22 protein-coding genes and 2 pseudogenes (2 of these 24 cut by a window edge) are annotated in these 57671 nt (G+C 70.1%); 7 read left to right on the top strand and 17 right to left on the bottom strand.

Going from position 1 to position 57671, the window contains the following annotated elements; genetic code table 11:
• A protein-coding gene (locus VMT40_RS24685; protein WP_326361106.1) for an NlpC/P60 family protein crosses the window boundary here: on the bottom strand, positions 1–363 show its 5' end (the start). The gene continues 1053 nt to the left of window position 1, outside the view; the window shows 363 of its 1416 coding nt (coding positions 1–363); its start codon is at positions 361–363; its stop codon lies off the left edge, out of view.
• A 260-nt stretch (positions 364–623) separates the two neighbouring features.
• Complete coding sequence (locus tag VMT40_RS24690; RefSeq protein WP_326361107.1) at positions 624–1172, bottom strand: Rv1476 family membrane protein; 549 nt, start codon at positions 1170–1172, stop codon at positions 624–626.
• A 193-nt stretch (positions 1173–1365) separates the two neighbouring features.
• Here VMT40_RS24690 and acnA point away from each other — a divergent pair, with 193 nt between their 5' ends.
• Positions 1366–4164 carry an aconitate hydratase AcnA gene (gene acnA / locus VMT40_RS24695; protein ID WP_326361109.1) on the top strand — a complete coding sequence of 933 codons (2799 nt, stop codon included), beginning with the start codon at positions 1366–1368 and terminating at the stop codon, positions 4162–4164.
• A gap of 188 nt (positions 4165–4352) precedes the next feature.
• Complete coding sequence (locus VMT40_RS24700) at positions 4353–4919, top strand: TetR/AcrR family transcriptional regulator (protein WP_326307542.1); 567 nt, start codon at positions 4353–4355, stop codon at positions 4917–4919.
• 16 nt (positions 4920–4935) lie between these two features.
• Here VMT40_RS24700 and VMT40_RS24705 read toward each other — a convergent pair whose 3' ends face one another.
• The 7 genes from VMT40_RS24705 to VMT40_RS24735 form a co-directional block, all read right to left on the bottom strand.
• Positions 4936–6411 (bottom strand): serine/threonine-protein kinase, encoded by a 1476-nt coding sequence (locus tag VMT40_RS24705; protein WP_326361111.1) that lies wholly within the window; start codon positions 6409–6411, stop codon positions 4936–4938.
• Positions 6404–7636, bottom strand: a complete 1233-nt coding sequence (locus VMT40_RS24710) for a DUF7373 family lipoprotein (protein ID WP_326361113.1) — start codon at positions 7634–7636, stop codon at positions 6404–6406. The genes VMT40_RS24705 and VMT40_RS24710 overlap by 8 nt, the downstream gene beginning before the upstream one ends.
• A 12-nt stretch (positions 7637–7648) precedes the next feature.
• Positions 7649–9142 (bottom strand): serine/threonine-protein kinase, encoded by a 1494-nt coding sequence (locus tag VMT40_RS24715; RefSeq protein WP_326361114.1) that lies wholly within the window; start codon positions 9140–9142, stop codon positions 7649–7651.
• Positions 9129–10685 carry a serine/threonine-protein kinase gene (locus VMT40_RS24720; protein WP_326361115.1) on the bottom strand — a complete coding sequence of 519 codons (1557 nt, stop codon included), beginning with the start codon at positions 10683–10685 and terminating at the stop codon, positions 9129–9131. The genes VMT40_RS24715 and VMT40_RS24720 overlap by 14 nt, the downstream gene beginning before the upstream one ends.
• A 4-nt stretch (positions 10686–10689) precedes the next feature.
• Complete coding sequence (locus VMT40_RS24725; RefSeq protein WP_326361116.1) at positions 10690–11907, bottom strand: DUF7373 family lipoprotein; 1218 nt, start codon at positions 11905–11907, stop codon at positions 10690–10692.
• Positions 11904–13376, bottom strand: coding sequence for a serine/threonine-protein kinase (locus VMT40_RS24730; RefSeq protein ID WP_326361117.1), 1473 nt, complete (start codon positions 13374–13376; stop codon positions 11904–11906). The genes VMT40_RS24725 and VMT40_RS24730 overlap by 4 nt, the downstream gene beginning before the upstream one ends.
• A 132-nt stretch (positions 13377–13508) precedes the next feature.
• Positions 13509–14009 (bottom strand): MarR family winged helix-turn-helix transcriptional regulator, encoded by a 501-nt coding sequence (locus VMT40_RS24735; protein WP_326361119.1) that lies wholly within the window; start codon positions 14007–14009, stop codon positions 13509–13511.
• A gap of 71 nt (positions 14010–14080) precedes the next feature.
• Between VMT40_RS24735 and VMT40_RS24740 the strand changes: the two genes are divergently transcribed.
• The 4 genes from VMT40_RS24740 (at position 14081) to VMT40_RS24755 (ending at position 16854) form a co-directional block, all read left to right on the top strand.
• Positions 14081–14581 carry a cupin domain-containing protein gene (locus VMT40_RS24740; RefSeq protein ID WP_326361120.1) on the top strand — a complete coding sequence of 167 codons (501 nt, stop codon included), beginning with the start codon at positions 14081–14083 and terminating at the stop codon, positions 14579–14581.
• 198 nt (positions 14582–14779) lie between these two features.
• Positions 14780–15229 (top strand): acyl-CoA thioesterase, encoded by a 450-nt coding sequence (locus tag VMT40_RS24745; protein WP_326361122.1) that lies wholly within the window; start codon positions 14780–14782, stop codon positions 15227–15229.
• A 192-nt stretch (positions 15230–15421) separates the two neighbouring features.
• Positions 15422–15883, top strand: coding sequence for a hypothetical protein (locus VMT40_RS24750; protein ID WP_326361124.1), 462 nt, complete (start codon positions 15422–15424; stop codon positions 15881–15883).
• A gap of 11 nt (positions 15884–15894) precedes the next feature.
• On the top strand, positions 15895–16854 hold the full coding sequence (locus tag VMT40_RS24755) for an MvdC/MvdD family ATP grasp protein (protein ID WP_326361125.1): 960 nt from the start codon (positions 15895–15897) through the stop codon (positions 16852–16854).
• Between the two features lie 104 nt (positions 16855–16958).
• Here VMT40_RS24755 and VMT40_RS24760 read toward each other — a convergent pair whose 3' ends face one another.
• The 4 genes from VMT40_RS24760 to VMT40_RS24775 form a co-directional block, all read right to left on the bottom strand.
• The gene (locus VMT40_RS24760) at positions 16959–17204 is read right to left on the bottom strand and encodes a helix-turn-helix domain-containing protein (RefSeq protein ID WP_033087059.1); all 246 of its coding nucleotides are present in this window, start codon (positions 17202–17204) and stop codon (positions 16959–16961) included.
• 83 nt (positions 17205–17287) lie between these two features.
• Positions 17288–18919: an ABC-F family ATP-binding cassette domain-containing protein gene (locus VMT40_RS24765; protein WP_326307549.1), complete on the bottom strand. Its 1632-nt coding sequence runs from the start codon at positions 18917–18919 to the stop codon at positions 17288–17290.
• A gap of 162 nt (positions 18920–19081) precedes the next feature.
• Complete coding sequence (locus VMT40_RS24770) at positions 19082–19765, bottom strand: alpha/beta fold hydrolase (RefSeq protein WP_326361127.1); 684 nt, start codon at positions 19763–19765, stop codon at positions 19082–19084.
• A 130-nt stretch (positions 19766–19895) separates the two neighbouring features.
• A complete protein-coding gene (locus tag VMT40_RS24775; protein WP_326361129.1) occupies positions 19896–20861 on the bottom strand; it encodes a helix-turn-helix domain-containing protein in 966 nt (321 codons plus the stop codon).
• Between the two features lie 123 nt (positions 20862–20984).
• Between VMT40_RS24775 and VMT40_RS24780 the strand changes: the two genes are divergently transcribed.
• On the top strand, positions 20985–21749 hold the full coding sequence (locus VMT40_RS24780) for a thioesterase II family protein (RefSeq protein ID WP_326361131.1): 765 nt from the start codon (positions 20985–20987) through the stop codon (positions 21747–21749).
• Between the two features lie 40 nt (positions 21750–21789).
• On the opposite strand, the pseudogene VMT40_RS24785 reads toward VMT40_RS24780, so the two are convergent.
• From VMT40_RS24785 to VMT40_RS24805, 4 genes and pseudogenes are all read right to left on the bottom strand, one after another.
• Positions 21790–25608 (bottom strand): annotated as a pseudogene (locus tag VMT40_RS24785) (type I polyketide synthase); the annotation flags it as partial.
• Positions 25609–25841: 233 nt separating this feature from the next.
• A pseudogene (locus tag VMT40_RS24790) lies at positions 25842–43526 on the bottom strand (type I polyketide synthase); the annotation flags it as partial.
• Entirely contained in the window at positions 43526–54742 is an 11217-nt protein-coding gene (locus VMT40_RS24800) for an SDR family NAD(P)-dependent oxidoreductase (protein ID WP_326361133.1), read from the bottom strand. The pseudogene VMT40_RS24790 and the gene VMT40_RS24800, both read right to left, overlap by 1 nt.
• A gap of 12 nt (positions 54743–54754) precedes the next feature.
• On the bottom strand, positions 54755–57671 hold the 3' end of the coding sequence (locus tag VMT40_RS24805; RefSeq protein WP_326361135.1) for a type I polyketide synthase. The gene runs 15944 nt beyond the window's last position; only the last 2917 of its 18861 coding nucleotides appear in the window; its start codon lies off the right edge, out of view — the gene reads right to left on this strand; its stop codon occupies positions 54755–54757.

Consider the following 57671-nt stretch of genomic DNA (forward strand, 5'->3'; position numbering starts at 1 on the left):
GCCCGCGTCGGTCAGGTTCTGCTGGCACTGGGCAACCGTCCGGGCGGCGGCGTCGGCGGCATCGCGGGCAATCTGCAGATCGACCAGCGCCTTGTTGACCGCCTCGCGGCGCGTCGCCACCGCGTCGTCGAGCTGCTTGAGCTGCTGTTCGGCCGAGGCCACCTGGTTGATCAAGGCGCCGACCTCGCCCACGCCCGCGTCCACCTGCGCGCCCGCGGCATTGAGGTCGCTGTCGCTCGGATTCGGGGGCGGCGGGGGCACAGCGTGCCCGCTGGCAATCCCCATGGCCAGCACAATCAGCGCTACGAGCAACTCCGTAGCGACCCGCACCGAGCGTCCCCACCACGTCGCCGGTCGTCGCATCGCACCTCCCTGGAGTCTCATCCGGCACATCAACCCCAACCGTGCCATCGCGAAACCGTACGGCACGTCAAGGACCACGCCGATCAGGCTCGCCACAATGACACCGATGTAATTCAGAAGTAGCCGCATATTTGCAGGTAACGGACGAAACGCCCTGCGACACAAAGCGCGACACGCGCGCCGCCCACCGGCGTGTCGGCAATAAGAAAGGGGCTCGGGTCAGAACCCGAACCCCTCAGGAGGAGACATCGCGGAAAGCGCTACGCGACCGGCGTCCGCTCCGACACGCCCGCTTCACCCTGCGCCCGCCGCCGCTTCACCAGATACAGCCCGCCGATCGACGCGATCAACACCCCCAACGCCACCAGCGTGATCACCGTCCACGAAATCGTCTCCGGCTGCTCGAGCCGATCCACGAAAATCCGCGCCGCCTCGGTGGTGTGCTCGGGCCCGCGGTACTTGGCCTTGTCCTCGGCCCACTCCAGATGCCCGCGGGTGAACTGATCGCTGTAGGTGCCGACCCAGTCGTCACTGAAGACCACCACGGTCCCGTGCTCGATCTTGCCCACCTCGTTGGCCAGATCGCGCAGGTTCGCCTCGATGCCCGGATTACCCTGCACCACAACGATGTCCAGCTGAATCCCGTGCTCACGCGCGTCGGCGGCAATGGCCGCCAGGGCCTCCTGATCGCGTCCGGAGGGGGCGGCGACATGGTCATCGGCGAGATCGGCGATGATGGCATCCAGGTTGGTGTTCGGCGGTAGCTCCGCCTTCATGGGCGTGAAAACCGAGGTCTGCGAGACGGTCACGAACGCAGAGTACGGGACGACGTGTCACATCACCTCACCGCGGCTGGCATGTCCGCCCGTAGAACCTCCCCCGATGTGCTCACAGGACAAGCGTACTGTTAGAGTCGGCAAACGGACGAGGCTTGCGCCTCGACGAGGCCAACGGCACAGCCCCGCCGCTGGCCCTCCCATTCACAGACGAGTGGAGCTGAACGTGACGAGTATCGATACCTTCGGCGCCAAGGGCACCCTCGAGGTCGGAAGCAACTCGTATGAGATCTTCCGTCTCTCGGCCGTGCCCGGCACCGAGAAGCTGCCCTACGCCCTGAAGGTCCTCGCGGAGAACCTGCTTCGCACCGAGGACGGCGCCAACATCACCGCCGACCACATCCGTGCCATCGCCAGCTGGGATCCCTCCGCCGAGCCGGACACCGAGATCCAGTTCACCCCGGCCCGCGTGATCATGCAGGACTTCACCGGCGTGCCCTGCATCGTCGACCTGGCCACCATGCGCGAGGCCGTCGCCACCCTCGGCGGCGACCCCAACAAGGTCAACCCGCTGTCCCCCGCCGACATGGTCATCGACCACTCGGTCATCCTCGACGTGTTCGGCACCGCCGACGCCCTCGAGCGCAACGTCGACCTCGAGTACCAGCGCAACGGCGAGCGCTACCAGTTCCTGCGCTGGGGCCAGGGCGCCTTCGACGACTTCAAGGTCGTCCCGCCGGGCGTCGGCATCGTGCACCAGGTCAACATCGAGTACCTGGCCTCGACCGTCATGGTCCGCAACGGCCAGGCCTACCCCGACACCTGCGTCGGCACCGACTCGCACACCACCATGGTCAACGGCCTGGGCGTGCTGGGCTGGGGCGTCGGCGGCATCGAGGCCGAGGCCGCCATGCTCGGCCAGCCGGTCTCCATGCTGATCCCGCGCGTCGTCGGCTTCAAGCTGACCGGTGAGATCCAGCCCGGCGTGACCGCCACCGACGTCGTGCTCACCGTCACCGACATGCTGCGCAAGCACGGTGTGGTCGGCAAGTTCGTCGAGTTCTACGGCAAGGGCGTCGCCGAGGTGCCCCTCGCGAACCGCGCCACCCTGGGCAACATGTCGCCCGAATTCGGTTCCACCGCCGCGATCTTCCCGATCGACGAGGAGACCATCAACTACCTGCGCCTCACCGGCCGCAGCGACGAGCAGCTCGCGCTCGTCGAGGCGTACGCCAAGGAGCAGGGCCTGTGGCACGACGCCGACAACGAGCCCGCCTACTCGGAGTACCTGGAGCTGGACCTGAGCACCGTGGTGCCGTCCATCGCCGGTCCGAAGCGCCCGCAGGACCGAATCCTGCTGTCGGAGTCCAAGATCGCCTTCCGCAAGGACATCCACAACTACACCAACGACCCCGAGGCGGCCCCGCACTCCAAGCTGGACGAGGCCATCGAGGAGTCGTTCCCGGCCAGCGATCCGGCCGAGCTGTCCTTCGCCGACGACGACGCCATCATCCCGAGTGCGGCCAACGGCCACACCGGCCGTCCGTCCAAGCCGGTCAAGGTGTCGGACCCCGAGCGCGGTGACTTCGTGCTCGATCACGGCGCGGTCGTGGTCGCGGGCATCACCTCCTGCACCAACACCTCCAACCCGTCGGTCATGATCGGCGCGGCCCTGCTGGCCCGCAATGCCGTCGAGAAGGGCCTGTCGTCCAAGCCGTGGGTCAAGACCAACATGGCCCCGGGCTCGCAGGTCGTCGCCGACTACTACGAGAAGGCCGGCCTGTGGCCGTACCTGGAGAAGCTGGGCTTCTACGTGGGTGGCTTCGGCTGCACCACCTGCATCGGCAACACCGGTCCGCTGCCGGAGCAGATCTCCAAGGCCATCAACGACAATGACCTGTCGGTCACCGCGGTGCTCTCGGGCAACCGCAACTTCGAGGGTCGCATCTCCCCCGACGTGAAGATGAACTACCTGGCCTCCCCGCCGCTGGTCATCGCCTACGCGCTCGCGGGCACCATGGACTTCGACTTCGAGACCGACGCCCTGGGCAAGGACAAGGACGGCAACGACGTCTTCCTCAAGGACATCTGGCCGTCCGCGCAGGAGATCGACGACACCATCAAGTCCGCGATCAGCCGGGACATGTTCACCAAGTCCTACGCGACCGTGTTCGACGGTGACCAGCGCTGGCAGGGTCTGGACACCCCGCAGGGCGACACCTTCGCCTGGGACGAGTCCTCGACCTACGTCCGCAAGGCCCCGTACTTCGAGGGCATGACGATGGAACCGGCCCCGGTCGAGGACATCAAGGGTGCGCGCGTGCTCGCGCTGCTGGGCGATTCGGTCACCACCGACCACATCTCCCCGGCCGGTCCGATCAAGCCGGGCACCCCGGCCGCGCAGTACCTGGACTCGCACGGCGTCGCGCGCAAGGACTACAACTCGCTGGGCTCGCGTCGCGGTAACCACGAGGTCATGATCCGCGGCACCTTCGCCAACATCCGGCTGCGCAACCAGCTGCTGGACGACGTCTCGGGCGGCTACACCCGCGACTTCACCCAGCCCGGTGGCCCGCAGGCGTTCATCTACGACGCCTCGCAGAACTACCAGGCCGCGGGCATCCCGCTGGTCGTGCTGGGCGGCAAGGAGTACGGCTCGGGTTCCTCGCGTGACTGGGCCGCCAAGGGCACCCGCCTGCTGGGTGTCAAGGCCGTCATCACCGAGTCCTTCGAGCGCATCCACCGCTCCAACCTGATCGGCATGGGCGTTGTGCCGCTGCAGTTCCCGGCTGGCGAGTCCGCCAAGTCGCTGGGCCTGGACGGCACCGAGGTCTTCGACATCGAGGGCATCACCAAGCTGAACGAGGGTGTGACTCCGAAGACCATGAAGGTGACCGCCACCAAGGAGAACGGCGAGAAGGTCGTCTTCGACGCGGTCGTCCGCATCGACACCCCCGGTGAGGCGGACTACTACCGCAACGGCGGCATCCTGCAGTTCGTGCTGCGCAACATGATTCGCGGCTAGTACATCCGCGAACGCCTCGGTCTTCGAAGGGCTGTTTCGAAGCCGAGTCGTGGTGGTGGGCGGCGGTTCACGCCGCCGCCTGCCACGCGGCCCGTCCCGGGCCGCTTCGCTCGTCGCTCGTGCGGGTTCTCCCATTTGGTCGCAAGATCGATACGGAGAACCCGCACAACACGTTTCGGAGGAGCCCAGTGCCCAAGGTCAGTGACGACCACCTCGCCGCCCGGCGTAGTCAGATCCTCGACGGAGCCCGCCGCTGCTTCGCCGAGTTCGGCTACGAGGGCGCTACCGTGCGTCGCCTCGAAGAAGCCACCGGCCTGTCGCGCGGCGCCATCTTCCACCACTTCCGCGACAAAGACGCGTTATTCCTGGCGCTGGCCCAGGAGGACGCGGGCCGCATGGCCGAGGTCGCCGCCACCCAGGGCCTCATCCAGGTCATGCGCGATATGCTCGCGCGCCCAGAGGATTTCGACTGGCTCGGCACCCGCCTCGAGATCGCCCGCCGCCTGCGCAACGACCCGGAATTCCGCGCCAACTGGGAAGAACGCTCCACCGAACTCACCGCGGCCACCGTCGCCCGCCTCGAACGCCGCAAGGCCGCGGGCGCCCTGCGCGAGGACGTCCCCACCGAGGTCATCCTCGGCTACCTCGACCTCGTCCTCGACGGCCTCATCGCCCGCATCGCCTCCGGCCACGCCAACGACAACCTCGAGGCCGTCCTCGACCTCGTCGAAGCCTCGGTCCGCCGCAAGCAGTGATCGATTGCCGGTCGGATTACAGCGGCACCACCGACCACCAGCGGTCGTAGAGATCCCGGCCGGAGTTGCCGCCGATCACATTGAGAATGCAGTTCTTCCGGGCGCCGTCGTCGAACCGCACCAGCAGTTGGCCCGTGAAACCGCCCACGTCGGTGAACTCGCGGAGGATCAACCGCCCTTGGCCGGAGGGGCGCTGCCAATGCTCATCGAGGACGCTGGGTGGGCCGTCGGACCCGCCGAAATCCGCGGCCGTGTCCTCCCCGCCGCACGCCACGACGATTCGCGACACCGGATTGCGATCTCCGTTGCAGTTGAGCCTGTTCACCGAATCCCGCGATTCGTTCACACCGATCGGCTGCATGTCGCCGTCCACCGCCGTGCACCGCAGGCCCTCGAAACCGCTCGCGGTCTGGGTCGCGGGTAAGAGCGAGGGGAAAGCTTTGACCACGTATTCGTGGGCACCCCAGGAATCGGCCGCGGGTGCGGGCGACGAGGACACCGCGGCGGGCTGCTCGTGAGCCCCGCCACGCAGCTCGACGATGGAGATTCCCGCGGCCGCCACGGCCGCGATCAGCGTGGTGACCACGAGCGCGACCACACCCTTGCGGCTCGGCCGCCGACCACGGCCTTGCGGCGTCTCGATACCGAGTGCGGCGGCCGCGGCCTCTGCCAGCGCACCGCAGGAGGGATAGCGTCGGTCCGGGTCCTTGGACAGTGCTTTCGCTATGACGGCATCGATCGCGCCAGGAAGGGCCGGGACCATTGCGGTCGGCCGCGGTGGGCGCTCCTCGAGGTGGGCGCGGATCACCGCCTCGGCCGTAGCGCGCGGGAACGGCTTCGCACCGGTCAGCAATTCGTAGAGCGTGCAACCCAGCCCGTAGACATCGGCGCGCTGATCGACGGTGTCCGCGGTGAGTTGTTCGGGCGCCGCGTACGCGATGGTCGCCAGCACCGTACCGGTCCGGGTCAGCGCGGTCGAGGCCGCCGTGCCGCGCGCGATGCCGAAATCGGTGATGGTGACCCGATCGGGCTGTCCCGGAATCGGTTCGAGCAGGATGTTGGCGGGCTTGACGTCACGGTGCACCATACCGGCGCGATGGGCGTGGTCCAGACCCCGCGCCGCCGCGCCGACGATGTGCACCGCGCGGTCGGCCGGTACCCGAGCACCGTCGCGGATCAGCGCGGCGGCATCGACACCGTCGACGAACTGCATCGCGATCCATAGTCGCCCGCCCTCGATGCCCCGATCGTGAACGCCGATGATATTCGGATGCTCCAACCGCGCGGCGAATTCGGCCTCGCGGATGAACCGGCTGCGAAACTCGTGGTCCGAACTGTGCTGGACCGAGAGCACTTTCAGTGCGTCCAAACGCGGCAGGCGTGGATGCTTGGCCACATACACCGTGCCGGTTCCACCGCTGCCGAGCGTCCGTTCGATCCGGTAGCCCGCGAAAATCGTTCCCGGGGTGAGGATCTCGTACGCGCTAGGCACTGTTCACCAGCAGCAGGTACTGCGCCGAGGCGCGCTGATGGGCTTCGGTGATATTGCGGCCCACCACGGTCGCCGAGTACCTCCCGAATAGGACGTGGCAGTGAATCTGGACCGGCCAGTAGGCGGGAATCGACGTCCACCTGCCGCAGTACGCGTCCGGTACCCCCTTCGGCGCGGCCGTGTCACTCCCGGAATCCGCCTGGCTCTTGCGCATTTCCGCACCGAAGACCCGACGTGCGGTGACCGCGTCGGGAAAACGTTCGAGGAAATTGTGATCGTTCATGGCGACGCGCTCGACGGCTGCGTCGAATTCGAGCGTCTTCAGCAATCGAGTGCCGTGCGGACCGAAAACCACCCCGCTGGGCGTGATCGACGATGCCCAACCGGCCACGTCATCGCTGCGGTCGGCGATCACCGTGGGCACCTGCCAGACCCCGGCGCCGTAGGGCAGCAGGCGCGCGAGCATGCCGTCCTGGTCGAGGGGCAGTTCGGCGAACCGGTCCGGTGGTGTGGCCGTGAACGTCCGCAATCTCGGGATCTGGATATCGAACGTCTTGTGGACGAGCCCGCTCAGCACCGCCTGATCCGGCGTCGTGTGCTGGGCCAGCACGCTGATCACGAACGAGCCGTTGGCGATCGTCGCCGCCATCGACGGAGCCGTCGGACGCCAATGCCCGTACGCCCCGGGATAATCGGCGAACAATACCGCCACATTGTCCGGATTCAACGCGGCGTCGGTGGCGTCCATCTGTCTGGCCGCCAGCCGGGCCTGCTCGGCATCGGGAAATCGCAGCAGCAGCACCCTCAGTAGCCGCGCGGAACCGACGTCCACGTTTTCGATTTCGACGTCACTGCCGGTCACCGTGTATCCGGCCAACATGCCATGGGATTCGAGGACCTTCCGAACCGGCGCCGCCAGCATTCCCACGGCCTCGAGCGGGCTCGGTACGGGCCCGGTGCGTTTGGCCGCGCCCTTGGACAGTGCCGCATCCACCTCGGCGGGGTCGAGTATCGTCTCGGCCATCCGCACCGACTCCAGTACCCGCCCGTACTGTTCGTTTCCCGCGGGCGGTGTCAGCGGCCTGATCTGATTGTGGCCGATGTCGAACGCGGACACGGCCGGTGTCGCGGGGACCGGCTGTCCCGGTCGGGTGCAGCCGCAGGCCGCGATCAGGGCCGCGGCCAGCACCACGGCGGCGCGCGTCATCGCAGGGCGCGAAATCATCGGTCCCCCTTGTCATATCGGCGCACTGGGCCACCACCGCTCACGAAGCTCGGAACCCGATGCCTGGCTACTGGCCCGCAGGCGGCAGAAGTTGCGGCCGGTTCCGTCGAAACTCACCTCGAGCTTGCCGATCGCTTTGCCATCGGAGTTGGTGTTGGTGCCCCATCGCACCCGGCCGGTACCGGATGGCCGACTCCACTGCTCCTCGCCCTCCAACTGGGTGATCACCAGCGATTCCGTCAACGGGGTGCGATCGTTGTTGCAGGTGACCGTCAGCAGGTCGATGGGATCCCCGTCACCGGCACAAGTCACCGCGGCCTTCGGCACCACCTCGTCGAGGCTGATGAACTTCTGGTCCGACTCGCGCTTCTCCGCCGCATCCAGCTGCAGACACAGGTGCAGGCCCTGATATCCCGGCGCGGTCGGCGCAACCGGCAGCAGTCCCGGAAAGGTTTGCGCGATCAACGCGGCCGTACCCCACGCATCGGCGTCGATCACCGCCCGCGACGTAGCGGCCGATCCCCGCGACTCATCGGATCGACCCGCGACGGCGAGCGAAACAGGCACGGCCACAGCGATACTCGCCACGAGCGCGAGACCCGCGAGGAAAACTCGACGGCGACCGATCCGCCGACCGGGGAGCGCGTCGGCGCGCTCTGCCCACGCCTCGCGCGCCGCGGCCGCGAGCGCGCCGCAACTCGGATAGCGCTCCGCCGGATCCTTGGCCAGCGCCCTGGCTATGACGGCATCGAGTTCCACCGGTACGCGGGAATTCTCCGCGGAGGGCTGCGGCGGGGTCTCCAGCAGATGGGCATACATGACCGCGGCCGGACTGTCGCGCGGGTACGGCACCGAGCCGGTGAGCATGTGATAGAGCGTGCAGCCCAGCGCGTACACATCGGCGCGATGATCGACCGTCTCCCCACCGATCTGCTCGGGCGCCGCGTAGGCCAGCGTCGCGGTGAAACCGCCTGCCTCGGTGGGGTTCTCGTCTTCACCCGCAACGCGGGAGATGCCGAAGTCGGTCACCAGCACGCGGTCTTGCCCGTCCGGGTCCTCGGCCAGGAGAATGTTGGCCGGCTTCACGTCGAGGTGCAGCAATCCGACCCGGTGGATCTCGTCCAACCCTTGCGCGGCTTCGGACAGGATCCGGATCGTCCGTTCGATCGCGAGCTCGGACCCTTCGCGGCCGATCAACTCGGCCACATCCATCCCGTCGACGTACTGCATCGCGATCCACAGTCGGCCCTCCTGTTCGCCGCGATCACGGACCGCGACGACATTCGGATGCTGTAGCCGGACCGCGATCTCGGCCTCACGGAGAAAGCGGGCCCGGAATTCGGCATTGTCGGCGTGCTTGTCCGACAGGATCTTCAACGCGTCATGTCGCGGCAAGCGCGGATGTCGCGCGAGATATACCTCGCCCATGCCACCGGCGCCGAGCCGACGTTCGACCCGATAGCCCGCGAAATCCGGGTGGTCCCCATGATTTTCAGAAGGGGGCATTGGGCCACCACCGATCGTGGAGGTCCTGGCCCGATGTCCCGCCGATTATCGCGACCTGACAGAAGTTCCGGGTGGGTTCCTCGAATTCGAGACCGACGACTCCCCTCCGTTGGCCGCCTTCGTCGACATCGAGCCAATCCACCCGGCCGCGCCCGGAACTGCGTACCCACTGCTCGTTGCCTATCGGATGCTCGTCGGCCAGGAAGAACGGGGTACGGTTCGTGGAGCACCGGACGTCGACATCGCTCACCGGGTTCCGATTTCCGGTGCAGTCGATGCGAGCGATCGTCCGGGGCAACTTCTTCAGGTCGGCTTCTCGTCCGCTGTCGTCCTCGACCGCTGCGCACCGGATGCCCTGATATCCGGTCGCGACCGGTGTCGCGGGCAAGAGCGTCGGCAGCGCGTCGACCACGAATTTGTACTTCCCCCACGTCACTCCGGCGGCGGTGGTGGTGGTCGGCACCGGCGGCGACGCGGTTCTCTTCGAACCGTGTTGCAGCACCACGACACTCGTCACCGCCGTGACCACGGCGAGGATTCCCGCGGCGACCGCCGCGATCCGCGCTCGGCGGGCGCTCGGACGGCGGGTGCTCGGTCGTCGTGGCGACGGCGCGGTCTCCGGCAGGTCCGGCCCGGTCCGGTCTCGAGCCGACGACGGAATGCTCGGCGGGCGTGCCACCAGCAGCGTCGGTTCCACCGCGTGACCGAAGGCGTCGGCCACCGCCGCCGCCAGTGCCCCGCACGAGGATTGGCGGTCGTCCGGGTTCTTGGCCATCGCCCGGGCGATCACCGCGTCGATCTTCGGCGGCAGCTCCGGTCGCAGCTCGCGCACCCGCGGGGGCGGCTCCTCCAGATGTGCTGTGATCACCGCGACCACGGAATCGCGCGGGAACGGCTTGCGGCCGGTCAGCAGTTCGAAAACCGTGCAACCCAACGCGTATACGTCGGCTCGGTGATCGACCTGCCCTTCGGCGAGCACTTCCGGAGCGGTGTAGGCCAGTGTCCCCATCACCGTGCCTACCTCGGTGAGGGCGGTGCCTTCACCCGCTGCCCGAGCGATTCCGAAGTCGGCTATCAACACCCGCTCGGCGTCCTCGGCACCGGATTCGATCAAGATATTCGCCGGTTTCACGTCACGATGCAGCATCCCCGAGCGGTGGGCTTCGTCGAGCCCCCGCGCCACATCGCGTACCAGGGTCACCACCCGCTCCCCCGGCAATGCGCCCGTCCGGCGCAACAGTTCGGCGGCATCGACGCCGTCGACGAACTCCATCGCGATCCACAGCCGCCCGTCCTCGGTCCCGCGATCGTGCACGGCCACGATATTGCGATGATCGAGCTGAGCGGCCAGCTCGGCCTCCCGGAGGAAGCGGGCCCGGAATTCCGCGGCCGCACTGAAATTCGGTGGCAGCACCTTGATCGCGTCCAGGCGCGGCAGCCGCGGGTGGCGGGCCAGATACACGACGCCCATGCCCCCGGCACCGAGTTGCCGTTCGATCCGGTATCCCGCGAACAGTGTTCCCGGCGTGAAGGTTTCGACCATTCGATTACTCGCTATTCACCAGCAGTGCGTACTGTGCGGCCGCGCGTTGCCGCACATCCTCGTAGTCCCGGCTGAGCACCAGCGCCAGATATCGGCCGAACACGAGAACGCAACTGAACCGGGTCATCGATGCGCCGGAGTCGGTCGTATTCTCCTTGCAATTCACGTCCACCAGACCCGTCGGCCCGGGCACCAGCCGATGCCCGCCGTCGGTGGCGCTGTCCCGCAAGAGAGCGAACTGTTTGCGCGCCGCCGCCGCATCGGCGTAACGGACCAGTCGATCGAATCGGTTGAGCGCCAACAACTCGTAGGGCTGCACGGCTCGGCCCTGGAACAGTTCGGCGCCGCGCGGACCGTAGACGATCCCGCGCGCCTGAAGCAGATTGCTCCATCCGGCGTTCGGGTCGAGTTCACCGAGGATCACCTGCGGGTACGGCCATCGGCCCGGCGCTTCCGGAACCATCCGGCCCAACATTCCGTCACGATCGAGGGGCAGTTCGGTGAATCGGCCCGCGGGTGTCGGGGCGAATTCCCGCAGCAGCGGGATCTGCGCGTCGAATGCCTTGCCCGCCAGGGACGACAACGCGGCCTGGTCGGGACTTCGCTCACCGACGAGCACGCTGATGACGAACGAGTCCTGCGCCGTGGTGGCCGCCATGGTCGGCACGGTCGGGCGCCAATGTCCGCGCGCGGCCGCATGCCCGGGAATGGCGACTGCCACATTGTCCGGGCTGACCGCGAAATCGACCGCGTCGATCTCCTGTGCGGCCTGTTGCGCCGCTGCGGAATCCGGGAAGCGCAGCACCAGAATCTGTAGGAGCCGACCGGTTCCGACGCTTGCGTGCACGGCGGCGGGGGTGTCGGTGGCGCCCACCGTGAAACCGGCCAGCATGCCGTGCTGTCGCAGCACGGCGGAGACCGGATCTGCCAGCAGGCCCGCAGCTTTCGCCGGTGTCGGCAGCGGAACCGCGCGCTTGCCTCCGAGCGGGACGGTCAGGGCGGGGTCCACCGCCTTCGGATCCGCCATGGCTTCGGCCATACGGATCGATTCGAGTATCTGGCCCTGGGCTTCGCTGACCGTTGTCGGGGCGATGAGCGGATAGCGGCTGAACGGTCCGACATCGAGCGTGTCCGGAGCGGGTCCGGGCATCGGACTGCCCGCCACCGTGCAGCCGCACAGCGCCAGCGTCACCACGGTCACCAGTATGCGCAGCACCTTCACAGCGGCGCCTCCGTCCACCAGCGAGTCCGCAGTTCGGCCCCGGTCGAGGCTCCGGTGACGACGATGTAGCAGAAGCTGCGATTCGGATTGTCGAAATACACTCGGAGATAGCCGGTGATCTTGTACTCGAAGCCCAGATCCGTTCCCCAGTGCAGATACCCGGAGCCCGACGGGCGAGTCCAGTGTTCGTCGCCTTCCGCGGTGTCGAACGTCCTCGGCGGAGCGATCGGTGAACGGTCCGCATTGCACACCAGATCCACCGTGACCGCCGGGTCCCGGTTGCCCTCGCAACCGATCCGACCGACCGGAACGTAGACATCGACGGAACGGATCTTCCGGTCCTCGTCGATTGCCTCGCAGGCGTACAGTTCCTGGTACCCGACGCCGAACTGCGAGGCGGGCAGCAACCCCGGAAAGGCCTGCGCGATATAGGTATAGGCGCCCCAGGACACCGGATCCACGCTGGTCTGCGGCCCGAGGGCCATGGCCTTCGAACTGGGCCGACTCGAGGAGTCATGGCCGAACACGGCCGCCGTCGTCACTGCGGCCGCGAGGACGGCGACCAGCGCGGCCCCGACCACCGCGCGGCGTCGCGTGATTCGGCGGCGCCCGGCCGTGGCCGCACCGATCCGCACCGTCGTGTCGGCTGCGGCTCGTGCCGCGGCCGCCAGTGCACCGCAACTCGAGAATCGCTCCTCGGGATTCTTCGCCAATGCCGTGGCGATCACCTCATCGAAGCCCGGTGCCACACCGAAGATCGAGGGCCGTGGCGGTGGATCGCTGAGGTGCGCGAATATCACCCCGGAGGGGGTGTCGCGTGGGAAGGGCACCGCTCCGGTGAGCATCTGGTAGAGCACACAACCGAGCGCGTAGACATCGGCGCGTCGATCGCCCACGCCACCACTGAGCCGCTCCGGCGCCACGTAGTCCAGGGTCGCGGTGAATCCGGCGGTCAGCGTCGCTGTTTCATCGGCGGGCCGGGCAATGCCGAAGTCGGTGACCAGCACCCGATCGCCGAGGCCGGGTCGCTCCTCGACGAGTATGTTGGCAGGCTTCACATCCCGGTGCAGCAGCCCCGCTCCGTGAATCGCGTCCAGCCCCTTCGCTGCCTCGGTGACGATCCTCAGCACCCGTTCGATCGACAGCCGCTCGGTTGGTCCACGCCGGAGTATCTCGGCAAGGTCGACGCCGTCGACATACTGCATCGCGATCCACATGCGGCCGTCGTGCTCGCCGCGGTCGCGCACCGCCACCACATTGGGATGATGCAGGCCTGCCGCAACTTCCGCCTCGCGCAGGAATCGAGCCCGGAAGGCCGAATCTCCCGTATGCGCCTCGGCCAGGATCTTCAGCGCATCCCGGCGCGGCAACCGCGGATGCTGAGCCAGGAACACGGTCCCCATGCCCCCGGACCCGAGCTCCCGTTCCAGTCGATATCCAGCGAAATCCGCTCCCACGATGACAGCCACCAGCACTGTCCTCTCGTCCCCACAGCGCACCGGGACCCTTCCGGCGCGACGCGCCTGACCCTACGCGACACCGCATTCGGGGCACAACGGAATCGGACAACGCGGGCGGCGATGTCACCTTCGTCGTCGTGATCAGCGTTCGAGATCGGCGAGGAGCACGCGGATGATGCGGTCGAGGTGCTCGCGGTCCTGGTCGGAAAGTACCGACAGCATGCGCGTTTCGTTTTCGAAGTGCTCGCCGACGACGGTGTCGATGAGCTTCAGGCCGCGGTCGGTGAGGGCTACCTTGATCGCGCGGCGGTCGCCTGTGTCGGCGATGCGGCGGACCAATCCTGCCTTTTCGAGGCGGTCCAGGCGGCCGGTCATGCCTGCGCGGGACATCATCAGGGTGTCGGCGAGGTTGGAGGGGTTGAGTTCGTAGGGGTCGCCCGAACGGCGTAGGGCCGCAAGGACATCGAACTCGCCGCGCTGCAATCCGTGTGCGGTGAAGACGGATTCGACCCGTTGGGTGCCCACCATCATGAGCCTGCCGAGGCGGCCGAGGATGGCCATGGCGGTGCCGTCGAGGTCCGGTCGCTCGCGCTCCCACTGCGCCCGGATCTTGTCGACCGCATCGATGTTCTTCTCGCCCATGGACAACACTTTATTCGATGGCATATAGTTCTGTAGCGAATTATCAAGTACCGAACGATTTGGAGCTAGTCATGAACACCGCTTCCCACCCCGCCGCCATCCGCCGTCCCGAGGACTCGGAGATTCTCGGGGCCGGTGGGTCCACGTCGGTGCGGCTGCTCATCGATGCGAACGAGGCCGGTGGGTCCAGCAGCACCGTCGAGGTGACCCTGGGGCGTGGGGCCGATGGCGCGACGCCGCACTATCACACGCTCTCGGACGAGATCTTCTATGTCGCCGACGGAGAACTGCAGGTCATGGCCGGGGATCGGATCACCACGGTGGGCGCGGGCGGGGCGATCGTGGTGCCCAAGTTCATGCCGCACGCCTTTGGGGCCGCGCCCGAGAGCACGGCCCGCATCTTCATCGCGCTCACCCCGGGTGTCGAGCGGCACGGTTACTTCCGTTTTCTGGAGCGACTGGCCCGGGGCGAGGTCACGCCCGTCGAATTCGAAGCGGCACAGCAGGATTACGACAACTACTTCATCGACGCCCCGCAGTGGTGGGACGAGCGCAACGCCAACCGTGCCTGAATCCGCGCGATAGCTGCGTCGGAACCGGAAAGCCCGGTTGACCGACCCCACCGGCCGCCAACGGAACGAATCCGGCGCGCGCGCAATGATCATCGAGGGTGCCACGGCAACTTTCCGCGGCCACGCGACCAGGTCCGCGATCGCGACGGTAGCCCCGCGATCGCGGACCAGTGTGCCGCAGGCCACTGAATATGCGGAATGATCGGCGGCGCGGTCCGGGTTGGTAGTTTCATGGCTTTCTCTGTTCCCATCACCGTTCGCGGGTACGAGCTCGATATCAACGGGCATCTGAATCAGGCGGTGTATCTGCAGTACGCCGAGCACGCGCGGTGGGAGTTGTTGCGGGCGAGCGGTCTGCCGGGCGAGAAAATGGTGGCGGCGGGTATCGGACCGGTGGTGTTGGAACAGACCATTAAGTACCAGCGGGAATTGCATTTGGGCGATGAGGTCACCGTGACCTGCGAGTTCGAGTTCACCGGCGGCAAGATCTTCCGAATGCACCAGCAGATCGTGAAACTGGACGGCACCGTATCGGCGCAGATAGAGGTCGTGTCCGGCATTCTCGATCTCCAGGCACGCAAACTGGTTGCGGATCCCGGTGCGGCGCTGCGGGCGATCGCCGAGTCGCCGGACGTGCTGGGTCTCTGAACGCGCACCGCGCCCGCCGCATCGCTCAGGTATATCAGCGAAATTCTTTCGGCGGGAGCGGTTTCCGGAACCTCGCCAAAGTTTGCCGGGGTAGCTGAAATCTTTCGTTGCGGACCGAATACGGCCGGTCGCGGGATATGATTCAGATCACGCTCGGCCCCGCAGCAAATCCCGAGCAGATCGGAGTTCAGCATGACCGGCGCCCTGCACCGGACCGGAACGACGGGTCTCACCAGCACCTCGCCACCGCTACCCGGCTACCTTGTCGCAGCCACGGAGCGAAGTATCAGCGTGCGCGTCGGTGACGGCACCTGGACCTTCCACCGGACCGATGTCCTCGACATCACCCGGTGGGACACTGCGGCGGCGCAGGGCAGCTGTGAGGGCCGCCCGGTGCTGGTGCACGTCCGGCCGGGTACCACCGCCGATTTCACGCAGCGGCGCCGAGTGGAGATCACCGACCGCCCCCTCACCCTCACCGCGGACCCGAGTCCCGCGCGCGGTGACGAGGAATTGCGCCGCGAAACCGAAATCTGGGCTCGCGGACTGGAACTCACCACGGCGCCCGGCGTCGGCGGAGCCACCATGACCTGCTGCCAGACCCGCTCCTACCGCGGCAGCGACGACGGCATCGCCTGCGACAGCCTGGACTGACGGGGGCGCAGATGCCCGCCCGCACCATGGGTTCGGTCCTCATCGTCACCGAGGCCGAGGACCTGCACGGCGACGCCCTGGCCGCCACCCTGCGGAAACACCACGGGCACACCCCGATTCGGCTGGACATGCGCGACTTCCCGCGCGAGAACGGCACTTTCCGGCTGGGCACCGACGGTTCCTACCGGACCCTGTCGCACATCTTCGGCCTCGACGACGTCACCTCGGTGTGGTGGCGCAGGCCCCATCCCGTCAGCGTGCCCGCGGGCCTGAGCGACGAGGACGACACCTACCGCCGCGCCGAATGCGACGGTTTCCTGCAAGGACTGCTCTGGTCGGTACCGGCCCTGTGGGTCAACGACCCCGGGGCCGACCGCACCGCCGGGCGCAAGATCGTGCAGCTCGAGACCGCCTACCGCGCCGGATTCGCGGTGCCCGAAACCCTCGTCACGAATGACCCGGACGAGGCGTGCGCGTTCATCGAATCACGGCCCGGCCCAGTGGTTTACAAACGAACCGGTACGGTCCGCGGCGCGTTCACCGAGACGCGCATCTTCACCCCGGCCGATTTCGACCGCCTGCCCACGATCCGCAACTCCCCCACCATCTTTCAGGATTACATCCACGCCGAGAGCGATCTGCGCATCGTCTGGGTGGACGGCATCGAGTGGGTGGTGCGCATCGATTCGCAATCCGGTGTGGGACGGGTGGATTCGCGCCTGGACACCTCGGTGGCCTTCACGGTCGATCGCCTGCCCGCCTCGGTGAGCAAGTCGCTCACCACGCTCATGGGCGCGTTGGGGCTGGCGTTCGGCGTGCTCGATCTGCGCGTGGGCCTCGATGGCGAGTTCTACTTCCTGGAGGTGAATCCCCAGGGGCAGTTCGCCTATCTCGAAATCAAGACCGGTCTGCCGATTTTCCAGAGCCTCGCAAACCTGCTGGTTCTCGGCGACGGGACCGTGCTGTCCTGAGCTCGCGTGGGCCGCGCGTCATCGCGAATCGTCCGAAATCGCAAGTCGTCGACCGGCTTTCGCCGGTCGAGACCCTGCAATCCACTCCCGGAACGGGAACGACGCTACTTGCCGGCCTTGGCAGCCTTGCGGCGGTTGGCACCGCCGCGACTGCGGAGTTGCACATGCGACTCCACCAGCACGTTGTGGATGAAGCCGTACGACCGCCCGGTTTCTCGGGCTAGTGACCGGATACTCGCCCCGGCCTCGTACTGCTTCTTGAGCTGGGATTGCAGGCGATCTCGGGACTTCCCGGTGACGCGCGTGCCTTTACCCAATACGGCTTTACCCTGTGCGGGCCTGTCACTCATGGCTATCCTCCGAGTCGCCGTGGGCGCCTCATTCCAGGTTAGAGACTCGGATGCCTGTGATCAACGAAACCGTGTGATCAGTGTCACGCCAACTGAATCAGTTCCAGATAATCCTGGGACCAGTGGTCCTCGGTGCCGTCCGGGAGCATGATCACGCGCTCGGGATTGAGCGCCTCGGCCGCGCCCGGATCGTGGGTCACCAGCACCACCGCGCCCGCGTAACTGCGCAGCGCATCGAGCACCTGCTCACGCGAGACCGGGTCGAGGTTGTTCGTAGGCTCGTCCAGCAGAAGGACATTCGCGGCCGAGGAGACCAGACCGGCCAGTGCCAAACGGGTTTTCTCACCACCGGAGAGCGTGCCCGCGGGCTGGTCGAGCTGCGGACCGGAGAACATGAACGCGCCGAGCAGACCGCGCAGATCCTGTTCGCCCGCGTCGGGGGCGGCGTGGCGAATGTTCTCCCACACCGTGGCCTGATCGTCGAGGGTGTCGTGCTCCTGGGCGAAATATCCGATTTTCAGGCCGCGGCCCGGGTCGATCTGCCCGGCGGTGAGGGTCTCCACGCCCGCCAGCAGCCGCAGCATGGTGGTCTTGCCCGCGCCGTTGAGGCCGAGGATGACCACGCGACTGCCCTTGTCGATGGCCAGGTTCACGCCGGTGAAGATCTCGAGCGAGCCGTACAGCTTGGTCAGATTGGTGGCCATGAGCGGCGTCTTGCCGCAGGGCGCGGGCTCGGGGAACTTGATGCGCGCCACCTTGTCGGCCACGCGCACGTCGTCGGCCTCGGCCAGCATGCGCTCGGCGCGCTTGACCATCTGGTGTGCCGCAGCGGCTTTCGTGGCCTTCGCGCCGAGCTTGGCGGCCTGCTGCTTGAGGGCGGAGGCCTTCTTCTCGGCATTGGCGCGCTCGCGCACGCGGCGCTGCTCGTCGGTGGCGCGGGCGTCGAGGTACTTCTTCCAGCCCATGTTGTAGATGTCGGCCTCGCCGCGCACGGCGTCGAGGAACCACACCTTGTTCACCACGTCGTTGAGCAGTTCGACATCGTGGGAGATGACGATGAGACCGCCGTCGTGGTTCTGCAGGAACCCGCGCAGCCAGTTGATGGAGTCGGCGTCGAGGTGGTTGGTGGGCTCGTCGAGCAGCAGCGTGGTGTCGGACTTGCCGCCGGAGCCGTCGGAGGCGCTGAACAGGATGCGCGCCAACTCGATTCGACGACGCTGACCACCGGAGAGCGTCTTCAGCGGTTGATTGAGCACCCGGTCCGGCAGCGCGAGGCTATTGCAGATCCGCGCGGCCTCGCTCTCGGCCACATACCCGCCCAGCGACGAGAATCGCTCCTCGAGCCGCCCGTACTTGCGGATCGCCTTGTCGCGCTCCTTCTCATCGGCCACCTCGGCCATGAGCGCCTGCTGCTTTTCCATCTCCCGCAGCAGCGAGTCCAGCCCGCGCGCCGAGAGCACCCGATCCTTGGCCAGGATCTCGAGGTTGCCTTCCTTCGGATCCTGCGGCAAATAACCGATTTCGCCCGAACGGATGACCTTGCCCGCGTATGGTTCACCCTCACCGGCAAGAATCCGCAGCGTCGTGGTCTTCCCCGCGCCATTGCGGCCCACCAGCCCGATCCGATCACCGGCCTGCACCCGCAGCGCCGACCCCGGCGCCGTCAGTAGGGTGCGGACTCCGGCCCGGACCTCCAGGTCGGTCGCGGTGATCACAAGCGTCTCCTCGGGTGCAGCGCGGATGCGGGTCGGTAACTCATCGATTGTGTGCCGTGCCGACACACAAGAACCACCGATTTTACCCGGGTCAGCGCAACCACTCCCCACGGGCCGTTGGCCTACCAACGGTTGTCGGCAGGCCAACGGTGTTGCGATCGGCTACGTCGCTTCGGCGGCGGTGCGGATGAGGTTGGCTACGGCTGTTGGCTGGGAGATGTAGATGGCTTGGCTGCCTGGGGTTTGGGCGAGGGTGGCGCCTATGCGTTCGGCCATGGAGAGTTGGGCGGGGGGTGGGATCATTTTGTCGTCGGTGACGTGGAGGTACCAGCTGGGCTTGGTGCGCCAGGCGGGGTTGGTGATGGGGCCGCCGAGGGCGTCGAGGCCCCAGGGGACTTGGGAGTCGGCTAGGAAGGTGGCGTCGGGGGTGAGGAGGTCGGCGGCGAAGGAGTCGTGGAATTTGGCGCGGTCGAGGAAGAGGTAGCCGTTGATCGGGGGGAGGATCGGTGGTTGGGGGGCGTCCTGGGGGAATCCGGCGATGAGGGTGTTGACCGATTCGTCCTTGTCGGGGGCGAAGGCGGTGATGTAGACGAGGGCAGTTACCTTCTCGTGGGTACCGGCCTCGGTGATGACGGCGCCGCCGTAGGAGTGGCCGACCAGGACCGCGTCGCCTTCGACGCCGTCGAGGATCTGGCGGGTGGTCGCGGCGTCGTCGGCGAGGGATTTGGTGGCGTTCTGGACCACGCGTACGGGGTAGCCGTCGCGGGTGAGCTCGTCGTAGACCTTGCGCCAGCCGCCGCCGTCGACGAATCCGCCGTGCACCAGAACGATTGTCGGTTTGCTCATGGCAACCTCTTCTCTAGGCGGGGTGGCTGGTCGCACACCCCGGGGGAACTTCCGTCACATCGTCGGCCGCCGCCCGCCGTTCCGACTTGGACTGTCGCGCACACGATCCGGGCGAGAGCGCACCGCGTGCTCAGGTGGCAGTCGGGTAGCCGCGGCGCATCTCGCCGGGACTGACGCCGTAGGCCGCGCGGAAGGCCCGGTTGAAGCCGCTGATGTCGCCGAATCCATTGCGATGCACCAGGGTTGCGATGCTGAGGTGGGCGAGCCGATGATCGACGAGTTGCGCTCGGACGCACTCCAGGCGGCGACGGCGGATATAGAGCGCGACCGACTCGTGCTCGGCTTGGAACAGCTTGTGCAGGTACCGCGTCGAAATGTTCACCGCCGCAGCGATTTCGCCGGGCGACAACGTCGGATCCGCCAGATGCTGCTCGATATGCGCCTTGATTCGCATCATCAGACTCCGCTGCGCGGCGTCGGCGTGCCCGGCCGAGTCGGGTGTGGCGAGCAGGCACAACGCCAGATCGGTGGTGCGCGCGAGTATTTCCTCGGACCGCTCCTCCGCCACCTCCCCACCGTGCCGAATCAGATCGAGCACGAATCTACCGACCACCCCGGACAGACCGTCCCGCCCCGACAGCGCACGCCCACTGGCCGCCCGGCGCTCGATCTCGCTGAGCGCCACCGCATCCGACGGCACAGACAGCACCGACACCGACCACGGCCGGGTGAACGTCCACGTGAACGGCCGCGAATTCTCGTACACCACAAAATCACCCGGTGCGAGCGCGGCCACCCGCCCATCCTGCTCCAGCGCCGCCTCCCCCTCGGTCAGTACCGCGATCTGGAAGAACGCCGCATCCGACTGCCGGATGCACTGCGCGGTCCGCCGGTGGACGTGCGGGCTCGCGGTCAATTCGGCGAACAACAGCCGCCCGCGCAAGGTGCCCTCCAGCCGCGCCGTCGGCTCGGGGGAGAAATCCCAGCCCTCCAGATTCACCGGAGCGAACGTATCGCCCAGCACATGATGCCAATAGTCTTCCCGCTCAGCGGGTTCGACATCTTCGGTCGATGCGGCAATGTCCGGCACAACCATCAATCTTCCGCGCGGGACGCGTCGGCGAGGTGGGATTCGAGATGACCAATCGATGACGATGGTCGTGCCGACGGTGCGTCGGCGATTACGGTGGCGGTGGAGTCGTTCGGGAGGTATGTCGGGATGGTTGTGGTGGGTGAGATGAATCAGCGGTGGATTCGGCGGTTCAGTCCGGCGCCGGAAGCCGGGGTTCGGCTGGCTTGTCTGGCGCACGCGGGTGGGTCGGCCAGTTATTTTCTGCCGGTTGCGCGGGCGTTGGCACCCGGGTGCGAGGTCTTGGCGGTGCAGTATCCGGGGCGGCAGGATCGGCGGTTGGAGAAGGCGTTCGAGAGTGTCGGGGAGCTCGCGGACGCGGTGGCCGAGCAACTGCTGGCGTGGACGGATCGGCCGCTGGTGATTTTCGGGCACAGTCTCGGGGCGTTGGTGGGGTTCGAGGTGGCGGGGCGGCTGGCCGACAAGGGATGCGAGCCTGCGGCGCTCGTCGTTTCCGGGCGGCGGGCACCGTCTCGGGTGCGGGTGGAGAACGTGCACACGCGGACCGATGACGGGATTCTCGCCGAGCTGAATGCGCTGGGCGGCACCGATCCGCTCGCGCTGGCCGATCCGGAGATGCGGCAGCTGATTCTCGATGCGCTGCGCGCCGATTACACGGCGGTGGAGACCTACCGGTACACCGAGCGCGCGCCCTTGCGGGTGCCGATCTCGGCGCACATCGGCACGGACGATCCGCGGGTGACCCTGGACGAGGCACAGGATTGGGCCCGTCACACCACGGGCGGATTCGAACTGCACACCTATCCGGGTGGGCATTTCTATCTGAACGACCAGGCCGCGACGGTGATCGCCAACCTGCGCCGCGTCTTGGCCGCGGCGCAGACCGGGTCATAGCCGATACTCACGGCACGTCGACACCGAGCCAGTCGTCGACCGCGCGGGCGACCACTTCGGCATGTTCTTCCATCATGGTGAAGTGGTTGCCCAGGGCGTCCACGACCGTATGCGGGAAATCCCAAGTCGTATGCCAATCTTCGCCCTCGGGCCACGGGCCGGTCGGTTCTCCCGCGCGCACGAGCAGGACCGGCGCGTTCATGTCGGCCAGCTTCCAGGTCGCCAGCAGCGGCGTGAACCACGCGCCCGCGGTCACTCGGTGATCGTCCATCGGCGTGTACGCGCCTTCGCGCTCGAGGGTGCCGAGCATGAGGGCGTCACTCCACGCCGCCATGACCGGGCTGTCGGGCGAGTAGGTGTCGATCAGCACCACGCGCTGCGGGCCCGCGCCCAGATCCTCGAGCCGACGGCAGATCTGATTGGCCATGAGACCGCCTGCAGAATGCCCGACCAGCACGAAAGGCTCACCGTCGGTGTGGCGCAGGATCGTTTCGGCCTGCAGGCGCACGCTGGCGGCCAAGTTGGCGGGCAGCAGTTCACCGGCCGCGTAGCCGGGGTTGACCAGTGCGTGCACGTCGCGTCGGCCGCGGAAGATCGAGGCGAAACGCGCGTATTCGTGCGCCCCGGACAGCGGCGAGAAGGTGCAGCAGCAGATCAGACCCGGCCGGGCATCGCCCTGGGCGAGTCGCGTCATGCGCAGCGTGCCACCGAATTCCGAGGGCTCCTCGAACTTGGGCCGGAACTTGGAGATCTCCACCAGGCTCAGAGCGAATTCGGTGGCCTGGCCGACGCGGTTGGCGTCCTGCCAGAGTCGGCCCAGCATCCCACCCGATTGCGTTGTCGCGGTGCCGGTTCCGGTGAACGCGCCCAGCAGGTGCTTGGCGAGCTCGCCGGGCGTGGGGTGGTCGAAGGACATGCTGCTGGACAGTTCCAGGCCGGTGACCCGCGCCAGGCGGTCGCGGAGCTCGACCGCCGAGATCGAACTCAGCCCCAGTTCCAGGAACTCCCGGTCGCGCGCGACCGATTCCGAATCGTCGTGGCCTAGGACGAAAGCCGCGTGGTCGAGCACCAGATCCAACATCACCTGCTCGGGGTCGGTGGTCTCGGCCAGCCGCTGCCGCAGCATGTCGGGCGAGTCGAGGGCGGTGGTCGGCGCGCTGGCTTGCACCGAAACCTGGACGGACCCATCCGGCCAGTAGCGGCGGTGTTGGAAGGCGTAGGTGGGCAGGTCGATGCGCCGACCGCCGGAAAGCACCCGCTGCCAGTCGATTCCGACGCCTCGGACGTGCAGTCGAGCCAGTCCGGTCATCAGGGCGGTGCCCTCGTCCCGGTCGCGTCGCAGCAGGGGTACGAAGGCCGCGTCGGCGGTGGCGGGGACGCAGTCGCGGCCCATGGCCGCCAGGACGGCGTCGGGTCCGAGTTCGGCGAAGGTGGCGACGCCCAGCCCGTGCAGTCGCCGGATGCCGTCGTGGAACCGCACGGGTTCGCGCACGTGCCGCACCCAGTAGTCGGCGTCGTAGGAGTCGACGAGTTCGCCGGTCAGGTTGGATACCAGCGGAATTCGGGGCTTCTCGTAGGTCAGTCCCTGGGCTACCTGCCGGAACCGGTCGAGCATGGGCTCCATACGCGCGGAGTGGAAGGCGTGGGAGACGTTCAGCCGCTTGGCTTTCCGGTCGCCGACCACCTTCGTCACGGCTTCTTCGTCACCGGAGAGCACGACGGACTCGGGTCCGTTCACGGCGGCGATGCTGACCCCGTCGACGAGCAGCGGCACCAGTTCCGCTTCCGAGGCCCGGACCGCCATCATGACCCCGCCCGCGGGCAGGGCACCCATCAGTCGGCCGCGGGCGCTCACCAGGGTGCAGGCGTCGGCCAGCGACAGCACGCCCGCCACGTGTGCGGCGGCGATCTCGCCGATGGAGTGGCCGATCAGGAAATCCGGTGTCACGCCCCAGTGTTCGGCGAGCCGGAACAGCGCCACCTCGATCGCGAACAGCCCGGCCTGGGTGTGCTCGGTCTCGTCGATCGGACCGTCGTCGGCGAACAGCACCTCCCGCAGCGAGCCCGCGCCGCGGACGTCGTCGAAGGCTCGGCACACCTCGTCGAGTGCCGCCGCGAACACCGGGGACGAGCCGTACAGTCCGCGTCCCATGCCCGCGCGCTGCGCGCCCTGACCGGAGAACAGGAACGCGAGCCGACCGGGCCGCACCACGCCGTCGACGAGTTCGACGGCGGTGCCGCCGGAAGCCAGCGCGTCCAAGGCTGCCACCAGACCCTCGGCGTCGTCGGCCACGATGACGGCCCGATGTTCCAGTGCCGCACGGGAAGTGGCCAGCGAGTAGGCGATGTCGAGGGCGTCGGCCCGGTGGGCCAGTGGCCGCAGCCGCACCGCCTGTGCGCGCAGCGCCTCCCGGCTGCGACCCGAAATCAGGTAGGGCAGCGGGTATCCCGGACGGTCCGGGACGGCCTCGCCCGTCGCGACCTCGGAGACCCCTACGGGCGGGGCCTGTTCGAGGATGAGGTGCGCGTTGGTGCCGCTGATTCCCATGGAGGACACCGCGGCCCGGCGCGGCTTGCCCGTGTCGGGCCAGGCCCGCGGCTCGGCGAGCGGTTCGACCGCGCCCGCCGACCAGTCGACGTGGGGCGAGCGGGCGTCCAGGTGCAGGATCCGCGGAATCCGCCCGTGCCGCATGGCCAGCACCGTGGCGATCACCCCCGCCACCCCGGCCGCGGTCTGGGTGTGGCCGATATAGGACTTCAGCGCGGCGAGCAGCACCGGCCGATCCCGATGCTGGCCGTAGGTCGCGAGCAGCGCCTGCGCCTCGATGGGATCGCCGAGACTGGTTCCGGTGCCGTGCGATTCGACCACGTCGATCTCGGCGGCGCTGAGCCGGGCCGCGGCCAGGGCCTGCCGGATCACCCGCTGCTGCGACAGCCCGTTGGGCGCGGACAGGCCGTTGGACGCGCCGTCCTGATTGGCCGCGCTGCCGCGCACCACCGCCAGCACCGGATGCCCGTGTCGGCGGGCATCGGACAACCGCTCCAAGACGAGCATGCCCACCCCCTCCGACCAGCCGGTGCCGTCGGCCGCCGCGGAGAACGGTTTGCAGCGCCCGTCCGCGGCGAGCCCGCCCTGCTGGGCGAATTCCACGAACAGGCCCGGCCCCGGCATGACCGAGACACCCCCGGCCAGGGCCAGCGCGCATTCGGAGCGCCGAAGCGCGTTGCAGGCCAGGTGGATCGCTATCAACGACGAGGAGCAGGCGGTGTCGACGGTCAGCGCGGGCCCCTCGAGCCCGAGCGCGTACGCGATGCGCCCGGACATGACGCTGGTGGTGTTGCCGGTGAGCAGGAACCCGCCGACGCCCGGGGTCTCCGCGGCGGCGAGGGTGTCCAGATACCCGCAGTAGGCTCCGCCGACGTACACCCCGACCTGCTCGCCGCGCAGACTGTCGGGTGCGAGTCCCGCGCGTTCGAGTGCCTCCCAGGCCCCTTCGAGCAGCAGCCGCTGCTGGGGGTCCATGGCCAGCGCCTCGCGGGGCGAGATCCCGAACAGGTCGGCGTCGAAATCGGCAACGTCGCCGAGGAATCCGCCCTCCACCGTGCCGGAGTACTCACCCTCGATCACCCAGCCGCGGTCGGGCGGAAATGGTGCGATGGCGTCGCGGCCGTCGTCGAGCAGCTGCCACAGCTCCTCCGGGGAGGTGACCGCCCCGGGCAGGCGGCAGCTCATGCCGATGATGGCGATGGGTTCGTCCGCGGCGTCGGTGAGGCGCTTGTTCTCCTGCCGCAGGGTCTCGTTGTCCAGCAGCGTGCTGCGCAGTGCGTCGACGAGGTCGTCGAATTCCGTTGTCACCGTTGTCAATCCTTGTCGCGAGCCATGCGGATCAGCTCCGCCACGTCCATGGTCTTGATCGCTTCGCGCCGGTCGGGGGCGGTCGGCGCGGGAGTCGCCGGGGCGGCCGGTTCGGCGAGCCGCAGCAGCGCCTCCAGCAGTCCGGCCTGCCGGAACCGTTCCACCGGAACCGAATTCAGCACCCGACGCAGCCGCGCCTCCTCGGAGTCGTCGGACGCCTCGGGCAGCAGTTCGCCGCGCAGGTAGCCCGACAGCGCGGCGGGCGTCGGGTATTCGAACACCAGGGTTGCGGGCAGTCGCAGTCCGGTCGCCCGGGTCAGGCGGTTGCGGAGTTCGACCGCGGTGAGCGAATCGAAGCCCAGGTCCCGGAAGGCGCGCCCGGCTTCGATCTCCTCGGTGCCGTGGTGCCCGAGCACGGCCGCGACCTGGCTGCGCACCAGTTCGGTGAGCTCGTGGTCGCGCGCGGCGTCCGGCAGGCCCGCCAACCGTTCCCGCAGTCCGCCCGCCGCGTCCGCGTCGGGTTCGGTGTCCGGGTCGGGTGCGTCGAGAATGCGCCGGACCTCGGGCAGTTCGTCCAGCAGTGGTCGCCGCCGGGCCAGGGTGAACGCGGGAACGAAACGCTCCCAGTCGATCTCGGCGACCGCGACGAAGGTCTCGTCGTGGTCGAGCGCCTGTCCCAGCGCGGTGAGCGCGAGCTCGGGTGCCATGGGCAGCACCCCGCGCCGCACCAGCCGCTCCCCCACCTCGCCCTCGGCCATGCCGTCGCCGTGCCAGGAGCCCCAGGCGATCGAGGTCGCCACCTCACCGCGGGCGCGCCGCTCGGCCGCGATCGCGTCGAGGTAGGCGTTCGACGCGGCGTAGGCGGCCTGCCCCCAGGCACCCCACACGCCCGCGTTCGAGGAGTAGAACACCAGCGCGTCGAGTGTGCCGGGCGCGATCAGGGCGTCGAGATTGGCCGCCCCCAACGATTTCGCCGCCGTGATCGCGGCGAATTCAGCCAGGTCCGTCTCCGCGATGGGCGCGGTCTCACCGAATCCGGCCGCATGCACGACGGCCGTGACGGGGTATTTCTCGAGCACCGCGGCCAGGGCGTCGCGGTCGGCGACATCGCAGGCGGCGAGGGTGACTTCGACTCCGAGCGCCCGCAATTCGTCGGCCAGTGCCGCCGCGCCGGGTGCGTCCGGCCCGCGTCGGCCCGCCAGCACCAGATGCTCGGCTCCGCGGCGAGCCAGCCAGCGCGCGGCCTGTGCGCCGAGCGCACCGGTGCCGCCGGTGATGAGCACGGTGCCGCGCGGCTTCCACTCGCGGGCCGCGGGTGCGTCGCCGAGCGGAGTGCGGACCAGCCGCCGCCCGAAGGTTCCGGCCGCGCGCACCGCCGCCTGGTCCTCGTCGTCCCACCCGGACAGCAGCGCAACCACATTCGAGGCCGCGGCGGCGTCGAGTTCGGCGGGCAGATCGATCAGACCACCCCACAGGTCGGGGTGTTCCAGGGCGAGAATGCGACCGAAGCCCCAGGTCTGGGCCTGTATCGGGGCGGCCAGCGGATCGGAGCCGGTGACCGCGACCGCGTCACTGGTGAGCAGCCACACCGGGGCGCTCACGCCCGCGTCCAGCAGGGCTCGAACGAGGCTGAAGGTGGTGGCCAATCCTCGTGGCACCGCCGGGTATTCGACGCTGGCACGCTCGTCGAATGCGGAGGTCGATACCACCCCGTCCAGCGCGGGCAGCCGACGCAGGCGGTCGGCGAGCGGGCCGCGCTCGCTCTCGGAGGTCAGCAGTTCGATGACCTCCGCGCCGTGTTCCTCGAGCATGGCGATCACGGCCTTCGTGCGCACACCGGCGATGCCGCCGGGCGGGCCGACCACCAGCCAGGTGCCCGTCAAGGCCGGAGTCGGCCGCTGCGACAGTGGTTTCCAGGTGATCCGGTAGCGCCAGGAGTCGATGGTGGAGCGGTCGCGGCGGCCGCGCCGCCAGGCCGACAGCGCGGGCAGCACCTCCGACAGGGGGCGATCGGCGTCGACGCGCAGTGTCGCCGCGAGGGCGTCGGGATCGCCCTGTTCGATGGCGGCCCAGAATTCCGCGTCCTCGGCGACGGCTGCCACGGGGGTCGGGGTCAGCCAGAACCGTTGCCGCTGGAATGGATACGTCGGCAGGTCGACCCGCCGCCCGCCGGGGAACACGGTCTCCCAGCGCACCGCGACCCCGTTGGCGAACAGCTCGCCCAGCGAGGTGAGGAACCGGCGCGGGCCGCCGTCGTCGCGCCGCAGTGATCCGACGACCAGCGCCTGCTCGGCCGTCTCCTGCACCGGCACCGTCAGCACCGGATGCGGGGTCGACTCGACGAACACGTCGAATCCGTCGGCGAGCAGCGCCCGGGTGGCCTGTTCGAAGTGGACGGTTTCCCGCAGGTTCCGGTACCAGTAGTCGCCGTCGAGTTCCGCGGTGTCCAGGCGCTGTCCGGTGACCGCCGAGTAGTACGGGATCTCACACGAACGCGGACGTACCGGTTCGAGCAGTTCGGCCAGCTCGGCGCGAATGGCCTCCACGTGCGCGGAATGCGACGCGTAGTCGACCGGAATCCGCCGGGCCCGAATGCCTTCGGCCTCGCAGCGCGTGAACAGGCCGTCGAGCGCGTCGGGATCACCGGACACCACCACGGAATTCGGGCCGTTGACCGCCGCCAGCGACAACCTGTCCCCCAGCCGGTCGCGAATGTCCGCGGCCGACAGCGACACCGACATCATGCCGCCGCGTCCGGCCAATGCGAGCAGGGCCTTGCTGCGCAGGGCGACCACGCGCGCGCCGTCGGTCAGCGTCAGCCCACCGGCGACGACGGCGGCGGCGATCTCACCTTGCGAATGCCCCACGACCGCGGCCGGTTCGACGCCGTGGCACCGCCACAGCTCCGCCAGCGACACCATGACCGCCCACAGCGCGGGCTGCACGACATCGACCCGCTCCAGCATCGCGGCATCGGCCAGCGCGTCGAGCAGCGACCAGTCGGTGAATTCGGCCAGGGCCGTGGCGCATTCGTCGAGCCGTGCGGCGAACACCGCCGAGCTTCGCGCCAATTCCAAGGCCATGCCGGGCCATTGGGAACCCTGGCCCGGGAACACAAAGGCCACCTTGCCGCGCTCGACGGCCACACCGTCCACCATGCCCGCCGCGGCGTCGCCCGCGGCGAGCGCGGTCAGCCCGGCCACCAGCTCCGCACGGTCGCCGCCGACCACGACGGCACGGTGAGAATGGTGGGTTCTGGTGGTGGCCAACGAATATCCGAGATCGACGGGGTCGGTGTCGGACGCCAGGGCGAGCAGTCGACCGGCCTGGGCACGCAGGGCCTGCCGGGTCCGGGCGGTGACGACCCACGGCACCGCTTCGATGGGCTGGGTCGGCTCCGGTGAATCCACCTGCTGCGCAGCCTGTTCCAGGATCACATGCGCATTGGTGCCGCTCACGCCGAACGCCGACACCCCGGCTCGACGCGGCCGCGCGACCTGCGGCCACTCGCGGTTCTCGGTCAGCACCTCGACCTTGCCCGCCGACCAATCCACGTGCGGTGTGGGCGCGTCCACGTGCAGTGTCTTGGGCAGCACCCCGTGTTGGAGTGCGAGCACCGTCTTGATGACACCGGCGACCCCGGCCGCCGTCTGGGCGTGTCCGATATTGGATTTCAGCGACCCGACCAGCAAGGGCTGTTCGCGATCCTGTCCATAGGTCGCCAGCAGCGCCTGGGCCTCGATGGGATCGCCGAGCGTGGTGCCGGTGCCGTGCGCCTCGACGGCGTCGACATCGGCGGGACGCAGCCCGGCATTGGCGAGCGCGTGCCGGATAACCCGTTGCTGGGCAGGGCCGTTCGGCGCGGTGAGCCCATTGGACGCACCGTCCTGGTTCACGGCCGAGCCGCGCATGACAGCCAGCACCCGGTGGCCGTGACGGCGGGCGTCGGACAGCCGCTCGACCAGCAGCACGCCCACCCCCTCGGCCCAGCCCGCGCCGTCGGCGGCCGCTGCGAACGCCTTGCAGCGCCCGTCGGCGGCGAGTCCGCCCTGACGGCTGAACTCCATGAACATGGCGGGATTGGCCATCACCTGGGATCCGCCGACCAGCGCCAGTGAGCATTCCCCATTGCGCAGGGCCTGTCCCGCGAGATGCAGTGCCACCAGCGAGGACGAGCAGGCCGTGTCGATGGTGACGGCCGGGCCTTCCAGCCCGTAGGCGTAGGACAGGCGGCCCGACATGACCGCGGACATGGTGCCCGTGAGGGCGTAGCCGTCGGCGTTCTCGGGCGCGCCGAGTCCGTAACCGGAGAAGGCGGAGCCGATGAACACGCCGGTTTCGGTGCCGCGCAACGACTCCGGGTCGATGCCGCCGCGTTCGAAGGCCTCCCAGGAGACTTCGAGCAGCAGCCGCTGCTGCGGGTCCATCGACAGGGCCTCGCGCGGGGAGATGCCGAAGAAGCCGGGATCGAAATCGCCGGCGTCGTAGAGGAATCCGCCCTCGTAGGTCGTCGCGCGCCCGGGTTCGGGTTCGTAGAGGTTGTCGATGTCCCAGCCGCGGTCGGAGGGAAAGGCCGACACCGCGTCGCGGCCCTCCACCACGAGCCGCCACAGGTCCTCGGGCGACGTGACGCCGCCCGGGAATCGGCAGCTCATGGCGATGATGGCGAGAGGTTCGTCGGCGGCCGCCGCGGCCCGCGTCGCCGTGGTCGCGACCGTTCCGCCCACGGTTTCTGCGCGCAGGTACCGGGCGAGGGCGGCCGGGGTCGGGTAGTCGAAGACCATGGTCGCGGGGAGCTCGAGTCCGGTGCGGGCGGCGAGCCGGTTGCGGAAGTCCACGGCCATCACCGAATCGAAGCCGATCTCGCTGAAGGCCCGCGCGGGTTCCACCGCCTGCGGCCCGTCGTGTCCGAGCACGGCGGCCGCGTGGGTGCGCACCAGATCCAGGAATTCGCGCAACTGGTCGTCCTTGGATTTGCCGGTGAGTCGGGCCGCGAGCGCGGGCCCTTCCGGGACCGCGAACTCCTCGGCCTGCCGCACCGGGCGGACAGCGCCGCCGGAACTGGGCTCGAGCCAATAGCGTTCGCGCTGGAACGCATAGGTCGGCAGCTCGATCGGGGCGGCGTCGGGCAGGACCGCCTCCCAGCGCACCGGCACGCCACCCACGTACGCCTCGGCCAGCGACAGCAGCATCCTCTCGCCGTCACCCGCGTCGCGACGCAGGGAACCGACCACGACCGCCGTGCTGTCGGCGGCGTCGAGGGTTTCCTGGATCGCGGCCGTCAGCACGGGATGCGCGCTGGTCTCGATGAAACCGCGATGCCCGTCGGCGATCAGGGCCCGGGTCGCCTGCTCGAAACGCACTGTCTCGCGCAGGTTCCGGTACCAGTAGTCGCCGTCCAGCTCCGCCGTGTCCAGGAGCGTGCCGGTGACGGCCGAGTAGAACGGGATCGGCGAGCTCTGCGGTCGCACGTCGGCCAGCAGCTCTGCCAGTTCGGCGCGGATCGCCTCCACGTGCGCGGAATGCGAGGCGTAGTCGACCGGAATCCGGCGTGCGCGAATGCCTTCGGCCTCGCAGCGGGTGAGCAGGGCGTCGAGTGCCCGCGGATCACCGGACACGACAAGGGAATTCGGCCCGTTCACTGCGGCCAGCGACAGTCCGTCGCCGAGTGCGCCCAGCTCCTCCACCGGACAGGCGACCGCCACCATGCCGCCGTGTCCGGCCAGCGCGCCGATCGCCTTGCTGCGCAGGGCGACGACCCGGGCACCGTCCTCGAGGGACAGACCGCCCGCGACCACCGCGGCGGCGATCTCCCCCTGGGAGTGACCCAGCGCCGCGGCGGGCTCGACCCCGAACGAACGCCACAGCGCCGCCAACGACACCATGACCGCCCACAGCGCCGGTTGCACCACGTCGACGCGTTCGAGCGCGTCCGCGTCGGCCAGCACGTCGGTCAGTCGCCAATCCACGAATTCCGAGAGCGCCGTGGCGCATTCGTGCAGTCGTTCCGCGAACACCGGCGACCAGCGCGCCAATTCCAGTGCCATACCGCACCACTGCGATCCCTGGCCCGGGAAGACGAAGGCGATGCGGCCGACCGGGCTCGCCACGCCTTCGACCAGCTGTGCCGCCGCACCGCCCTGGGCGAGGGTCCGCAGTCCGCTCATCAGCGCGTCCCGGTCGCCGCCGAGCACGACGGCGCGATAGGGGTGGGCGGCACGCATGCGCACCAGTGACAGCGCCACGTCCGCGGCATTCGCGTCGGGCCGAAGCTCCAGGCGCGCATGCAGTTTCGCGGCTTGCGCCCACACCGCTCGTTCGCTGCCGCCCGACAGCACCCACGGCAGCACTCCCGCGTCGCGCACCGGTTCGGGACGATCCGGTGTTTGCGTCGGCGGTGCCTGTTCGAGGATGGCGTGGACGTTGGTCCCGCTGATGCCGAAGGAGGACACCCCGGCGCGTCGCGGGCGGTCGACCTCGGGCCACGGCGTCGCCTCGGTGAGCAGTTCGACCGCACCGGCCGACCAATCCACCTGGGGTGAGGGCGAATCCGCGTGCAGCGTCTTGGGCAGCATCCCGTGCTGCAGCGCCAGCACCATCTTCATCACACCGGCCACACCGGCCGCGGACTGGGTGTGACCGATATTCGATTTGATCGAACCGAGCAGCAGCGGTCGCTCACGGCCCTGCCCGTAGGTGGCCAGCAGTGCCTGCGCCTCGATGGGATCGCCCAGCGCGGTGCCGGTGCCGTGCGCCTCCACCGCGTCGATATCCGACGCGCGCAGACCGGCATTGGCCAGCGCCTGCCGGATGACCCGCTGTTGGGAAGGCCCGTTGGGCGCGGTCAGGCCATTGGACGCGCCGTCCTGGTTGACGGCGCTGCCCCGCACTACCGCCAACACTTGGTGCCCGTTGCGGCGCGCGTCGGAAAGTCGTTCCAGCATGAGGATTCCGACGCCCTCGCCCCACCCGGTGCCGTCGGCGGCGGCGGAGAAGGCCTTGCAGCGCCCGTCGGCGGCCACGCCGCGCTGGCGCGAGAATTCCACGAAGATGCCCGGTGTCGCCATGACGGTGACGCCGCCGGCGAGGGCCATGGAACATTCGTCCCGGCGCAGGGATTCACACGCCAGGTGCAGGGCGACCAGGGAGGACGAGCAGGCGGTGTCTACCGTAATCGCGGGGCCCTCCAAGCCCAGCACGTAGGCGACGCGACCGGAGATCACGCTGCCGGTATTGCCGGTCAGCAGATAGCCCTCGATGCCCTCGGGTGCCGTGTCCACGCCGACCCCATACCCGGAGGCGGCCGCGCCGATGAACACTCCGGTGCGGCTGCCGCGCAACTGCGTCGGGGAGATGCCCGCGCGTTCGAGGACCTCCCAGGACGTTTCGAGCAGTAGTCGCTGTTGGGGGTCCATGGCCAGGGCCTCGCGCGGGGAGATGCCGAAGAAGCCCGCGTCGAATTCGGTGGCGCCGTCGACGAATCCGCCCTCGACCGCGCCCGCCGCCGCGGCGTCGACGGTCCAGCCGCGGTCGGACGGGAAGGCCGCGATGGCGTCCTCGCCCTCGACGAGCAGTCGCCACAGTTCTTCGGGCGAGTTGGCTCCGCCGGGGAACCGGCAGCTCATGGCGACAATGGCGATCGGTTCGTCGGCCGCGACGGAGGCTGGCGCGGCGACCGCGTTCTCCGGTGCGGCCCCGAGCAATTCGGTGCCGAGGAAGTCGGCCAGTGCCCGCGGTGTCGGGTGATCGAACACCAGGGTGGCGGGCAGCCGTAGCCCGGTGTCGGCGGCCAGGCGGTTGCGCAGTTCGACCGCGGTGAGCGAGTCGAAGCCCATATCGCCGAAGGCGCGGTCGGGTTCGACGGCACCGGATCCGGTGTGGCCGAGCACGGTCGCGGTGTGCCCGGTGACCAATTCCAGCAGGGTCTGCCGCCGTTGCGCCTCGGCCATGCCGCCCAGTCGGCGAGCCAGGTTCGGGTCGTCGGCGGCGAGCCCGCCCGCGCTGCGCCGCGCGGTCGTGCGGACCAGCCCACGCAGCAGCGGTGATTCCGTGCCGGTGAGCCGGGCGGTGTCCAGTCGGACCGGAACCAGTGCGGGTTCGCCGAGGCCACGCGCGGTGTCGAAGAGGGCGAGCGCGTCGGCCGTGGGCAGGGCTCGGCTGCCAGCGCGGGCCATGCGGGCCAGGTCGGCCGGGCCGAGGTGCGCGGTGATTCCGCTGCGCTGCTCCCACATTCCCCAGGCCAGGGCCAGGCCGGGCAGGCCCGCGGCCCGCCGCTGCCGGGCCAGGGCGTCGAGGAAGGCGTTGGCGGCCGCGTAATTGCCCTGCCCCGCATTGCCGAAAACACCGGCGGCGGAGGAGAACAGCACGAATTCGGCCAGGTCCAAGTGGCGGGTGAGGTCGTGCAGATGCCAGGCCGCGTCGGCCTTGGGGGTGAGCACGGCATCGAGTTGGTCCGGGCTCATGGTTTCGATCAGCGTGTCCTCGACGATGCCCGCCGCGTGCACGATCCCGGTCAGGTCCGGGATGGCGGCCAGCAATCCCGCCACCGCCTCGCGATCGGTGAGATCGCAAGCCACAACCGTGATTTCGGCTCCGGCCTGCTCCAGCTCGGCGATGAGCTCGGCGGGTGCGATGCCGCGGCGGCCGGTCAGCACGAGCCTGCGCACCCCGTGCGCGGTCACCAGGTGCCGGGCGACCGCGCCGCCGAGCACACCGGTGCCGCCGGTGACGAGCACCGTGCCCGGGGTGAGCGCCGCGGGCACGGTCAGCACGACCTTGCCGATATGGCGGGCCTGGCTGACGTATCGGAAGGCCTCGCGGGCCTGCCCGATATCCCACGTGGTGATCGGCAGCGGTCGCAGCGCTCCGGTGTCGAACAGCTCCACGAGCGCGAGCAGCATCTCCTGAATCCGTTGCGGGCCCGCCTCGATCAGATCGAAGGCCTGGTACGAGACACCGGCATGCGTGGCGGCTACATCGTCCGCGGCGCGGATATCGGTCTTGCCGATCTCGAGGAATCGCCCGCCTTCGGGCAGCAGCCGCAGGCTGGCATCGACGAATTCGCGTGCCAGCGAGTCGATCACGACGTCGACGCCATGGCCGCCGGTGGCCGCGAGGAATCGCTGCTCGAATTCGAGGGTGCGCGAGGAGGCGATATGCGAGTCCTCGATTCCCAACTCGCGCAGCGCCTCCCACTTTCCGGGTCCGGCCGTGCCGAAGACCTCCGCCCCGAGGTGGCGCGCGAGTTGCACCGCCGCCATGCCGACACCGCCCGCCGCCGCGTGCACGAGCACCTTGGTGCCCGCGCGGACCTCGGCCAGGTCGACCAGACCGTAGTAGGCGGTGAGGAACACCAGCGTGGTGGCTGCGCCCTGGGCGAAGGTCCAGCCCGCGGGCAGGCGGGTGAGCAATCGTCGATCGGCCACCGCCACCGGACCGAAGGCCCCCGACAGCAGTCCCATGACGCGATCCCCGACCGCGAGATCGGTGACGCCGGGCCCGGTTTCGATCACGATGCCGGAGCCTTCGAGCCCGAGCCGACCGGCCTCGCCGGGGTACATGCCGAGTGCGTTGAGCACATCGCGGAAGTTCAGGCCCGCGGCGCGGACCGCGATGCGCACCTCCCCCGCCGCCAACGGCTGTCGCGCGGCGGGATCGGCCACCAATTCCAGGTTTTCGAGGGTGCCCTGACCGACGATGTCGAGCCGCCACGACGGCTCGCCGACAGGCGGCACCAGGATGTCGCGTCCGGTCGCCCGGGTCAGCCGGGGCGCGAGCACGACACCGGACCGCAAGGCCACCTGCGGTTCTCCGGTGGACAGGAGGGTCCGGACGATGTCCGCGTCCAGGTCGGCGGCGTCGAGGTCGGCGAGCACGATTCGGCCGGGATGTTCGGCCTGTGCCGTGCGCACCAGACCCCAGACCGCGGCGTGTGCCAGGTCGGTGACCTGTTCACCGGCCTGGGCCGTCATCGCGCCGCGAGTCACCACAAGGAGCCTGGCATCGTCGGAATGTTCTGCACCGAGCCACTTCTGGAGTGTGTCCAGGGTGAGCCGAGTCGCGCCGTGTACGGCAGCGACCACGTCGCCCACGGTCCGGGGGCATTCGAACACGGTGCTGTCGGGCACCGAATCCTGCTGCGGGACCGATACTTCCGTCCACTCGATCTGGAACAGGGAATCGCGGGCGGGGCCACGGTGCAGCGCTCCGGTGTCGACCGGCCGCACGGTCAGCGACTCGATATCGGCGACCGGCCGACCGAGGGCGTCGAATGCCCGCAGCGACACCGCATCTCGTCCGACGGACGCGATGATCACGCGCAACACCGCGGCCTCGGTCGCATACAGCGACACCCCGGACCAGACGAACGGCAGGTGCGCGATGTCCGCGCGCTCGACGAATCCACCCAGGGCACTGGCGTGCAGCGCCGCGTCCAGCAGGGCCGGATGCAAGCCGAAACCCGTGGCCTCACCACCGGGCAGGGCCACCTCCGTATGGACCTCCGCGCCGAGGCGCCAGGCTCCGCGCAGGCCGCGGAAGGCCGGGCCATAGTGCAACCCGGCCTCGGCGAAGCCCGCGTAGAGTTCGTCGACGTCCGCGCCGTCGGCCGCGGGTGGCCAGGTCGACGGCGCGTCGAGCGCTGCCGCCCGATCCTGTTGCGGTGCCAGCGTTCCGACCGCGTGTCTCGTCCACTCCCGGTCGCCCGCACCCGAGTACACCGACACCGTACGATGCCCCGTTGCGTCGGCGGCCCCGACCAACACCTGAAGGAGGATCTGGTCACCGGGGTCCAGGACGAGCGCGGTTTCGAGGGTCAGTTCCGCGACCCGGGGGCAGTCGAGCAGGTGTCCGGCGTGCAGGGCCAGTTCGAGGAATCCGGTGCCCGGGAACACCACCGCCGCACCGATGACATGATCGGCCAGCCAGGGGTGGGTCGCGGTGGACAGCCGAGCGGTGAAGACCGCGCCGTCCCCCTCGGCCGGTTCCACGACCGCGCCCAGCAGGGGGTGCTCGGGCGAAGAAAGCCCGGCGGCGGCGACATCGCCCGGCGCGAGCGTGGGCCAGTACCGCTGGCGTTGGAAGGCATAGGTGGGCAGGTCGATTCGGCGCGGATCGGTCGCCGGATACAGCGCCGACCACCGCACCGGGACACCGCTGACGTACAGCGACGCCAACCCGGTCAGCAGGGCGGTGTGTTCGTCGCGGTCCTTCCGCAACGCGGGGTGGACCGGTACCCGAGTGGTTTCCTGCGCCATGGCGGACAGCACCCCGTCGGGACCCAGCTCGAGCATGGCACGCACACCCGACTCGGTGAGGGTCTGTATCGCGTCGGCGAATCGAACCGTCTCGCGGACGTGGCGGACCCAGTAGTCGGCGTCGAAGGACTCGACCACGGCACCGGTCAGCGTGGACACCACCGGGATTCGCGGTGCGTCGTAGCGCAGGCGAGCCGCGACCTCGCGGAAAGCCTCGAGCATCGCGTCCATGCGCGGCGAATGGAAGGCATGGCTCACCCGTAGCCGCGTGGTCTTACGGTCGGCGAAGTGCGCGACGACCGACTCGACCGCGTCCTCGTCCCCGGCGATCACCACCGATTCCGGTCCGTTGATCGCGGCGATGCTCACCCGATCGGTCAGCGCCGCGACGACTTCGGTCTCGCTCGCCCGGAGCGCGACCATCGCTCCCCCGGCGGGCAGCTGTTGCATGAGCCTGCCGCGCGCGGCCACCAGCGTGCACGCGTCGGCGAGGTCGAGCACCCCGGCGACGTGGGCGGCGGCCAGTTCGCCGATCGAATGCCCGGCGACGAAATCCGGTGTGACGCCGCACGATTCCAGCAGGCGGTACAGCGCGACCTCGAGCGCGAACAGCGCGGGCTGGGTGTATCCGGTCTGTTCGAGCAGCCCGGGCTCGGCGTCGATGACGTCTCGCAGCGGCCGTTCGAGCTCGGTGTCGAACCGAGCGCAGAGCTCGTCGAAGGCAGCGGCGAAGACCGGGAACCGTTCGGAGAGTTCGCGTCCCATGCCCGGCCACTGCGATCCCTGGCCGGAGAACAGGAAGGCCGAGGGCCCGTCGGCGGCGACGCCGCGCGCGAGCTCCGAGAATCCTTCGGCCGTGGCCAACAGGACAGCCCGATGGGAGAACCGAGATCGCCCCTCCAGGGCGTGCGCGATGTCCCAGGGCGAGAGCGTCTCTCGCTCCGCGACAAACGCTCGCAGCCGATCCACCTGGTCGTCGAGGGCCCGCTGACTCTTGGCCGATAGCACCCACGGCACCTCGCCCGCGGGCAGCTCACGCGGCATCGGATCGGTCTCGGGGAACTGTTCGAGAATGACGTGGGCATTGGTGCCGCTGATACCGAAGGACGAGACACCCGCCCGGCGCGGCCGGTCGCCAACTGGCCAGGCCCTCTGCTCGGTGAGCAGCTCCACCGCGCCCGCCGACCAGTCCACGTGCGTCGAAGGCCGGTCCACGTGCAGGGTTTTCGGCAGCACGCCGTGTCGCAGGGCCAGCACCATCTTGATCACACCGGCGACGCCCGCGGCGGCCTGCGTGTGTCCGAGATTCGATTTGATCGAGCCCACCCGCAGCGGCTGCTCGCGGTCCTGTCCGTAGGTGGCCAGCAGGGCCTGCGCTTCGATCGGGTCGCCCAGGACGGTGCCCGTGCCGTGCGCCTCCACCGCATCGACCTCGTCGGCCCGCAGCCCGGCGGCGGCGAGGGCCTGGCGGATCACCCGCTGTTGGGATGGGCCATTGGGCGCGGTCAGACCATTGGACGCGCCGTCCTGGTTGACCGCCGAGCCGCGCACGATCGCGAGCACCCGGTGCCCGAGACGCTGTGCGTCGGAGAGCCTTTCGAGCATGAGCACGCCGACGCCCTCGGACCAGCCGGTGCCGTCGGCCGCCTCGGCGAACGCCTTGCAGCGCCCGTCCGGGGCGAGTCCGCCCTGCCGGGAGAATTCGACGAACCCGGTCGGGGTCGACATCACCGTCACGCCACCGGCGAGGGCGAGTTCGCATTCGCCCGCGCGCAGCGCCTGTCCCGCCAGATGCAGGGCCACCAGCGAGGACGAGCACGCGGTGTCGACGGTGACGGCCGGACCCTCCAGCCCGAAGGCGTAGGAGATGCGGCCCGACAGCACGCTGGCGGTGAGACCGGTGGCGACATAGCCTTCCAGGTCCTCGCGGGCATGGGACACCACACCGACGTAGTCCTGGCCATTGGTGCCCGCGTAGACACCGACCCGGCTCCCGCGCACGGTCTCCGGATCGATGCCCGCGCGTTCGAAAGCCTCCCAGGTGGTTTCGAGCAGCAGTCGCTGCTGGGGGTCCATGGCCAGCGCCTCGCGCGGGGAGATGCCGAAGAACTCGGCGTCGAATTTCGTCGCGTGGTCCAGGAACGCGCCTTCGCGGGTGGCGAGGCGGTCGGCCGCGGACAGTCCGGCGATGTCCCAGCCGCGGTCGGTGGGGAAATCCGAAACCGTGTCGCGGCCGGAGAGCAGCAGCTCCCACAGGTCCTCGGGCGAGCCGACGCCGCCCGGGAATCGGCAGGCCATGCCGATGATGGCGATCGGCTCCTCGATGGTGTTCGGGGCGGCCTGGTCCGTCGATTCCCCGGCGCCGCCGAGGAATTCGGCCAGTGCCCGGGGCGTCGGGTAGTCGAAGACGGCCGTGGCCGAGAGCCGTCGACCGGTCGCGGCGACCAGGCGGTTGCGCAGGTCGACCGAGGTCACCGAGTCGAGGCCGAGGTCCTTGAAAGCCTTGGTGGCCGAGACCGATTCGGCGTCCGCGTAGCCGAGCACGGCGGCGACCTGGCGGCGCACCACGTCCAGCAGCGAGGCGGTCCCGAGTTCCGGGGCGGCGGGCGCGGGCGCGGTGGCCGGGATCAGGTCGGCCAGCAGCGGACTGGGCCGGGTGGCGGTGAACGCGACACCGAAACGGGCCCAGTCGATCTCGGCGACCGTCAGCGTGGTCTCACCGGTCTCGAGCGCCTCCCGCAGGGCCGCGACGGCCAGTGTCGGGTCGAGTTCGGGCACGCCGTGGCGGCGCGCGGTCTCACCGATTCCGCTCTCGGCCATGCCTTCTCCTGCCCACGGGCCCCACGCGATGGCCGTCGCGGGCAGGCCCCGGGCGCGGCGGTACTCGGCCAAGGCGTCCAGGTAGGCATTGCCGGGCGCGTAGTTGCCTTGGCCGGGCGTGCCGACCACGCCCGCCAGCGACGAGAACAGCACGAACGCCGACAGCTTTCGGTCCGCGGTCAACTCGTGCAGATCCCATGCCGCCCGCGCCTTGACCCGCAATACGCGATCGACCCTCTCGACGGTCAACGCGTCGACCAGACCGTCGTCGAGCACCGCCGCGGTGTGCACCACCGCGTCCAGTGCGGGCAGGGCCGCGATCACCTCGGCCAGCGCCGCTCGATCGGTCACGTCGCAGGCGAGCACGCTCACCTGCGCGCCCAGCGCGCGCAGCTCGGCCGCGAGTTCGGTGGCACCGGGGGCCGCGGGACCGCGTCGGCTCACGAGGACGAGGTGTTCGGCTCCGTCGGCGGCCAGCCACCGGGCGGTGTGCGCGCCGAGCGCGCCCGTGCCACCGGTCACCAGGACGGTGCCGGACGGCGTCCAGCCGTGAGAGCCCTTGGCGCGCAGGGCCGCCCGGACCAGTCGGCGGCCGAGCACCCCGGTCGAGCGGAGCGCCACCTGGTCCTCGGGGCCGCCCAGCACGCCGAGCAGGCGGTCCACGAGGGTGGTATTCGCCTCTCGGGGCAGATCCACCAGACCGCCCCAGCGATCCGGTAGTTCCAGTGCCGCAACCCGTCCCAGGCCCCAGACCAGGGCTTGCTCGGGCCGCACCGGTTCGTCCGCGACGGCCACCGCGCCGCGGGTCGCACACCACAGCGGCGCGTCGACCCCGGCCGCGCCCAGAGCCCGGATCAGCGTCAAGGTCAGGGCGTACCCGCGCGGCACCGACGAATACTCGTCGTGCGGGCTCGAATCGAGGGCCAACAGCGACAGCACGGCGTCGACCTTGCCGACACCGGAGAGCTTGTCGACCAGGGCGGCCACGTCGTCGGCCGGTGCCGTGCGCACCAGCACGACACCGCGTTCGGACAGCGCGTCCGTGAGTTCGGCGGTCTCCCTGCCGCTCTCGGATTCGGCGGGCGGTGCGACCACCAGCAATGTGCGCGGCGGAATGGATTCGGGGTCGGGCAGAGTGCGCCAATCGACGCGATACCGCTGGCCGTCGCCGCCAGCTCGCGCGGTCGGCTGGTCCAGCCAATACCGTTGCCGTTCGAAGGGATAGGTCGGCAATTCCACGTGGCCGGAGCCGGGGAACAGCGCACCCCAATCGATCGGCACTCCCCCGGCGAAGACCTCGCCCAGGGCGGTCAGGAACCGCCGCATGTCGCCCTCGTCGCGGCGCAGCGAGCCGACGACGACCGCCTCGTCGACGGCCGCCTGCAAGGGTCCCGTGAGCACCGGGTGCGCACTGGATTCGATGAACACCCGATAGCCGTCGGCGGCCAATGCCGCTGTGGCCCGGTCGAATCGGACCGTCTCGCGGGTATTGCGGAACCAGTAGTCGGCGTCCATGCCGGTGGTGTCGAGCAGTGCGCCGGTCACCGACGAGTACAGCGGAATCGTGCTCGGGCGGGGCCGGACCGGGGCGAGCACGGTGGTGAGTTCGTCGCGCAGGGCGTCGATCTGCGCCGAGTGCGCCGCGTAATCCACCGGGATGCGGCGGGCCCGAACGCCTTCGGACTCGCAGCGCGCGAGCAGCGCGTCCAGGGCTTCGGGCGTTCCGGAGAGCACCGTCGCGCCCGGCCCGTTCACCGCCGCCAGTGACAGACCCGGGTCGAGCGGACCCAGGTCGTCCGCACCGCGCGCGACCGAGACCATGCCGCCGCGGCCCGACAGCGCGGCGAGCGCGCGACCGCGCAGGGCCACCACCCGCGCACCGTCCTCGAGCGACAGCGCCCCGGCGACGACCGCCGCCGCGATCTCACCCTGCGAATGTCCCACCACCGCGGCCGGTTCCACCCCGTACGAACGCCACAGCGCGGTTAGCGAGACCGCCACCGCCCACAGCGCCGCCTGGACCACGTCGACCCGCTCGAGCTGCGCCGCGTCGGCGAGCACCTCGGTCAATCGCCAGTCCACGAACGGCTCGAGCGCCCGCTCGCACTCGGCCAGTCGCCGCGCGAACACCGGTGCGGCACCGGCCAATTCGAGCGCCATGCCGGTCCACTGTGAACCCTGGCCGGGGAAGACGAAGACGATCTTGCCGCCCCCGGCGTGCGGGCCGGGGGCCGTCGTGCCGTCGGCCACCGCGCACAGTGCGGCCAGCAGTTCGTCGCGGTCCGCGCCCACTACCACGGCACGACTGTCCAGCGTCGATCGCGCGGTCAGCGCGCGGCCGATATCGATCGGGTCGACATCCGGTGCGCCCGCGGCGAATTCGAGCAGATTCGCGGCCTGGGCACGCAATGCGGACGGGGTCTTCGCCGAGAGCACCCACGGCACCATGTCCAGGTTCGGGTTCGGTGCTTCCGGCGCAACAGGCTCCGGGTGGGCGGCCTGTTCGAGAATCACATGCGCGTTGGTGCCGCTGACGCCGAAGGCCGACACACCGGCGCGGCGCGGTTCCTCCCCGCGCGGCCAGTCCCGGTTCGCGGTCAGCAGTTCGACCGCGCCCGCCGACCAATCCACCTGCGGCGACGGCTCGTCCACGTGCAGGGTTCGCGGCAGCACGCCGCGGCGGAGGGCCTGCACCATCTTGATCACGCCCGCGACGCCCGCCGCGGCCTGCGTGTGGCCGATATTGGATTTGAGCGAGCCCAGCCACAGGGGGCGATCCCGGTCGCGTCCGTAGGTCGCGAGCAGGGCCTGGGCCTCGATCGGATCGCCCAGGGTGGTTCCGGTGCCGTGCGCCTCCACCGCTTCCACCTGCGCGGCCGACAGTCGCGCGTTGGCCAGGGCCTTGCGGATGACCCGTTGCTGGGACGGACCATTCGGCGCGGTCAGGCCATTGGACGCGCCGTCCTGGTTGACCGCGGTGCCGCGCACCACGGCCAGCACCGGATGCCCATTACGCCGGGCATCGGACAGCCGCTCGATCAGCAGCACGCCCGCGCCCTCGGCCCACCCGGTCCCGTCCGCGCTGGCCGCGAAGGCTTTACAGCGTCCGTCCGCGGCGAGTCCGCCCTGGCGGGCGAACTCCGCGAACATGGCGGGGCTGGGCATGACGGTCACTCCGCCCACCAGGGCCAGCGACGATTCGCCTTGCCGCAGTGAGTGTCCGGCCAGATGCAGGGCCACCAGCGACGACGAGCAGGCGGTGTCGATGGTGACCGCCGGGCCCTCGAATCCGAAGAAGTACGCGACGCGCCCGGACAGCACGCTGGTCGCGCCGCCGGTGAGGGCGAAGCCCGCGGTCTGTTCCGGTTCGGCGTGCGCGCCGTAGCCGGAGGCGGCCGCACCGGCGAACACCCCGACCTGGCCGCCGCGCAGGGTGGCCGCGTCGATCCCGGCCCGCTCGATGGCCTCCCACGACAGTTCCATCAGGAGTCGTTGCTGCGGGTCCATGGCCAGCGCCTCGCGCGGGGAGATCCCGAAGAATGCGGCGTCGAATTCCGGTGCGTCATAGAGGAATCCGCCGCGCCGCGGGTAGCTCGGATCGACCGCCCACCCGCGATCGGTCGGGAAATCGCCGATGGCGTCGACACCGTCGGCGGACAGCCGCCACAGATCCTCGGGTGAGCGCACGCCGCCGGGGAAGCGGCAGCTCATGCCGATGATGGCGATCGGTTCCTGCTCCCGCGATTCGGCCTCGATGAGCCGTTGGCGGGTCTGCTGCAGATCCGCGGCGACCCTTTTGAGGTAGTCGCGGAGTTTGGCTTCATTGCTGGTCTGCGGAGTGCTCATCAAGACACCTGTAGGTCGTTGTCGATGAAGTCGAAAAGCTCGTCGTCGGTGTCGGCGTCGAGGCCGACCCCGGATTCGGTCGGCGCTTGCGCGCCACCCCATTTCACGAGCAGGGATTGCAGCCGGACGGTGATCTGGGCCCGTTCGGCGTCGGAGGTCTCCAGGGCGGCGAGCAGCTCGCCGAGCCGGTCCACCTCCCGCAGCGCCACCGTGGCGGACGCGGCACCATCGGGGGCCAGTTCCGCGCGCAGCAGGGCGGCCACCTCCGGGGCGGTCGGATGGTCGAAGACCAGGGTCGCGGGCAGCCGCAGCCCGGTGGCCGCGCCGAGCCGGTTGCGCAGTTCCACGGCGGTCAGCGAATCGAAGCCGAGGTCGCGGAACGTGCGCTCCCGATCCACCGCTTCCGGGCCCGGGTAGCCGAGGACGGCGGCCATGTGGGTGGCGACCAGATCGGTGAGGATGCGCTCGGCCTCGGCCGCGGGCACTCCGATCAGCCGCTCCCGCAGCGATTCCGCCGCCGCGGCGGTGCCCGCGTCGGCGACCCGCCGGGCCGGGGCCCGGACCAGGCCGCGCAGCAGCGGATGCGGCCGGTCCTGCCCACGCAGCGCGGACGCGTCCAGGTGCATGGGCGCGAGGACCGCGCGACCGGAGTGCCGGGCGGCATCGAACAGGGCCAGCCCGTCGGATGCCGACAGCGCGCGAACACCGCTGCGCGACACGCGTTTCCGGTCGGCAGCGCCGAGCTCCGCGGTGAGGGCGCTGCGTTCCTCCCACAGTCCCCACGCCAGCGCGGTGCCCGCCAGCCCGGCCGCGGCGCGCTGTTGGGCGAGGGCGTCGAGGAAGGCGTTGGCGGCCGCGTAGTTGGCCTGACCCGGTGCACCGAACAGACCGGACGCCGAGGAGTAGAGCACGAAGTCGGCCAGGTCCATATGTTCGGTCTCCGCGTGCAGATTCCACGCGGCGTCGACCTTCGGGCGCAGGACGGTGTCGATCCGTTCGGGGGTCAGGGCATCGATCACGCCGTCGTCGATCACGCCCGCCGCGTGCACCACGCCGGTCAGCGGGTGGTCGGCCGGGATGGTGGCGAGCAGTGCGCGCAGGGCCGCGCGATCACCGATATCGCAGGCCGCCATGGTGACCCGGGCACCGAGCGCGGTCAGTTCCGCCTCCAGTTCGGGGGCTCGACCGCCGCGGCTGGTCAGCAGCAGATGCCGAATCCCGTGCTCGGTCACCAGATGTCGGGCCAGCAGTCCGCCGAGGGTGCCGGTCGCGCCGGTGATCAAGACGGTGCCGTGCGGGTTCGGGGCGGCGGGGACGGTGAGGACGACCTTGCCGACGTGACGGGCGCGGCTGACGTGCCGGAAGGCCTCCGGAGCTCGCCGGACGTCCCAGGTGGTGACCGGAAGGGGTTGCAGCACACCAGCTTCGAAGAGTCGCATCAGCTCGTCCAGCAGTTGCCGGATGCGGTCGGGTCCGGCGTCGAACAGTTCGAAGGACCGGTAGCTCACCCCGGGATGGTCCGCGGCGACCCGCGCCGGATCGCGGACGTCGGTCTTGCCCATCTCGATGAACCGGCCGCCGCGCGGCAGCAGGCGCAGGGAGGCATCGACGAATTCGCCCACCAGCGCGTCGAGCACCACATCGACACCGTGTCCCGCGGTGCGCGTGTGGAATTCGTCGGCGAAGTCCAGGCTGCGGGAGGAGGCGATGTGGTCGTCGGTCAAGCCCTGTGCGCGTAGCACATCCTGTTTCGGCGGGCTCGCCGTGGCGAACACCTCCGCACCCCAGTGCCGGGCCAGTTGCACCGCGGCCATGCCGACCCCGCCCGCGGCGGCGTGCACGAGCACGGATTCGCCCGCTTGCAGGTCAGCGAGATCGCGCAGGGCGTAGTAGGCGGTGAGGAACACGACCGGTACCGACGCGCCGCGGGTGAACGACCAGTCGTTGGGCAGCTTCACGATCACGCGCGCGTCGGCTACCGCTGTCGGCCCGAACGCCCAGGGCAGCAGGCCCAGCACCCGGTCGCCGACCGCGAAATCGGTGACGTCCGAGGCTACTTCGGTGACCACCCCGGCTCCTTCGACCCCGAGCGGTCCGGCATCGCCGGGATACATGCCCAGCGTGTTGAGTACGTCGCGGAAGTTCAGTCCGGCCGCGCGGACCGCGATGCGCACCTCGCCCGCGGCGAGCGGCCGGGACGCGTCCAGGTGCGGCAGGAGCGCCAGATTGTCGAGGGTGCCCTTGCCGGTGCTGTCCAAGCGCCAGTCCGGTGCAGCCTCGGGTACGGTGAGTGCCCCTGCGGCCCTGGCCAATCGGGGTGTCAGCACTGCGCCCGCGCGCACGGCCACCTGCGGTTCGCCGCTGGCGAGGGCGGCGGCCAGATCGTCGGGCGAGAACACGTCCGCCAGGACGAACCGTCCCGGATGCTCGGATTGGGCGGAGCGGACCAGACCCCAGACCGCGGCTCCGGCCAGGTCGGCGGGGTGTTCGCCGGGTGCGGCGGCCACGGCCCCGCGCGTCGTCACCACGAGTCGCGCGGCGGCGAATCTGTCGTCGGCGAGCCAGGATTGGAGCAGGGCGAGGATTCGATGGGTCGCGGCGCGCACGGCGTCGGGCGTATCCCCCGGCGTGCTGGCCACCACCACGGTGTCCGGTACCGGGTCCAGTGATTCGAGCGCGGTGTCGCCGAGCTCGACCCACTCCCCGGTCCAAGGCTCGGCCTCGGTGGCGTCGACCCAGTCGAGCTGCCACAGCGAGTCGGGCTGGCGGACAGTGTCGAACCGATCGGTGGCCGCGGCCCGCAGGATCAGGGAGTCGATCGAGGCGACCGGCCTGCCGGTGCCGTCGGCGACCCGCAGACTCCAGGTGTCCGCATCGGCTCGGTCCAGCCGGACCCGCAGTGTGGCGGCACCGCTGGCGTGCAGTGCGACCCCGGTCCACGAGAACGGCAGGGCCCCGGTGTCTCCGGCGTCCGGGGCCAGTCCCAGCGCGTGCAGCGCGGAGTCCAGCAGTGCCGGATGGATGCCGAAGGCCGGGTCGCGGAATTCCTCCGGCAGTTCGACTTCCGCGAGGATCCGCGTGCCGTGCTGCCAGGCCCGGCGCAGACCCCGGAAGGCGGGTCCGTACGCGAAGCCGCGGTCGGCGAAGGTGTCGTAGCACCCGTCCGAGCGCAGCGCTCGCGCACCCTCGGGCGGCCACACGCTCAGATCGAAATCGGCGGTGCGGCTGTCGGTTCCGAGCATGCCGGTGGCGTGGCGGGTCCACTCGGTCGTGCCGTCCACACTGGAGTGGATGGACAGGGCGCGACGGCCCTGCTCGTCGGCGGCGGCCACCGCGACCTGAATGTGCACGGCCCGCCCTTCGGGCAGCACCAGCGGCACCGCGAGGGTGAGTTCCTCCACGACCGGGCAGCCAACCTGGTCGCCCGCGCGAATCGCCAACTCCACCAGCGCGGTTCCGGGCACCAGCACCGAGCCGAGGACCACGTGGTCGCCCAGCCACGGGTGGGTTTCCACGGACAGGCGGCCGGTCAACAGCACGCCACCGGATTCCGGCAGCGCCACCGCGGCCCCGAGCAGCGGATGATCGGCCGCGTCCAGGCCGACCGCGTCGAGGTCACCGGTGACCGCCGCCCGCTTGGGCCAGTAGTGCCGGTGTTCGAAGGCGTAGGTCGGCAGTTCCACCCGTCGGGCCTCGGGGAACAGGGCCGCCCAGTCCACGCCGATGCCGCGCACCGTCAGCCGCGCCAGCGCCGCGATCGCGGCCTCGCTCTCCCCGCGGTCCTTACGCAGCAGGGGCACGAACGCGATGTCGGACATTGGTTCCGCGTCGGTCAGGTTGTCCGGCCCCATGGCCGCCAACGTGCCGTCGGGTCCCAGTTCGAGGGCTGTGCGGACACCCTGGTCGGCCAGATACCGCACGCCGTCGGCGAATCGGACCGTCTCGCGGACATGGCGGACCCAGTAGTCGGCGTCGAAGGACTCGACCGGAGCGCCGGTCAGGTTGGATACCACCGGGATTCGCGGCGGCGCGTAGGAAAGTCCCGCCGCGATGCGCCGGAACTCGTCGAGCATCGGCTCCATGCGGGCCGAGTGGAAGGCGTGGGAAACGGTCAGCCGCTTGGCCTTCCGGTCACCGACGACCGCCAGCACGGCGTCCTCGTCGCCGGAAAGCACGAGTGAATTCGGCCCGTTGATCGCCGCTATATCGACCCCTGCGGTCAGTGCGGGGCGAATCTCGGCCTCCGAGGCGCGCACCGCGACCATCGCGCCACCGGTGGGCAGCGCCTGCATCAGCCGACCCCGGGCCCGCACCAGGGCGCACGCGTCCGTCACCGACAGCACGCCCGCGACGTGTGCGGCCGCGATCTCGCCGATCGAATGCCCGAGCAGGAAATCCGGTCGCACACCCCAACTTTCGAGCAGGCGGAACAGCGCGACTTCGAGCGCGAACAGTCCGGTCTGGGCGTACTCGGTGCGATCCACGGCGGCGGTGTCCTCGCCCCAGATCGCCTCACGAACCGGCATGTCCAGTGCCGCGCAGATCTCGTCGAACGCCGCGGCGAAGACCGGGAATTCCGTGTGGAGTTCGCGACCCATCCCCCAGCGCTGGGAACCCTGGCCCGAGAACAGGTAGGCCAGTGCGCCTTTCACCACGGACCCGGTGATCGAGGGCGCATCCAGCGCGGCGAGCAGTTCCTCCCGGGTGCGCCCGGTGACCGCCGCCCGATGGCGGTAGGCGGTGCGGGTCGTGGCCAGCGACCATCCGATGTCGGCCGGTTCCAGCTCGGGTCGGGACCGCAGATAACGGCCGAGCCGCGCGAGCTGCTCCCCCAGCGCCGACTCGGTCTTGGCCGAAACAAGCCAGGGCACAGGGGTTTTCGTCGCGGTACCCGGAAGCTCCTCGGCGGGATACTCCTCGAGCACGAGGTGGGCGTTGGTGCCGCTCACCCCGAACGACGAGATGCCCGCGCGGCGCGGACGCCCCTCGACCGCGGGCCATTCCCGCGCCCGGGTCAGTAGTGCGACCGCGCCCGCGGACCAATCCACGTGTGGGGACGGCGCGTCCACGTGCAGCGTCGGCGGCAGCACGCCGTGCCGCATGGCCTGCACCATCTTGATCACCCCGGCCACCCCGGCGGCGGCCTGGGTGTGGCCGATATTCGATTTGATCGAGCCCAGCCACAGCGGCCGGTCCCGGTCCTGGCCGTAGGTCGCCAGCAGCGCCTGGGCCTCGATCGGATCCCCGAGCGTGGTGCCGGTGCCGTGGCCTTCGACCGCGTCCACGTCGGCGGCGCGCAGCCCGGCGTCGGCCAGGGCCTGGCGGATGACCCGTTGCTGTGCGGGCCCGTTCGGCGCGGTGAGACCGTTGGACGCGCCATCCTGGTTGATGGCCGACCCGCGCAGTACGGCGAGGATCGGGTGCCCGTTGCGGCGGGCGTCGGAGAGCCGCTCGACCACCAGCATGCCGACGCCCTCACCCCAGCCGGTGCCGTCGGCGCTGGCGGAGAACGCCTTGCAGCGGCCGTCCGGGGACAGTCCGCGCTGGCGGGAGAAGCCGAGGAAGACGCCCGGGGTGGACATCACGGTCACCCCGCCCGCCAGGGCCAGCGTGCATTCTCCCGCGCGCAGCGACCGTGCGGCCCAGTGCAGGGCGACCAGCGACGAGGAGCAGGCGGTGTCGACGGTGACCGCCGGGCCCTCGAGCCCGAAGGTGTAGGCGACGCGCCCGGAGGCGATGCTGCCGCCGAATCCCATGGTGCCCTCGAAGTTGTCGGCGGCATGCTCGACGACGCTGGCGTAGTCCTGGTACATCACGCCCGCGAACACCCCGGTGCGGCTGCCGCGCAACGATTCCGGGTCCAGGCCCGCCCGTTCGAAGGCCTCGTGCGACACCTCCAGCAGCAGCCGGTGCTGGGAGTCGGTGGCGAGGGCCTCGCGCGGTGACATCCCGAAGAACTCGGGATCGAATTCGGCGGCCTCGTGCAGGAATCCGCCCGACCGGGTGTAGCTGGTGCCCAGCCGGTCCGGGTCGGGATCGTAGAGCGCCTCGACGTCCCAGCCCCGATCGCGCGGGAATTCGGAGATGGCGTCGGTGCCGGAGGCGACCAGTTCCCACAGCTCGTCCGGGGTGGCGACGCCGCCGGGATAGCGGCAGGCCATGCCGATGATGGCGATGGGCTCGTCCGCGGCGGCCGCGGTCGCGGCCGGTACCGCGACTTCGCCCGTGCCGCCGGACAATTCGCTGCCCAGGTGGGCGGCCAGCGCCGCCGGGGTCGGGAAATCGAACACCAGGGTCACCGGCAGCCGCAGCCCGGTGGCCGCGCCGAGCCGGTTGCGCAGATCGACCGCGGTCAACGAGTCGAAGCCGATCTCCCCGAAGGCACGTCCGGGATCGACCGCGTCCGCGCCGGAATGTCCCAGCACCGCGGCGACATTGGTGAGGACCAGCTCGAGCAGCGCGCGCTCGCGTTCCTCCCCGGACAGGCCCGCCACCGGCGACCCGGCGGGTCCGGCGACCTTGCGGCGCGACGGTGCGCCGACCAGGCCGCGCAGCAGCGGCGCGATCTCGCCGTCCCCGGCGCGGGCCCGCAGGCCGGGCAGGTCCAGTCGCATGGCCACCACCAGCGCGTCCGCTGCGGCCGAGCCAGCGTCGAACAGCGCCAATCCTTCTCGCGCCGACAGCGCCAGCACGCCGCCGCGTGCCACCCGGGCCAGGTCGGCCTCGGCGAGATGACCGGTGACGCCGCTGCGCACCGCCCACAGGCCCCAGGCGAGTGCGGTCGCGGGCAGGCCGCGCGACCGGCGATGCTGGGCCAGACCGTCGAGGAAGGCATTGGCGGCCGCGTAGTTGGCTTGGCCGCCGGTGCCGAAAACGCCTGCGCCGGAAGAGAACAGCACGAACGCCGACAGGTCCAGGTCGGCCGTCAGCTCGTGCAGATGCCAGGCGGCATCCACCTTGGGCCGCAGCACCTCCTCGACGCGCGCGGGGGTGAGCGATTCCAGGACGCCGTCGTCGACGACACCGGCGGTGTGGACCACCGCGGTCAGCGGATGCTCGGCCGGGATGCTCGCCAGCAGTTCCGCCACCGCGGCCCGATCGGCCACATCGCAGGCGACGGAGGTGATCGTCGCGTCGAGGTCCCCGAGGTCGGGGGTGCGCCCGCTGCGACTGGCCAGCAGCATGTGCCGCACACCGTGCTCGACCACGAGGTGTTGTGCCACCAGACCCGCGAGAGTGCCCGAGCCACCGGTGATCAGCACGGTGCCGTCGGCACGCCACGGGCTCGCAGACCCCGTCGCGGCGACCTTGGCCAGTCGCGGCACGAAGACCTCGCCCGCGCGGACCACGACCTGCGCCTCCCCTGCGGCGACGGCCGCGGCCACCCCGTCGGGTGAGTCGACATCGGCGAGCAGGAAGCGGCCGGGGTGCTCGGATTGCGCCGAGCGCACCAGGCCCCAGACCGCGGCGGCCGCCAGATCGGTGACCTCGTCACCGGGTACGGCCGCGACGGCACCTGTGGTCACCACCAGCAGCCGCGCGGTGGCGGGACGGTCGGCGGCCAGCCAGGAGTGCAGCGATTCCAGGACGCGGCAGACCGTCGCGTGCGTGGACCGCACGGTGTCGCCGGGCTCGGGCTCACAGGTGAGGACCTCGATGGTCGAATCCTCTTCCCGCGCATTTGTTTCGGGGACTGGGACCCATTCGAGGCGGTAGAGCGGATCGGACTGTGGCCGGGCGGTGGTCACCTCGCGCATCTCGAGCGAGTCCACCGAGATCACCGGCGCGCCGGTCGCATCGGCCATGAGCACCGACACCGCGCCGCCGTCGTGCGGGGTCACCCGGACCCGGACCGCGGTCGCCCCGGCCGCGTGCAGGGTCACGCCCGACCACGAGAAGGGCAGGTGCGCGCGCCCGTCCTCGGCGGCGAAGGCGTCGAGGCCCAGCAGGTGCAGTCCGGCGTCGAAAAGCGCTGGATGCACGGCGAATCCGCGGCCATCGCCCGCCGGGAGCACGGCCTCGCCGAAGACCTCGTCGCCGCGCCGCCAGGCCGCGCGCAGGCCGCGGAACGCGGGCCCGTAGCCCATGCCCACACTCGCCAGGGCGTCGTAGAGGTACTCGACATCCAGTTCGGTCGCGTCCGCTGGCGGCCAGGCGGTCAGGTCGAACGTGGCCGACGGCGCTTCGGGCGCGATGATTCCGGTGGCATGGCGGGTCCATTCGCCGTCTCGGCCCGAATACACCGACAGCGCACGGCGATCCGTCTCGTCGGCCGCGCCGAGGATCACCTGCAGATCGACGCCACCGTGTGCGGGCAGCGGCAGCGGTGCGGCGAGCACCAGTTCCTCGACCGTGCCGCCGCCGACCTGATCGGCGGCGCGCAGGGCCAGCTCCACGAACGCGGTGCCCGCCAGGAGCGGTGCGCCCTGGGAGGTGTGGTCGGCCAGCCACGGGTGGGTGTCCAGCGACAGCCGCCCGGTGAGCAGGACGCCGCCGGATTCGGGCAGCGACACGGTCGCGCCGAGCAGTGGATGATCGGCCGCGCTCAACCCGGCCGCACCGACGTTGGTCAGTGTGGCCGGTGCCAGCCAATAGCGTTCGCGTTGGAAGGCGTAGGTGGGCAGATCCACTCGCTGGGCCCCGGTGTCGGCGAAGACCGCGTTCCAGTCCGGGCCGACTCCGACGATGTGCAGCGCGGCCACGGCGTCCATCAGGGTCCGGGCTTCCGGGCGATCCTTGCGCGCGATCGAGGTGAATTCGCCGGTGGGGACGCATTCTTGGCCCATCGCGGTCAAGGTGCCGTCCGGACCCAACTCGAGGAACGTTCGAGCACCCGAGTCAGTCAGATACTGCATGCCGTCGGCGAAGCGCACCGCTTCCCGCACGTGCCGCACCCAGTATTCGGCGTCGATCTCGACGACCGGTCGTCCGGTCAGGTTGGATACCAGCGGGATTCGCGGCGGGTGGTAGGTCAGTCGTGCGGCGACCGCCCGGAACTCGTCCAGCATCGGCTCCATGCGCGCGGAATGGAAGGCGTGGGACACGCTCAGCCGCTTGGCCTTCCGGTCGCCCACCACGGCGACCACCGCCTCCTCGTCGCCGGACAAGACGACCGAGTTCGGGCCGTTGACCGCGGCGATGCTCACCCCGTCGACCAGCAGCGGTTCCAATTCATCAGCCGCGGCCTGTACGGCCACCATGACCCCGCCCGGCGGCAGCGCCTGCATCATTGCACCGCGCGCAGCAACCAATGTCGCGGCATCGGCCAGCGACAGCACGCCCGCGACGTGGGCGGCGGCGAGCTCGCCGATGGAATGCCCGAGCAGGAAATCCGGTCGCAGACCCCAGCTTTCGAGCAGCCGGAACGCGGCCACCTCGAAGGCGAACAGCCCCGCCTGGGTGAACTCGGTGCGATCCAACCGTTCCCGGTCCGCGCCCCACATCACCTCCCGCACGGGCGGCTCCCACGCGGCGCACACCTCGTCGAAGGCCGCGGCGAACGCCGGGAACGCCTCGTACAGGTCGCGTCCCATGCCGAGTCGCTGTGAACCCTGGCCCGAGAACAGGAACGCCAGTTTGCCTTTCACCGGCCCGCCGATCGGGGCCTCGCCCGCGGCCAGCGCGGTCAGGCCACGCGACAGCTCCGCACGGTCGGCCGCGCACACCACCGCGCGTCGGGACAGCGCGGCGCGTGACGTGGCGGCGGAGTAGGCGATGTCGAGAAGTTCAGCGCCGCTGTCCAGGTGGTCGCGCAGCCGCTGTGCCTGTGCACGCAGCGCGGCATCGGTCTTGGCGGACAACAGGATCGGCAGGATCGGCAGCATCGTCCCCGCCGCTGTGGGTGCGGGTGCCGGTGTCGGGGCCTGTTCGATGATCGCGTGCGCGTTGGTGCCGCTGACGCCGAACGAGGACACCGCGGCCCGCCGCGGCCGACCCGTCTCCGGCCACGGGGTCCGCGCGGTGACCAGGTCGATCGCGCCCGCCGCCCAGTCGACCCGGGTGCTGGGCGCGTCCACGTGCAGGGTCGCGGGCACCTGCCCGTGGCGAATCGCCATGACCATCTTGATGATTCCGCCGACCCCGGCGGCGGCCTGGGTGTGGCCGATATTGGATTTCAGCGAACCCAGCAGCAGCGGGTGCGCGCCGACGCGGTCGCTGCCGTAGGTCGCCAGCAGCGCCTGCGCCTCGATCGGGTCGCCGAGCACGGTGCCGGTCCCGTGCGCCTCCACGACGTCGATCTCCCCGGCGGCCAGCCGTGCCGCCGCCAGGGCCTGCCGAATGACCCGCTCCTGAGAGGGCCCGTTCGGCGCGGTCAGCCCATTGGACGCGCCGTCCTGATTCACGGCGCTGCCGCGCACCACGGCCAGCACCGGATGTCCGAGCCGCAGGGCGTCGGAGAGGCGCTCGACGACCAGCAGGCCCGCGCCCTCGGACCAACCGGTGCCGTCGGCGGCGTCGGCGAACGCCTTGCAGCGGCCGTCGGGTGCGAGCCCACCCTGTCGCGAGAACTCCACGAACAGACCGGGATTGGGCATCACGGTCACCCCGCCCGCCAGGGCCAGGGTGCATTCGCCGCGCAGCAGCGCCTGCCCCGCCAGGTGCAGCGCGACCAGCGAGGACGAGCAGGCGGTGTCCACGGTGACCGCCGGGCCCTCCAGGCCGAGGGTGTAGGCGATGCGCCCGGAGATGACGCTGGCGGCGGTGCCGGTCAGCAGATACCCCTCCACCTCCGGGTCGGTGACGCCGACGCCGTAGCCGGAACCATTGGCCCCCAGGAAGACTCCGCAGCGGGAGCCGCGCAGCGCGTCTGGGTCGAGACCGGCGCGTTCCAGGGCCTCCCAGGCGAGCTCGAGGACGAGTCGCTGCTGCGGATCCATGGCGAGCGCCTCGCGCGGGCTGATTCCGAAGAAGGCGGCGTCGAATTCGGCGGCGTCGTAGAGGAATCCGCCCTCCCGGGTGTGGGAGCTGGATTCGAGCGCCTGCAGGTCCCAGCCGCGGTCGCGCGGGAACTCGCCGACCGCGTCGGTTCCGGCGGCCACCAGCCGCCACAGGTCCTCCGGCGAGCCGACGCCGCCTGGATAGCGGCAGCTCATGCCCACGATGGCCAGGGGCTCCCGATTCGCCTCCGCCAGTTCGCGATTGAGCTGGCGCAGGCGCTCGGTCTCCTTCAGCGATGCCCGCAGCGCGCTCCTGAGCTGGTCGGTGTTGCTTGTCATCGTCTCTCCACCTCAGGAATCCGACTCGAGCGCCATCCGGATGAGGCTCTCGTCGTCCAGCTCGTCGATAAGGTCGGCCGACTGTGCGGGCGGCGTGTCCACCGGTCCGGCACCGGCGAGCCGCAATAGCACGTCCATCAGGCCCGCATCGCGCAGCCGCGCGAGCGGAATGTCCGCCAGCAGTGCGCGCACCCGATCCTCGGTCGGATCGTTCGCGGTGTCCGCGAACAGCTCGCCCAGCAGGCGTTCGGTCAGCGCGTCCGGTGTCGGATAGTCGAACACCAGGGTGGTGGGCAGCCGCAGCCCGGTGGCCCGGCTCAGCCGGCCGCGCAGTTCCACCGCGGTCAGCGAGTCGAAGCCGAACTCCCGGAACGGGCGATCCTCCGGAATGTCCTGCGCGCCAGCGTGACCGAGGACCCCGGCGGCTTCGGCGCGAACGAATTCGAGCAGCGCGTCGTGTCGTTCGGACTCGGGCAGGTCGGCCAATCGCGTGCGCAACCCGGAGGATTCGTCGGCCTCGGGCTCTTCGACCGCGGGCCGCGCATCGTAGAGTTCGGCCAGCAACGGGCTGGGACGCGCGATGGTGAACGTGGCACCGAAGCGTTCCCAGTCGATGTCGGCCAGGGTGATGGTCGCGTCGTCCTGGCCGACGGCGTGGCACAGGGCGATGAAGCCGAGTTCGGTTGTCAGGCAGGCCACCCCGCGTCGGCGCACCTGCTCCACCGACGCCCCGGGCGCCATGGTCCCCTCCGTCCATGGCCCCCAGGCGATCGCGGTCGCGACCAGACCGCGGTCGCGGCGGCGCTGCGCGACCGTCTCCAAGTGGGCGTTCGCGGTCGCGCTGGCGGCCTGGCCCGCACCACCCCACACCGCCGAGATCGAGGAGAACAGGACGAAGGCGTCCAGCGACCGGTCACCGAAGACGGCATCGAGGTTCTCCGCGCCGGATACCTTGGCCGCGAACACCTCCGCGGCGGTGGCGGGATCGAACTCCGACAGTCCGGCGGTGGCGCTCACCCCGGCCGCGTGGACGACCGCGCGCACGGGGCCGCCGTCGGATTCGATCTCGCGGACCAGGTCCGCCAGCGCGGTCCGGTCGGACACATCGCAGGCCGCGACCGTCACCCGCACACCGAGTTCCGCGACCAGTTCCCGCGCCCCGGGCGCGGCCGAGCCGCGGCGGGACACCAGCACGAGGTGATCGGCACCGGCCTCGGCGAGTCGACGCGCGATCCGCGAGCCGACCGCGCCGGTGCCGCCGGTGATCAAAACCGTTCCCGTCGGCCGCCATTCGTCGCCGTGGCCGGAACCCGCCCGCACCAGCCGACGGGCCGACACCCCGGACGAGCGCACCGCCACCTGGTCCTCGCCGGTGGCCCCGGCCAGGACTCCGGCCAGACGCGCGGCCGTGTGCTCGGTGAGCGTCTCGGGCACATCGACGAGTCCGCCCCAGCCGCGCGGGAACTCCAGCGCCGCGACCCGACCCAGGGCCCACAGCTGCGCCTGCCCGGCGTCGACGACACGATCGGACCGCCCGATCGACACCGCGCCCCGGGTGACACACCACAGCGGGACGTCAGGCTGCGAATCCTGCAGGGCACGTAGGGCTTCCACGGTGGCGGTGAGCCCACGCGGCAGTGCCGCAGACACGGGGTCCGCTGTCGCGTCCAGTGCCAGCAGGGACAGCACCCCGGCCGTCTCGGCCCCGTCGACGAGCACCTCACGCAGCCGATGCGGTGCCACGGTGACCGCTTTCGCGCCGTGGCGTTCGAGCGCCTCGACGAATTCCCCGGCGTCACAACCCTCGGGCGTGAGCACCAGCCAGGTGCCCGAGATGGCGGGCGGCTGATCGGCGACCGGCTGCCAGCCGATCCGATAACGCAGCGCGTCCACCGCCGAGCGGGTGCGACGCCGGTCCCGCCACCGCAACAGCATCGGCAGCGCCGCGGTCAGCGTCGACCGCTGCTCGTCACCGTCGCCGACAGTCGCGGCCAATGCGTCCAGGTCCCCGCGGTCGACCGCCTCCCAGAAGGCGGCATCCACGACCTCGTCGGAGCCGGAATGCGGTGTCAGCCAATACCGTGCGCGCTGGAACGCGTAGGTGGGCAGGTCCACTCGACGGCCGCCCGCGAACAGCTCACCCCAGTGCGCCCCGATGCCCCGGACATACAGCTGGGCCAGCGAGCCCAGCATGCGAGACGGTCCGCCCTCGTCGCGGCGCAGCGAGCCGGTCACGATCACCGCGTCCTCGGACAGTCCGAAGGCGGGGTCCTCGGCCGCTTCCCGGATCGGGACCGTCAGCACGGGATGGGGGCTGGCCTCGACGAACACGCGGTGTCCATCGGCCAGTAGCGCACCCACGGTGTCGGAGAACCGCACCGCCCCACGCAGGTTCCCGTACCAGTACTCGGCGTCGAGGCTAGTCCCGTCCACGACCGTGCCGGTCACCGTCGAATAGAACGGGACGCGGGACGCCTGCGGCGCGATGGACGCGAGATCCGAAAGCAGTTGCTCGCGAAGCGGTTCCACCTGTACCGAGTGCGAGGCCACGCCCGCGAGTACCGGGCGGGCGTCGACGTCGGGCAGGCTCGCCCGCAGTTCGTCCAGCGCCGTACTCGTGCCCGAGACGACCACGCGCCGTGGCCCGTTCACCGCGCCGATGGCGAGTTGATCGCCCCACGGTGCGAGCAGTTCGGCGACCTCGTCGGCGGGCAACGGCACCGACAGCAGTCCGGTGTGACCGACGAGCGCGGTCAGCGCTCGGCTGCGCAGCGCCACGACACGGGCCCCGTCGGCGAGCGACAGCGCACCGGCGACACAGGCCGCGGCGACCTCGCCCTGCGAATGGCCCACCACCGCCGCCGGTTCCACGCCCATCGAGCGCCACCATTCGGCCAGCGCCACCAGGATCGCCCACAGCACCGGCTGG

This window comes from Nocardia sp. CDC160 (genome assembly GCF_035818795.1).
Classification (GTDB): Bacteria; Actinomycetota; Actinomycetes; order Mycobacteriales; family Mycobacteriaceae; genus Nocardia.

Coding starts and splice junctions, on each gene's coding strand:
- VMT40_RS24755 (WP_326361125.1), top strand. CDS start 15,895: ATGCCCGCCCGCACCATGGGTTCGGTCCTCATCGTCACCGAGGCCGAG.
- VMT40_RS24745 (WP_326361122.1), top strand. CDS start 14,780: ATGATCGGCGGCGCGGTCCGGGTTGGTAGTTTCATGGCTTTCTCTGTT.
- VMT40_RS24780 (WP_326361131.1), top strand. CDS start 20,985: ATGGTTGTGGTGGGTGAGATGAATCAGCGGTGGATTCGGCGGTTCAGT.
- VMT40_RS24770 (WP_326361127.1), bottom strand. CDS start 19,765: ATGAGCAAACCGACAATCGTTCTGGTGCACGGCGGATTCGTCGACGGC.
- VMT40_RS24715 (WP_326361114.1), bottom strand. CDS start 9,142: ATGCCCCCTTCTGAAAATCATGGGGACCACCCGGATTTCGCGGGCTAT.
- VMT40_RS24750 (WP_326361124.1), top strand. CDS start 15,422: ATGACCGGCGCCCTGCACCGGACCGGAACGACGGGTCTCACCAGCACC.
- VMT40_RS24775 (WP_326361129.1), bottom strand. CDS start 20,861: ATGGTTGTGCCGGACATTGCCGCATCGACCGAAGATGTCGAACCCGCT.
- VMT40_RS24760 (WP_033087059.1), bottom strand. CDS start 17,204: ATGAGTGACAGGCCCGCACAGGGTAAAGCCGTATTGGGTAAAGGCACG.
- VMT40_RS24740 (WP_326361120.1), top strand. CDS start 14,081: ATGAACACCGCTTCCCACCCCGCCGCCATCCGCCGTCCCGAGGACTCG.
- VMT40_RS24800 (WP_326361133.1), bottom strand. CDS start 54,742: ATGACAAGCAACACCGACCAGCTCAGGAGCGCGCTGCGGGCATCGCTG.
- VMT40_RS24720 (WP_326361115.1), bottom strand. CDS start 10,685: ATGGTCGAAACCTTCACGCCGGGAACACTGTTCGCGGGATACCGGATC.
- VMT40_RS24735 (WP_326361119.1), bottom strand. CDS start 14,009: ATGGGCGAGAAGAACATCGATGCGGTCGACAAGATCCGGGCGCAGTGG.
- VMT40_RS24710 (WP_326361113.1), bottom strand. CDS start 7,636: ATGATTTCGCGCCCTGCGATGACGCGCGCCGCCGTGGTGCTGGCCGCG.